Raw genomic sequence first — 49,713 nt, 5'->3', positions numbered from 1 at the left:
AACCACCTATATTCCCTTATCCATTTCCCATTTGCTTCTCAAATGCTTGACGAACCAATCCAATAACATAAGCCATGTCCTCGATCACTGAAAGGCCGACATCGACATCGCCGTTACCCCATCGACCAATCGCTGAGACATCTCTACAAATTCCCCTTGGATCATTAATTTCCGAAAATGCAATGTTCAACAAAAGACGTAATCGCTTTGCCTGAGGAACAACGTCAACAAAATTAGTTTCCATCTTATATGCTACATACTGTTTTAAAAATGTCTCAGTTACACACGGATCTAGTGCTTTAACCTGTTTACGAAATTCTTCAAATAAACCTCTCGTGGGCTCTGTTGATAGATAAGGATGGTCTTCTATGCTATACTCTGTCACTTCTGCCTTCGGTTTGTATGCATCTAAAATACTACGTTCCAATGTGGGGGCAAACCAAACCTTGGTTGCCTGTTCCGATAATACCTCTGCTCGATTTAATATTTCTTGTTCAGTCCAATGTTCTTTTTCAGCAACCCCTTTATTCAATCGTAATGGGCTTTCCGCAAAGCCTCCTTTCATATTTCGTTTTTCCATAAACGGCCTATCGCTATATTCAGAGTTATAGCCGGTTAGAGTGAGATTGCCCAATGTATGCAGATAAGTGTTTTGAATACGTTCCCACTCAGACCCAAGCTCTGATTTCCACTCAGCTGATAGATTTTCATTTTGTGGCATAATGTGCTCAATAGTATACTCGACTACAGGTACGCGTTCTTTTCTTTCATAATTTTCTAATCGGCGCAACCAATAACTCCGACTACGGAAGTTATAAACATTCTTAAGCTTAATTTCTCGTTTGAACTCTTCATTATCAGGGAAACGCCTATAAGATGGAAGAAGTAGAAATGTTGCTTGCACGCTCTCTAAATAGCGATCCTTTTTGAGATTACGAGAAAAGGTGCTAAAAGTCTTATTCATCGAGTTGGTTGGTATACTACATATGGCGCGCCTGAATACATAACTCTCTATCAGGCGCACTATTTTTAGCAACTCATGCGCAGAAAGATTTTTCTTATCATAATCATGATAAAGCTCTAACAAGAATGGAAATGCAACATCTGCCTTTAACTCTAGAAAGTCATGAAAGGCCATTTTTAGCTCTGAATCGGTTTCAGTACCAAGAACCATGGCACAATAATATTCAGCAAAAACTCGAATATCAGCGACAAGAACTTCAACCCCCGCATCTTTTTGGGAATGCGCGTATTGTTTAAATACCTCGTATACCTCGCGCTCTTTAGGAATAACACTTGTCTTCACGGTAAGATAATGTCGCATAAAACGATCAAAGTATGAGGCGTAACCCTTCTGGCCAAAATCTATTTCCATCGGTCGCCAATATTGGTTGTACAATTTAAACTGAAGCTCGGGCTCTAATCCCATTAAAATATAATTACGAATCAAATCTGCCTGGCTTAGCTCAAGTCCTGTCGAGTTTAAGCTTTCAAAGATGAGTTGAGGATTATCCTGATCACGACTAAGAGATATGTCTACAATAATAAGCTTTGCTAAGCCTTTGCATATCGACGCAAGGTTATTTTTCTCTTCATCGATTTTATCTATAAAAAATTCAAAATTTTTTTTAATTCGTACAGAATAATCTTTCGGCTCAGGACTGTTATCAAGCAATGCTGTTAATGACGCTTTATCAGTTTGAGATAAAATGAGTTTATACTTCTTTTCTCCTTCTTCACGCGGATCGAGAAGGTAATAATCACGAAGCACTTTTTCTGAGAATCCTTCTATCGGCTCACTTCCTCTGAGAGTGCGGGCAAGTGCCTCAATTAGTAAAGTTATTGTGGTAAGTCTTTGTTGACCATCAATCACAAGAAGTTGTGATTGACCCGCAACAGAATAAAGGCCCTTTTCTACATAAACGATAGAGCCAATAAAATGCGCGGCAATATTTTTGTTACTCCCTGTACGCAAAATATCCTCCCATAAATGTAAACACTGCTTCTCGTTCCAACTATAAGTACGTTGGTAAATAGGAATAACAAACTGGGGCGATTTTTTAAGAAAATCTATTAATTTTATTTCAGTTGCTTTCATAGATTAATTTTTTCCATATTACAAATTTAGCTAAATTTTTTATTTACATTATATTTGTATACTGTAATTATAGCACTTTTTCTAATAAAATGTAAAACAAAAAAACACTTTTAAAAAGATGTTTTTCGTATTTTACACAATTTTTGGCATTAACTGATTATTTACATGAACCAGAATAAATTCGGTTCACGGCATAAATTAGAACTTTGTTCTGATTTATGGCTCCGGAGCAGGGACTCGAACCCCAATTTTCAGGACCAAAACCTGACGTCCTGCCATTAGACGACCCCGGAACAATGACAATATATTTATAATATCAAAAAACCAAAATAAAATCAAGATAAGGACTAATTATTTCAAAAAATACTTGAAAGCGCTGGCAATATGAATCCAGGTTATTTTTGAAAAAATTGACAACCATAATGATTTCTCTGCTGAAACTCTTTGATGAAAATGAAACATAACCGCGGTTGGATAATAATGAACTTTGAAGTCTGCTTTCCATGCTCGGCGAGCTAAATCAACATCTTCAAAATATAAAAAATATTTTTCATCAAACAAGCCAATTTTATTTAACATTTTTTTTCTAATCATCAAACAAGCACCAATCGCCCAATCAATTTCTCTAGTTTGTTGATGGTCAAAATCAAGCATTAAGTATTTAGATAATTCTTTTTTTAAAATTGGCATTTTCCCTAAAAATGTTCTTCTTAAAATAGGAATATACCATTTTGGAAAACGACAACAAGAATTTTGAATTGTTTTATCCGGATTAAGTAACTGAGGGGCAACAATTCCTGCACCTGAATTTGTTTCCAAGAAATTATAAAGTTTTTCAATAGCGCCTGACTGAACAATAACATCTGGATTCAAGCTTAAAACATACTTATATTTTGACAACCTAATCCCCTGATTATTTGCCATAGCAAATCCATTATTAGTATTATTTAAAATAATGTTAATATTTGGTTCTGAATAAAGTCCTGCTAAAAACTCCTTGCTTTCATCTTCTGAATTATTATCAATAATAATAATCTCATAATCAATCTTAATATCTGCTTCTGATATATTTCTTAAACATTGTTTTAATAAATTTTTTTGATTGTAGTTGACTATAATTATTGAAACCATATTTTTATTTGCTGAGCATTTAATCTGGCATTTTTTAAAATATATCTCCTTTTTTTATACATTTTAATAATCCCTTTAAAAAAAGACGAATTACTTTTAATTAAAACTTTTGGTTGTAAATAAAATAAATAGATTCCTTTAATTGATATGTATAAAAAAATTCTGTGAAATTGAATAAAAAAATTTGATAAATGAATATTTTTTATTAAAAACCATAAATGATTTCTAAAAGAAAGATAATTAACAAATTTAGATTGAGAAAACTTTTTGCCTGACGGAGCTCCTGCTCTAAAATGATAAGCAATTGCTTGAGGACAATAAATTGTTCTCCATTTTCTTAATTTTATTCGCCAAGCCAAATCAACATCTTCTTTGTAAGCAAAAAAATCTTCGTCAAAATATTCATAATTATCTCCTATTTCAGCAGTCATGACCGGCATTTTAATGTCTTCAAGTGCTTTACGACGATACAAAGCACAGGCGCCAGAAACTCCAAAAATATTATTTTCCTTATCATATTGCTTTTTATCTATTTGCCCTTCTCCCCTATCAAAAGCTCTGGTTGACTTAATAATGGCTATGCCTGTACTGTCAATAATATTTGTTTTTTCTTTAATGCCTATTTCTCTATCCTTGTTTATTATTTTTAATAATTTTCCGCCAACACAACCAATTCTCTTTTTTTTATCAATATATTTAATTATTTCTTTTAAAAAATTAGAAGACAAGATAATGTCTGGATTCATAACCAAAACAAACTCGGAATTTGTTATTTTAATGCCTAAATTATGCGCCTTGGAAAAACCTAAGTTTTTAGAATTTTGCATAACAAACAACTTTTTGTTTGCTTTTTGTTTAGCATAATTTTTCTCAATAAACTCTAATGAGTCATCTTTTGAGCAGTTATCAATAATTAAAACAGAAAAATCCTTAAACGTCTGAGCAAACAAAGAATTCAGACAATCTTTTAAAAAAATCTTACTATTAAAGGTTACAATTTGTACTGAAATTTTTTGCATATAATATTATTTTGTATTTATTATATAAGCAGAAGTGAAAGTTAAATAAAATAAGCCAAGTGGATGAAACAAAAAAGGGCCTGTTAAAGTAGAAACCGCAATACTGACTAGCCCAGCCAAAAGTCCTATTATAAATCTTTGCTCAAAAATGCTGGTAATGTGCTTTAATTTTTTATAAGCATAATAAAAAATAAATAATAATATAAGCCCGTAAGTCACTAGTCCAAAAATTCCCAATTCCAACCATATTTCTAAATATCCCCAATCAAGATGAAAAGTGTTTTTAATTTCTCCTGTAATTGGGTCATCAAAGAAAACTTTGGCTCCTAACCCCTGTCCAAAAACAGGATTTTGCTTTATTTGTGTTATTAAATTTGGCAAAATAATCATTCTGGTTAAAGAGCTCATTTCATCTTCAGGAGAAACAAAAGTGTGCATTCTGTCTTTAAAATAATTTAAACCAGATAATGCTTGTCCCTTGCTAGCAATGGCATAAAGAGCTGTGAATTCAAGAATTAAAACAATAATCACAATTAAACAAAAGCCCAGCCATTTTTTCCATTGCCAGTTTTTTATTAAAAAAATCATACCAATAATCATTCCTAAAAAATATGCTCTAGAAAAATTCAAAAGTAAAACCAAACTACAAATTATTGCTAAAAAAACTATTTTATTTGATTTTAATTTAGGACTAGTTAACAAGCTCAACAAAATTAAAAAAGCAGGTAAAATCAATAAATGAAGCGGACTAACTATTCTAAAAAAATTGTTACCAGTAAAAGTTGCCTTACCAGTAGCCACGCTTCTCCACCACCAATAAAAAGAATCATGGACTTCTACCAAATCTAAAATAAAAAAGAAAAAAATTAAAATAGTAATAAAACTAATACCAATGATTGCTCCTTGTGATAGTTTTAAAAAATCTTTTTTAAAATTATTCTTCTTTAAGATATCTATTATTGGAAAAACCAAGAAAAGATAAGCATAATTCATCACATCCTTAATTGCCAAGACAGGGTCATTAAAATTAAGGCCATTTACTAATCCATTAAAAACTAAAAAACCTAGCAATAAATATAAAACCAAAATTGGTGATTTTGGCCAAGTGAATAAAATTTTATAATTATATTTATCTGCTTGTTTGAATAACCACCAACCAACTACAATCAAAAATAATGATGTTCTTAAGGAAATCCCAGCCATTTCAAACAAATGTCCACCATGTCCTGCTAAAAATTCAAAAAATAAAATTAAAAAACCATATTCTATTTTTCGTGAACAAGCAATTATTGTCAATAGAATTATAATAAAAAAAACAACAGCTCTCACTGTCTGCCAATAATAACCAATTATTGATAATAGCTGGAATATGATGAATAAATAAACAATAAATCTAATTTGTTCATTTGAGCTTGTTTTCATAAAATTATTTAATTTTGAAAATTTGAACCAATAATGCTAAAAACAAACTTATCGGCCTAAAAATTATTAATGGCCAATATTGTTTTATTGAATGATGTTTTTGAAAATAATAAAGAGCACTAGTTGTATATATTTTTTGTTTTGAAAATGAAAGCATTTGTTTAAAACTTTCTGCTCCATAATGAACAATTCTCACATCTGGATTATAAATGATTTTCCAGTCAGCCAATTTTACTCTTTTACAAAAATCAACTTCCTCAAACCATAAATAAAAATTTTCATCAAGCAAACCAATCTTATCAAAAATACTTTTTCTGGTCATTAAAAATGCTCCCATGACCTGATCAACTTCTGCTATTTTATTATAATCAAAATTTTTCTGAACATATCTATTAATAACACCTAATTTTGGAAAAATTCTATGGAATTTTAAAAAAATCATTAATTGAGACATTGGGGTTGGAAATTTTCTAATTGAATTCTGAACAGTATCATCAACTCCTATTATTTTAGAACCAAGAATTCCGCATTGTTTATTTTTATCCATAAAATCAGTTGCCTTTTGAAGAGACATCCCTGAAATTTTAGTGTCAGGATTAAGCAATAAAATATATCTTCCCTTTGCTCTTCTAATCCCCTGATTATTTGCTTTTGAAAAACCAAGATTCTTATTATTTAAAACAACTTTTAGTTGATTATTGTCTTGTTCTATTTTTTTTAACAAATCTTGGCTACCGTCCTTTGAATTGTTGTCAATGACGATTATTTCATATTTTAATTCTTTAGCATTTTTAAAAATAGACAATAAACATGCCTCAACAAGGGCTTTAACATTCCAACTAACAATAATAATAGACAAGGTCATATTTTTTGATTTATTAATTCTATCATTTTTTTAATTTTCGGTTGCCAGTCTTTAGTTTCTGCAATTTTTTTTCTTTGCTGGCTTGTTTCTATTTTATCACTTTTAAGAGCCAAGTCAATTTTTTTATTAAAATCAACATAATCTTTAGCAATATAAATCAAATGGGAAAACTTTTCCACACCAGAAGCAGGCGTGGTTACAACTGGCTTACCACAAGCCAAATATTCCAAGGCCTTTAAAGAATATGTATATTTAATAAATTCATCTAATTTATGCGGAATAATTGCTAAATTAAAACCATTGATATAACGTGGCGTTAATTTGTACGATTTTCTCCCTAAAAAATAGATATTTTTATATTTTTTTATTTTTTTAATTTCAATAGCCGGCCTCCTGAATTTTCTTAAAAAAACAGGCCAAATAGGACCAACTAAAACAAATGACTTGTCTGGATTTTTTTTAGCAAGATATTCCATTAAATCCAAATCAATTCTGTTTTGAATTGTTCCAACATAGCCAATAATTGGCCTGGTTATTTTGTCTAAATCTTTTAAGGGCTTTGTTTGTTCTGCTTTTGCAAAAAAATTAAAATCAACTCCATTTGCAATCCAATGAACATTTTTAGCTCCTAATTTTTTAAAAAAACTAAGCTGATTCTCGGAAACCGTAAAGATTAGGTCGCTTGCTTGAGAAATGATTGAATAATTATCTTTTAATGTTTTTTTAAATAATGAAAAAGATGGATGATGAGTCCAAATGTCAACAGCATCAAAAATAAATAAATCTGATTTTATCCCGCTGGGTTGGGTTGGTTTATAAAAATAATCAACAAACATTGGTGAATATGACCAAGTTATTCTTTTTAATTCTTTATTAGCATTTTTTGATGACTCATTAATTTTATCTAAAATTTTATTAATTTTTTGAATTACTTTTTGTTTTGAAAAAATTGAATCAATGGTCGAAAAAATATAAAGTTCCGTAGAAAACTCATTACTTTTAACACACTTGGTTGTAATGTCTCTATAAATAACCTTGCCCTCTTGTTTATAAAATATATTTTCAAAAAATATTCTCAAAGCCCTTTTAAAAGTAAAGGGTAAAAAATCAACAGCAAAAATTCTAACAACTGATTCATTGTTTAATAAATTCTTAACAACATGATAATTACGATTAACAATTCCCTGCTTTCTTTCTGAGTGAGTAGACATATTAAACATTACTATCTCTAATTTCATATATTTTTCTTTTTTATTTTAATAATATCTTTAACAAACATAATTTCTTGTTTGGTTATCAATCCAAATAACAAGGCACTAGCAAAATAGACAATTATGCCAGAACTGACTGAAATAAGAATATGAACTTTTTCTTTTATTACTAAAAGCAAGCCAATCATTGCGATTGAACAAATTATACTTAAGCCAATCTTTTTAAAAAAATACTTAAATCTTATTTTAATAATTTTTGATGATAAATAAACTTCAAACAAGAAAAGCATAAAAAAGCCAAGCAAAACAGATAAGGCAGCCCCATTATGTTGATAAAGAGGAATAAAAATTAAATTAAAAATAACGAATAAAGCAGCTCCCAGACCATGCACAAGCGTATTTGCTTTTTGTTTGTCACAAGCATTTAAAAAGCCAGCTATTATATAATCAAAAAACATAAACGGGATTGCTAAAGAAATGAAAATTAAAGAAAATCTAGCTGACAAATAATCTTTGCCATAAATAAATAAAATAATTTCTTTTGACAATAACAAGAAACCAAACACCAATGGAATTGCAATAAACATTAAATAAAAAATCCCTTTATGAAACAAGTCATTTAAATATTTTTTTGACCTAACAAAATAATAGCTAAAAGCAGGATACAAAACCGTCCCCAATGAGCCAGCTACTAAAACTAAAAACGAAACAGCTAATTTTTGAGAAGCCATATACCAGCCAACAAACTTATCTCCACTAATATGTTTAAGTAAAATTGTGTCAGCAGTGCCATAGATTTTGCCAAAAAGCATTGCTATAAAAAAAGGCCAAGCCAAAATCAATAAAGGTTTTAACTTTGGCCAATCAAATCTCGGTATAGGCCAAATATTTAGTTCTTTTTTTAAAAAGAAAATAGCATTTCCTAAATAAAAAAATGCTCCAATTAAAAGAGGCATCATGAGCCAAATCAAATCAGCTTTAAAATAAATTAAGAATAATCCAGACAATAACATTACTGTCTTGTGAACAATTATACCAATGCTTTCAAATTTTAAATTTAAAAATCCTCTAAAAACATGATAAATTAAAAGAGCCAAAGTATCTAAAAAAACTATTAAAAAACTTACATAAACCAATGTCTTAAGGATTGGCTCATACTCAAAGAAATTAACAACCCAATATATTAAAAAAAATGTGGCCAAACCTATAATAATACTAAATAATAAAATATTACCAAAATACTTAATTGTATTTGACTTATTCCTAGCAATTTCTCTTGTTAAGACCGGAAATAACCCAAAGTCTATTAAAATAGAAAAAAATGCAACAAAAGTAATTGCAAAAGTGTATTTTCCAAAATTAATTGCTCCCAGATAACGTGCTAAAAAAATAAAATATAAAAGAGCTATTAATTTTTGATAAACATAAGCAATAACTAAATAAAAAGTATTTTTTGCAGTTGAAATCATTTATAATAAATTAATCAATAAAACGTCCTCAATAAAGACGTTTTATCAAAATTATTCTATCAGTGAAATTATAAAAATTAACGCTTCTTCCATTGAGGAGCTCTTCTAGCTCTCTTTAATCCTGGTTTTTTTCTTTCTTTTTTTCTAGCATCTCTTTTTAAAAATCCGGCTGCTTTTAGCTCTTTTCTCCAATCAGGGTTAAATTTAATTAATGCTCTTGATATTCCTAAAAGAATAGCATCTGCTTGTCCTGTTTGTCCTCCTCCTTGAACTTTTATTTTAAACTGGAAATTATCTGCTTGTTTTAATAATTCAATCGGAGAAACAACTTTGTTTTTTAATTCTAATATATTAAAATATTTTTTATACGGTTGTTTATTTACATATATTTCCCCGCTTCCTTTTGAAAAAAATATAACTCTAGCAATAGATGTTTTTCTCTTGCCAGTAGCCCAAATTACTTGTTCTTGTTTGATTGTTTTCTTTAGAGCAATTTTTTTTACAACTTTTTTCTTTGGAGCAACTTTCTTTACAACCTTTTTCACAACTTTTTTCTTTGGAGCAACTTTCTTTACAACCTTTTTCACAACTTTTTTCTTTGGAGCAACTTTCTTGACAACAGTTTTTGACACAGTTTTTTTAACTGGTTTTGTTACTTGCTTGGTTGTTTTCTTTTTTTCTTTTGACTTTATTGGCATATATAAATAATATTTAAAATAATATGGATTAAGTTATTAATAATTATACTTAAAAACTTTAAAAAAAGCAAGATTATTTTTTAAATTTTTAATACTTCAGCTAATTTGGAACCGCGCTCCTTTTTAATAAAATTAAAAAACAAAAGCATTTGAATAACTATTTTGCTTATAATAAATCCGAATAACCATAAAAATTTTCCGAAAAACTTAAACAAAAAAAACAAAGCCACAGCAATACCAACTGAAATTTCTTTGGAGTAAGGCCCTACAAATTGGTTTATTTGAAAATTGATCATATTTGTTATAAGCATATCAATTGTTTCATTCCCCTTGATATCAACTCCCAATGAATCACTTAATTCTTGTTTTTTAGCATCAATCAGAGATAAGTCCAAGCTCCCCCCTAGCACTACTCCTATTGAAAGCATGTCTTCTATGGTTGCTTCTTGGTCATATATTGGAATAATTTTATTTATAAATGCAGACGCTGGCATTAATATCATGCTTGTAAACTCAACTGGAATTTCTATTTTATTTTGATCTAATTTGAGTAATGGATTATAATAATATACTACTGAAACAAGCAAACAAGCACTAACAAGAATCAATCCAATCCCTTTTTTATATATTTTCCTTAAGCAAAGATCTATTCTTTGTTTTTTTTCTTTTCTTATTAATTCATACCCTAATACTGTTAAAATAAATCCGCTCAACAACCAAGGTAAATAAATAAAAACAGGAAAGAAAAAAAAGAAAAATACCCAAACAACCAAAATAAATGGATAAATAATCTTGCGATTATCTATTAAAAGGTAAAATATTGATGAAATAATCAACCAAGATAACCAACTCAAAATTAAATAAATCAAACCAAAAACATTACTATTGCCTAATTGAAAAAAATTAAACAATGACAACCAAAAATTCATTCCAAACAGAAAAAAGAATATTACTAAACATAATATCTTGACATTTATTTTTGTTTTTAAGATTAAGTTGATGTTTGTTTCTTTCATATCTTTAATCATCATTAAAAAATCCAATTTTGTCAAATACAACTAAATGAATTCACGCAATAAAAATCAGGCCCCTTAATGGAGCCTGACCTTTGTCTGTAATAATTTAATTATTTCTTCTCCTCAACTTCTCCTTCAATTGGCCCTTTCTTATCCTTGTTTTCTTGCTCGTCCTTTTTCTTGCCCTGTTCTTTGCTTGCATCTTGTCCTGGCATTCCAGTCGGAGAAGTTTGTTGAGAGCCATATATTGCTTCACCAATTTTTTGAATTGAAGTATTCAATTCTTCAATTGCTTTTTTTATAACATCAATGTCATCCTTGTCTTTAACATCCTTTAAATTTTTTATTTTTCCTTCAATTTCTTGCTTATCCTCTTCCTTAACTTTATCTCCTGACTGTTTTAATGCTTTTTCAGATGTGCTAATCAAAACATCAACTTGATTTCTCAAATCAATTAATTCTTTCTTTGTTTTATCTTCAGTAGCAAATTTATCTGCCTCTTTTTTCATTTTAGCAATCTCTTCTTCAGATAAAGCAGAAGAATCCTTAATGGTTATATGTTGTTCTTTTTTAGTCGCCTTATCTTTGGCTGTCACAGTCAATATTCCATTAGCATCAAGTTCAAAAGTGACTTCAATTTGCGGAAGAGCCCTTGGCGCTGAAGGCAAGCCATCTAAGATAAATCTACCTAATGTTCGACTATCTTTAGCCATGGCTCTTTCTCCTTGTAAGATATGAATTTCTACTGATGGTTGATTATCAACAGCCGTTGAAAATGTTTGAGATTTTGAAGTTGGAACCGTGGTGTTTTTCTCAATCAATGGAGTTAAAACACCTCCCAATGTTTCAATGCCCAAGGTTAATGGAGTAACATCTAGAAGTAAAACATCTTTTACTTCTTCATCTCCTGATAAAATTGCTCCCTGAATTGCTGCCCCAGAGGCTACACATTCCATTGGGTCAACGCCTCTCTCTATTTTGTCTCCAAAAATATTTTGAATAAATTTTTGGACAATAGGCATTCTAGTTGGTCCGCCAACTAAAATAACTTTTTCAATATCACTTGCCTTTAATTTTGCATCATTAATTGCTTTTTCAATTGATGAATTGCATTTCTGAACAATTGAGTCTACTAATTCTTCTATTTTTGCTCTGGTTATCTTCATGTCAAGATGTTTTGGTCCTTCATTATCTGCGGTAATAAACGGCAAGTTAATGCTTGTTTCCAGGGATGAAGAAAGTTCTATCTTAGCTTTTTCAGCAGCTTCTCTAATTCTCTGCATAGCCATTTTATCATTTTTTAAATCAACCCCTTCTGCTTGTTTGAATTCTCTTGAAATATAATCAATTAAAACTTCATCCATGTCTGTGCCGCCAAGATTAGTATCGCCCGAAGTTGACTTAACTTCAAAAACTCCATCACCAAAATTCATGATTGTAACATCAAGTGTTCCTGCTCCAAAATCAAAAACAAGCACTTGTTGGTCTTTTTCTTTTGCTTTATCAAGCCCATAAGCTAATGAAGCAGCAGTTGGTTCATTAACCAACCTAAGTACTTCCAAGCCAGCTATTTTGCCAGCATCCTTGGTTGCTTGACGTTGTGCATCACTAAAATAAGCTGGCACAGTAATAACTGCTTTTTCAACCTTATCTCCTAAATACATTTCAGCATCTTTTTTGATTTTTTGAAGAATAAAAGATGAAATTTGTTGTGGGGTGTATTCTTTATCAGATATTTTGTACTTATAATCTGTTCCCATTTTCCTTTTAGCTCCAAAAATTGTGTTGGCTGGATTAGCAATTGCTTGTCGTCTGGCTGGCTCCCCTACCAAGAGTTCACCGTCCTTTGAAAAAGCAACATAAGATGGGAATGCCTTGCCACCAACAATTGTTGTTCCTTCTGCTGAAGGAATCATTTTTGGTTTGCCTGCTTCCATATAACAAGCAGCAGAATTTGAAGTTCCTAAATCAATACCAATAACTTTACTCATAAATATACCTCATTTTATTTGATAAATAACTACCTGTCTGAAAAATCATCCAGAATATTTTTTAATAGTAGTTAGATACAATTAATTAATTTATTTTATTTAATAATTACCTTGGATGAACGAATTACTTTTCCCTTTACTAGATAACCTGCTTGAACTTCTTTGTCTATCTTCCCTAAATCACCTACTTTACCTACTGCTTCATGATAAAGAGGGTCAAATTCCTCTCCGTTTGTTTTTATTCTAGTTATTCCTTGTTTTTTTAAAAAATCTTCTAATTGTTTTTTAATCTGCTTTATGCCTTTAACCCATTTTTCTTGTTTGACTGTGTTTGAATAATCCTTTAAAAGACCATCAAAACTATCTAAAATTGGCAACAAATCTAAAATTAATTCTGAATTAGCAAATTTTATCCAATTTTCTTTTTCTTTTGCTATCTCTTTTTCTCTGTTCATATAATCTGCTTTTGTTCTTCTCCAGCCATTAAGATATTGCTCTTTTTCTTGTTCTAGTTTAGCTATTTTAGCTGTGGTCTTGCTTGTTTGTTTTTCTTTGCTTGTCATAAAAACTTTTATATATTAAAAAACATCCCTTTAACTTCATTTATTAAAGCTATATTCTTGCCATAATCCATTCTAGTCGGGCCCAGAATACCAATTAAAATTTGTTTATTACTATTAGTAGATGAAAAGTTAGTTAAAACAGCACTACAAAAATCATCAAGTAAATTTTTTCTACCTATAAATATTTCTGTTTCTTGTTCCATTGAATCAGAAATATTTATCACTATTTTATCTAAATGGTCAATTATATTTGAAATATCACAAACCGCGTTTGATTCGTAAAACTCTGGCTGATTAAACAAGTGACTCAAGCCCGTGTAAAAGAAAAAATCATTATCAATTGATAGAAAACTTAATTCATTAGACATTAAAGCCATTTTTCTGATAATTGTTTTCATCAAAGCTTGGTTTAAAACATCTTGCTTTATTATATTAGCCAAAATATTTAATTCTTTTTTGGAAAGTTTTGGAATAGCTATTTCTTCTCCTGTTTTAGAAAAAATTAATTTTTCTACATAATACTTAAATCCTTTAATAGTCGGCACCCGACCAGCTGAAGTATAGGGTTGGTAAATATAATCTTTCTTGGCTAACGCTATCATCTCATTTCTGATTGTGGCTGGACTTACTTTTATTTTAAATTTATTAAAAAGATAATCAGACCCAATTGGTTGTGCTGTTTTTATATATTCTTCTGTAATTAATTTTAGAATTTCTTCTCTTCTTTTTTTCATTAAAAACATTATAACATATAATTAGCACTCGTCAAGCTAGAGTGCTAAAAATTGTGGATAAATATTTATTTTACTAAATCTCTAGCTAAATCATCTATGTCTCCCGCTCCCATAATTAAAACAATGTCATTTTTTTTGATATTTTTTAATGTTAATTGCTTGGCAATTTTTAAATCTTTAGCATAAAAAACATTTTTATCAGGCTGAACTTGTTTGATTGCTTTAACTAAATCAACTGAACTTATTTTATGTTTTGATTGCTCTCTTCCAGTCACATTATAAATCTCTGGAATAATTAAAAAATCCGCACCCAAACAACTTTGCTTAAACTCATTAAATAATTTCTTTGTCCTATTATGATGATGTGGTTGGAAAATAACAAAGATTCTTTTATTAGGATAAAACTCTTTGGTTGAAGCAATGGTTGATTCAATGGAGGTTGGATGATGAGCATAATCAGAAATAATAATTGCTTTGTCTCTTTCCCCTACCCTTTCAAACCTTCTCCAAATACCATTAAAATTAGTCAATGTTTTTATGATGATTTTCTTATCTATATTAAAATACAAAGCCGTCGCAATTGTTGCCAAACAATTATAAATATTAAACCTACCTGGCACTTTTATTCTTATTTTATTTGATTGATTATCAGTGCATAAATCAAACTCTTGCCAGCCATTACCAGTTTTAATATTTTTAGCCATTACATCTGATTTATTTTTGATGCCATAAGTTATTACTTGTCTAGCTATTTTTAATTTTGATAAATAATAATCATCCGAATTTAAAATTAAAATTCCATTTTTAGGAAGATTATTGATATATGTTTGAAAAACACGAACAATGTGATTGATGTCTTTATAAAAATCAAGATGGTCTGCTTCTATATTAGTCAAAACTATAATATTTGGATAAAGATTTAACATATTGGCCTTGTATTCACAAGCTTCAACTAAAAAATAATTTGAATTACCCTGCCTAAAATTGCTCTGCCATGAAAAAATCTGACTACCAACTATAACGGTTGGATCTAATTTTCCCTTAACTAGCACAAGACCCAACATTGAAGTAACCGTGCTTTTGCCATTTGTGCCAGAAATAGCAATAGTAAATTTTTCTTTACTTAATTCTCCTAAAAATTCTGTATAAGAAAAACAAGGAAGATTAAACTTCCTGGCCATTTGTCTTTCAGGGTTATTAATTGGCACGGCTGAAGAATAAATCAAACAATCTACATCTTTTGTTACATTAACCCCTTTATGATGACTATAAACCTTTGCTCCTAAGTTAGCTATTTCTTTGCTTGTGGCTGATGATGAAATGTCAGCACCAACTACAAGTTTATTTTGTTGAAGCATCATTTTAGCCAGAGCGCTAAGACCAATACCACCCATGCCTACAAAATAAACTTTTTTAATTTTATTTAAATTAATTCTTTTTTTGGGCATATGTTTTAAGAATTAATTCTGCTATTTTTCTAGATGATTGACTATTATTTATTTTAGCTATATTCCTGCTCTTAAGAAATAACTCCTCTTTGGCAGACAATAAAGACCTTACCTTGTCTGTGATTGCGTTAGCACTTAATTTTGACTGAGGTAAAAGCCAGCCAGCATTTTTATTAAAAAAATATTCAGCATTATTTTCCTGATGAGAATTAGGAATAGGAATTATGATAACTGGCTTTGCCAAAACACTAACTTCTGTTAAAACACCCATGCCAGCCCGCGAAATAATTAAATCTGCTCCAGCATAAGCATCTGGCATTTGTTTATTTAAAAACTTATATTGATGATAATTAGAATGATATGGAATTTTATCATACTTTTTACCAGTAATATGAATTATTTGACAGAATTTTGTCAATTCAGGCACGGCTGTAAAAATTGTTCTATTTATCTTATCAGAGCCAGTACCACCTGAAATAACTAATAAAACAGGCAAATCATTTTTTAAATTAAAAAATTCAATTGCTTTATCTTTGCTACCTTGTAATATAAAATCTCTAACCGGATTACCTGTTAAAACTGTTTTCTTATTATTAAAGTCATTCAATGATTTGTCTAAACTAACTGTTATTTTGGTGGCTATTAATGATATTAATTTATTTGCCAAACCAGGCAAAACATCTTGCTGATGAATAAAAATCTGCTTTCTTAATAACCAGCCAGCCCAAGACAATGGCACGGCCACAAACCCGCCTGCGCTTAAAATAATAACTGGCTTGTATTTTAATATAATAAAAATTGACTGGATGAAACCCATTATTATAAAAAAGGGGTCAATAATATTTTTAAAACTAAAATATCTCCTTAACTTGCCTGAGAAAATTGACTTATATGGAATGTCCACAAAACCAACCATTTGTTTCTCAGGAATTCCTTGTTTGGTGCCAACAAACAAAAACTCTGCTCTAAAATTAATTTTTTTTATTTGTTTAGCAATGGCAATTAAAGGAGCAACCGAACCGCCCGTGCCACCTCCCACTAATATTATTTTCATATTTTTATTATACATTGTTTTGGGTGAAAAGACAAAGCGCCCATTTTTAAATGAGCGCCTATTGTTTGGATTAAGTGTTAAGAAATAAATCTAATTGGGCTGGATTGCTCTTTTCTTTAAAGCTTGCTTCAAAAATTCCTCTACAAACTTTGTATAATTCACCTTTTTGTTTTGGCGTAAGCTTGAGAACATCATAACTCTGCAAAACTTCATCAGGAACAACTCTTGAAGCAATTACTACTTTTTCCTTCTCATAATCAAACACGCATCTAACTGTGAGGTAATCATTAAAAACCGTCTCTATATCAGTAACTATTCCATTATCATTTCTTATCACTTTTTGAATTTTAAACATCTCTCCTCCTTGTGTTTTTTTTTGTTTTGTGATTTAATAAATTTACTTATCACTACTTATTAAATAATATAGCAAAAAAATTTAAAAAAGTCAAGATATTGAAATATGAAACTAGTAATTGTAGAATCGCCAACCAAAGCCAGAACAATCAGCCGTTTTTTAGGTAATAATTTTATAGTTGAATCATCTAATGGACACATAAGAGATCTTCCTAAAGGAAATTTAGGGATTGATATTGATGAAACAGATGATTTTGAAATAAAATATGTTATTCCTAGAAAAAAGTCAAAACACGTCACCAAATTAAAAAAAATATTTGAAAAAGCTGATGATGTTTATTTAGCCACAGACGAGGATAGAGAAGGAGAAGCAATTGCCTGGCATATTTATGAAATTCTAAAAACACATAGTCAAAAAAAGAAAATAAAAGACAAGACATTTTTTAGAATTGCTTTTCATGAAATTACAAAATCAGCCATTAAACAAGCCATTAAAAATCCAACTGAAATTAATATGGCCATGGTTAATGCTCAACAAACTCGACGAATATTAGATAGATTAGTTGGCTACAAATTATCTCCATTTTTATGGAAAAAAATAACCAAAGGGCTCTCAGCCGGACGAGTTCAATCACCAACAGTCAGGTTAATAGTTGAAAGAGAAACAGAAATAGCTAAATTCATACCAACGGAATATTGGTCAATTGAGGCCTTGTTACAAGGAACAACTAATGATAAAACAGAGTTTTTGGCAAACCTCATAAAAAAAGATGATGTCAGGATTGCCAAACTAGATATTAAAACAACTAAACAAGCAGACGAGATTAAACAAGACCTAATCAAGGCAGAATACAAAGTTTTAGACATTAAAGATAAAGATAAAAACAAATATACCACTCCCCCTTTTAAGACTTCTACCTTGCAACAACGAGCAAATCAAGAATTAGGTTTTTCAGTAAAAAAAACAATGTTTGTGGCCCAAAAACTTTATGAAGGAATACCATTAGAAGGAAAACAAGCAGCTGGTTTAATTACATATCTAAGAACAGACTCTCTCAACCTGTCAGAAGATTTTCTAAAACAAACAAAAGAATATATTTTAAACAAATACGGCAGTGAATATAGTAAATTGACAAGATATAAAACAAATAAAAAAACAGCTCAAGAAGCTCACGAAGCAATTAGACCAACTGATTGTACTAATACTCCTGATAAAATAAAACAATACTTGGACAACAATCAATACAAGTTATATGACTTAATTTGGAGAAAAGCAGTTGCTTCTCAAATGACTGAAGCAAGAATTAATACTGCTACTATAAAAATACAAGCTTTAAAAAAACAAACAAAATACGAACTAAAAACTTCTGGATCAAGTATAAAATTTGCTGGCTGGCTAAAACTATATCCAGATAAAATGAAACAAATTATATTACCAAATATAAAAATAGATGAAACATTAAAACTTTTAAAAATAAACAACAAACAACATTTTACAGAACCTTTGCCAAGATATACTGAAGCAAGTTTAATTAAAACATTAGAAAAATATGGTATTGGCAGACCATCAACTTATTCTCCAATAATTTCAACAATTCAATTAAGAAATTATGTAACCAGAGAAGACAAAAGATTTCGCCCCACTGAAATAGGTGAATTAGTAAATAATTTCTTAATCAAGCATTTTCCTGACATTGTCAATTATGAATTTACTGCTAAAATGGAAGAAGATTTAGATAAAATAGCTAATAATGAAATAAATTATATGAAAATGATAAAAGACTTTTACAAACCATTTAAAAAAAATCTAGACAAAAAAGAAGAAGAAGTGGCTAAAAAATCATTTGATGAAAAAACTGACAAGAAATGCCCAAAATGTGGAGAATTATTAATTATCAAGATGGGCCGATTTGGAAAGTTCATTGCTTGTGCTGGTTTTCCAAAATGTAAATTTACAGAGAACCTAAAAGGAAAAGACAATAAATCAAAAGAAAATAATGGCACTGGTATTAAATGTCCTAAATGTCAAAAAAATGAAATTGTGAAGAAAAAAACCAGAAAAGGAAGATTTTTCTTTGGCTGCCCTAGCTGGCCTAAATGTGATTTTGCTTTATGGAATGAACCAATTGATAAAAAATGTGAAAAATGTGGTAGCTTGTTAACAAAAAATGGTAAGAAAATAAAATGTAGCAACAAAGAATGTGATTTTATTTTATCTTAAAGCCGGAGTGGTGGAATTGGTATACACGTGCGATTCAAAATCGTATGGACTTAGTCCTTGAGGGTTCGAGTCCCTCCTCCGGTACCATTACTAAAATATAAAAATAAAACAACTCTTGTATTAAATGTAGAGTTGTTTTTATATTTTTTTCTCTTGCTAAAATAAAAAAGTAGCGGTGGCGGGAGTCGAACCCGCGACACATGGCTTATGAGTCCATTGCTCTACCGCTGAGCTACACCGCCAATGGTTGCGGGGGAAGGATTCGAACCTTCAACCTTCAGGTTATGGGCCTGACGAGCTGCCATTGCTCTACCCCGCGTCAATGACTTCTAAATATATAATAACACAAACAAAAAAATAATCAAGTCAAAACTAAAGGGCTGTTTTTGTAACAGCCCTTATTTTTTTTATTCAACTATTTGGTTTTTCTTATTAGACAACTTAACAATAACCAGATAAGCCAGAATCATTACAATTAATCCCATGATTGAATTAGATGTCCATAACCAACTTAAAAAACCACATATCAATGCCAGGGCGGCTGCGAGTTTTTTCATTTCTGTCATTCTTTCTGTTTCGTCCATCTTGACCTCCTTTTTATTTCTTGTTTATTTTTCAAATCTATTTATATTTTAGCATAAAAATTTTATATTGACAAAATTTAAAAATTATGACATGCTCTATATATTATAAAGAAAAATATTTTTGCTCATTAAAAAAGGAGAAAAAAATGAGAAAAAAAGCTACTAGCATGAAAAAAAAGATTAGCAAAACACTACTCCAACTTCTTTCTATTGTAATAGGAGTAATTCTAATTGTAAAAGGAGGAAAACTAGCAATACTCCATATAGTAGGATTAGGCGGGTTTATATTGCTCTGTATTGGGCTATTCATGTTGATACTCGGACCATTGCTAATTTCAAATTCTGTGGATAAAACAAAAGGCTCTTAGAAATAAGAGCCTTTTTTTATTTTAAACACCTTTGCTTTGTTGGTCGAAATTTTATGCGTAAAATGGCTATTGAAAAAGACAATGGATTTGTACTTAGAGAATCCTTATCCAAAAGAAAGATGCCCCTCTTATTAGTCTTGTTAGGGACTGGTTTTGACACGCTGAGATAAAAGATGGTTGGTTAATAACGCACAAATAATAGACAGAACAATACCACCTAAAACATCTGTTGGATAATGGACCCCCACAAAAACTCTGCTAACACCTATTAAAAAGGCAAAAACTAACAAAATTGAACCAAATCTTTTCCAATCATAAAAAACAATAATGGCCATGATAAAAGAATTAGCAGTATGATGAGATGGAAACGAAAAATCCTGAACAAGCATCTTAAATTTTGTTAATTGATAAATCTCACTATAAACTAAAAATGGCCTGGGCCTAGCAATTATTTGCGAGATCAAATAACCAAATGACATTACTAGTACAAAGCCAAGCATAAATTTAAGAAAAATATATAAAATTTTTCTTTTTTTATTAAAAAGAAAATAAACAAGAAAAATAATCAAAGGCATGAATAAAATCAAAAAATCAGTAATTATGATTCCTATCATATCAAGCCATAAAAATTTTCCCGCAAAGCTATTAATATATTTTAAAATTATGTAATCCATAAAAACACACCATTAAAACTTGTTAGAGCAAAACTTGACAGGAAACTGCCAAACTACCAGGACTGCCTAAGTCAGACCCTGGCAAGTTACTTAGGGGCCTTCAACAATTTCACTTAGTTACTTAGGGGCCTTGCCCCTAAGTAGATATTGAACACGAATCTCCTGAATTACTTCACTTAGGGGCCTTGCCCCTAAGTAGATTACAAATCAATAATCAGTAATCAATAATCAACAATTTCACTCTTCCTTAGTTACTTAGGGGCCTTGCCCCTAAGTAGATTACAAATCAATAATCAGTAATCAATAATCAACAATTTCACTCTTCCTTAGTTACTTAGGGGCCTTGCCCCTAAGTAGATATTGAGCACGAATCTCCTGAATTACTTCACTTAGGGGCCTTGCCCCTAAGTAGATTACAAATCAATAATCAGTAATCAATAATCAACAATTTCACTTAGGGGCCTTGCCCCTAAGTAGATATTGAGCACGAATCTCCTGAATTACTTCACTTAGGGGCCTTGCCCCTAAGTAAAAAATCGGGCCCTGGCAGACTTATTAATTACCAATTAGCGATTATTAATTACCAATTAGCGATTATTAATTACCGATTATATTTATTAGTTGGGTTTAAAAAAAAGATTCCACCAGATTTTTATATTTGATGCTTGTTTTTCAAAAAAACCTTTATTTTGCTCATCAACATCATCTTCTACTGGAACAATAACTATAACATCTTCGCCTGGTTTTTTTAATCCCATTTTTAAACGAGCCTGTTTTTCTTTAAAATATTCTGTTTTACTTTTTTCAATCTCTTCTAAGTAATTCGTATTTTTGGCTGTTAATGATTCAACTTGGCTCTGTATTCTTGATAATTCTTTTTTTAAATAAATCTTTGTATTAACTTCCCTTATCAAGGAAAGCATTAAAATAAAAATAAATAATATTAAAACATAAAATAATATTTTAGAAGAAATAATACTTTTTAAACTTGATTCTTTTTTTCTAGGCATAATTTATCCTTTCATTAATTTCCAATAAACATCTGACGGTATATTTACCTTTCCTGTTTTCATCATTCTCTTTTTGCCTTTTTTTTGTTTGGCTAATAACTTCTTCTTTCTCGTGACATCTCCTCCATAAAGCTTATCCGTAACATTTTTTCGTAAAGCAGGAATTTTTTCAGAAGCCAAAATTCTATTATTAATAGCTGCTTGTATTTTGACTTCAAAAAGTTGTCGAGGTAAAAGTTTTTTTAATTTTTTAACAATTTTTCTACCATGAATATAAGAAAAATCCCTATAGACAATAGATGCTAATTGCTTAACCACATCACCTGCAATTAAAATATCCATCTTAACTACATCAGTGGGCAAATAACCAATAATCTTATAGCTATAAGAAGCATACCCTTGCGATACACTTTTAAGCTTGTCATAAAAATCAGCCAGCAGTAATGCAAATGGTATGTGATATATCAAGATAACTTGCCTTTGTTTTGATATGCCCGAACCGATATACTTAATTTCTATAAATTTATTGCCTGATTTTTGTGCCATTGAAAATTCTGTAATAAAGTTCATAACTGAACCAAGCGACTCTTCTGGCATAATAATTTTTATAACCACCCAAGGCTCTTGAACCTGTGTTATTGAAGAATCATTTGTAAAATCCAAAGGAGAACGAATTGTCTTAAACTCTTTTGCTTGATTATCTGAAAAGACTCTATAAGCAATATTAGGATATGTGACAACCAAATCCAATCCATATTCTCTCTTTAATCGCTCCTGAACAATATCAAGATGGAGCATCCCTAAAAATCCAACTCTAAATCCCTTGCCAAGCACAGAGCTACCATCAGCAGAAAATCCTTCTGGTTGAAAATTTAAACTAGAATCATTTAATTTTAATTTTAATAAAGCGTTTTTTAATTTTTCAAATTCATCGCCATTTTTCGGATATATACCAGCAAAAACCATTGACAATGGTTCTTCATATCCTGGCAAAGCATCAACATTATCACCATCCAAACAAATAGTATCTCCTACTCGACATTTTTCAATATCTTTTAAGCCAGTTGAAATATATCCAATTTCTCCAGCAAACAAATTGTCTTTGGCTACTAAATCTGGTGAAAAAAAGCCCGTTTGAGTAACAATTGTTTTAGTTTTAGTTCCCAATAATTTTATTTTATCATCTTTTTTAACAACTCCATTAAAAACACGAACAAAGGCAATCACTCCTCTGTAGTCATCAAAAAAAGAATCATAAATTAATGCTTGAAATGACTTTACTGAATCTATAACCGGCGACGGAACTTTATCTATTAAAACAGCTAAAACTTGCTCTATGTTTTTCCCATCTTTAGCAGATATACAAACAATATCATCCTCTTCTATTTCCAGTAAATCCACTAATTCTTTTTTCCGTTTATCTAAATCAACTCCAGACAAATCAATTTTATTAATAACGGGAATAATTACAAGATTTTGTTTTTTAGCCAAATAAAGATTTGCTAAAGTTTGTGCCTGTATCCCTTGCCTAGCATCAATCAACAAAATAGCTCCTTCCACTGCTGCTAAAGAACGAGAAACTTCATAAGAAAAATCCGCATGCCCAGGCGTATCAATTAGATTTAAAATATATTGTTTATTGTTTAAAGAATAATTCATTCTAACTGGCTGTAATTTAATCGTAATCCCCCTTTCTCTTTCTAAAGCCATTTTGTCAAGATACTGTGGCTTCATTTGTTCTTTCTTAACCGTGCCTGTTATTTCTAAAAGACGATCAGCTAAAGTTGATTTCCCGTGGTCAATATGAGAAATAATACAAAAATTACGAATATTTAAACTTGTCATAAAATTAAACTATCTTTTTTTTAAAAAATATAAAAATATTTTTATTTCCTTAAACTTAAAAACAAAGCTCATCAAAACATAAAACAATATGCCTGCTAATCCTGATACGACTAATTGAATAAAAACACCTAAAAATGTATGCATATTCACCATATCACCAATTTGATACTTAACTACCTGTACAACCACAACCATTAAAGCAGATAAACCTATTATCTTAAAAAATGAATTAAAAATTTCAGCTGTGTTTAATTTATTTTTTTTATTAAAAGCAATATACAATAAAGATATATTAATAATAGAAGAAAGAGAAAAAGCTAAAGCCAGTCCATAAACCCCCATTATTGGGGCCAATAAAATACACCCCACAATATTAATCGTAAAACTTATTAAAGCAATTTTAACTGGCGTAACCGTGTCTTGGTATGCATAAAACGACCTTGCGAAAACAGGAATCAATGTTTGGGCAAATAAAGAAAAGGAAAACCATCCCAATGTTTGAGCTGTCAAAACAGTGTCTTTCCACGAGAAAATACCTGTTCCTAAAATTATTCGGACAATCTGAGTTCTCAATAGAATAAACAACACTGAAACAGGAATTATTAAATAAGCAATATATCTGATTGTCCTTGAAAATTGATGTGCAATCAAGCCATACTCTTTGTCAATAACTCTTTTGCTTAAAAGTGGAAAAAGTGAAACAGCAAGAGATATGCCAAAAATACCAACTGGCACACTTATTAAATTAAAAGCCAAGCTATAAACAGCTACTGACCCAACTGCAATAGTTGAAGCAATAAATGTTATTACTATAAAATTAAGCTGTGAAACAGCCAAACCAAAACAACGAGGCAACATTAATTTTAATATTTTCTTTACAACTGGGTCAAAAATATTAAATTTATAAGACCATTTAAACCCTAATTTAAAAAACATTGGTATTTGTATCAATAAATGAAGGAAAGCCCCTAAAACAACTCCCCAGGCCAGGCCAAGAATTCCTAAATTAGTTTTAGTTAAAAATAAAATACCAAAAATAATACCAATATTATACATCACAGGAGCTAAACTATAAACTAAAAACCTTCTTAAAGCAGTTAACACACTACTAACTACATTGCTTAGTGTAAAAAACAAAGAACCAAGTAACATAATTCTAGTTAAAGAAACAGTTAAAGACTTTGTACTCTCATCAAACCCTGGCACCATTATATCAACAAGCAAAGGAGCAAAAATAAAAAATATAATACTAAAAATAAAAATTATTAAAAACAAAGAATTTAAAACTAAATTCGTAATTCCCCAAGCTCTTGTTTTATCTTTTGAAAAATGCTCTAAAAAAACAGGAATAAAAGCAGATGAAAGAGCTCCAAAAACAAGAATTTGAAAAACCAAATCAGGTAAACGAAAAGAAGCATAATAAGCATCCAAAACATTACCAGCTCCAAAATTACCACTTAAAAGACGATCCCTAAAAAGACCTAAAATACGACTAATAACAGAAAAAAGAGCAATGATAATTGCTCCACCTGCAACAGTATTTTGCGCATTAAAACTTTTACTTAACATATAAATTAACAAAATCTAATATTTGCTTTTTAAATCTTTTATCTCCAAATCCTGAAGCATGTTGTTGGATTATATTAGAATCAAATTTTTTATAATCAAACTTAACAACTGCTTCTGCTAAACTTTCCCATGTCTGCTCACTAAAAAAACTACCTGTTTTATCTTGAATAACTGTTTCAGTTGCACCACCAGAATTATAAGCAATTACTGGTCGGCCACTAGCCATTGATTCAACTGGTGTAATGCCAAAATCCTCTTCTTGAGGATGAATAAATGCCTTTGCTTTAGACAAATAATCTGCCTTATCTTGGTCAGAGACAAATCCTAAAAATTCGATATAAGGACCAGCTATTTTTTTTAATTCTGCTATATTGCCCGTGCCAATAACTTTTAAAGGAATTTTCAGTTTATTAAAAGCTCTGATTGCTAAATCTACTTTTTTATAAGGTCTAAATCTTGAAACAAGCACATAATAATCTTCAAGCTTTTTTGAAACTTTAAATTTATCAACTTCAACCGGAGGATAAACAACTGCAGACACTTCTCTACGATAATATTTTTTAATTCTATCTGCTATAAATTTTGAATTTGCTAACAAATAATCAGGCCTTTGAGCTGCTATAAAATCCCACTTTCTTAAATTTGTTAAAATAATTGGCAAAATCTTTTTAACTAACTTTTCTCCACCAGACAATCCTTCTAAATAATTATATGTATCAGACCATAAATATCTGGTAGGCGAATGTATGTAAGAAATATGAACTGTCTGGGGCTGAGTTATTACACCTTTACTATAAGCCGAGCTATCTGAAATAACTAAATCAAAATTACTTAAATCAAATCTTTCAATAGCGCTAGGCATTAATGGTAAATACCACCTATATTTTTTAACTGCTAATGGCAAGTTTTGAATCGGAGAAGGCCTAATATCCCAATCTTTAAATTTTTCTCCCATTACTTGCTCGTTATAAAATAAAGTAAAAATTGGCGCTTTAGGCCAAATTTCATGAAAAGATTCTAAAACTTTTTCCGCTCCACCATATTGAGTTAAAAAATCATGAACTAATGCAACTCGCATATTTTTACTTTCTTTTAAATAATAAAAATTGACTAGCAATGGCAATTGAAGAATATGTCCCAATGCCAATCCCGACCATCATTGCTAAAACAAAATTCTTCATTGATTCTCCCCCAAAAAGATAAAGAACTAATAAAACCAACAAAGTTGTTAAAGATGTATTTAATGACCGAACAATTGTTTCATTTAAGGATGAATTAATTGCTTCGGCCATATGCTTAAACTTAAATGACAATAAATTCTCTCTTATCCTGTCATAAATAACAATTGTATCATTAATCGAATAACCCAAAACAGTCAAAATTGCTATTATAAAATCTATGTTTATTTCCGAGGAATTAAAATGATTAAAAATAGCAAAAAACCCTAACAAGATTAAAACATCATGAAATAAAGCCAATAAAGCTCCGGCTCCATATTTCCATGATTCTTTTTTACTAGAAATCCTGGCTAATTTTCTAAAAGCCCATGCCACATAAAGAATAACAGCTAGCAAAGCAAGCGTTATTGCCCATCTAGCATTTTTAGCTGCCTGCTCTCCAATCACCGGGCCAATTGATTCAAATCTTTGTTCTTCTACTTTTCCTAATTTGTCCAGCATGTCTTGATGTGTTTGTTGGTCTATATTTTTGAATCTTAAAATAAATCCATTATTTTTAGTTGCTTGAATTTTAATCTCTCCTAAATCATCAAAATCAGCCACCTTGTCTCTAACTTCATCCACGGTTGGACTTTCTTCTAAGTATTTTATTTCTAACATGCTGCCCCCTAGAAAATCAATTCCTAAGTTAAGACCAAAAGAAAACAAAGATAAGACAGAAATCAATAAAAGAGTTCCTGAAAAATAAAAAAATATTTGTTTATGTTTAACAAAATTAATCATGTTCTCGAGCTGTTAATTTTAAAAATGTTTTTGTGACAACAATAGCTGTAAACATGCTAACCAAAACACCAATGCCAAGGGTTAATCCAAATCCTTTTACCAAACCTGTCCCAAAACTATAAAGAATAAAACAAACAATTAAAGTTGTAATATTGCTATCCCTAATAGCTGTCCAAGCATGAGCAACCCCGTCATCTATAGCAGCAAAAATATGCTTGCCAATACGTTCCTCATCTTTTAATCGTTCAAATATTAAAATATTAGCATCAACTGCCATGCCTAAAGACAAAATAAAACCAGCTACTCCAGCTAAAGTAAGAGTGACTGGGATTAACTTAAACAAAGCCATTACAATTAAAGCATAAATAAGCAAGGCAAAACTAGCCAACAATCCCCTAAATCTGTAAAAAGAAATCATGAAAATTATAATAATCAAAAAACCTAACAAACAAGCCACAAAACTTTCTTGGACAGAAATTTTTCCCAAACTAGGACCTATGTTCTGTTGACCAATCAATTCTATTGGAACTGGCAAAGCACCTGCCACCAATCGTTGTGATAATTGCTTTGCTTCTTTTAAGGCAAATTTCCCTGTAATCACTGCCATGCCCGTGGTAATTGGTTCTCTAACTGTTGGAATACTTAAAGGAATATTATCAAGGAAAATAGCAACTGGTTTATCAACGTTTCTAGTTGTAATTTCACCAAATAATTTTGTTCCTTGTTTATTAAACTCTAAAGAAATTTCTGGATCATTTGTTTGCGAATTAAAGGTAACATAAGCTCTTTTTAATTGTTTGCCTGTTAACCCTGTATAATTCCATTCTGGCTGCTTAATCATTGTTTGCTCTGATTGAATAAAAAACAAAATATGACTAGCTTTTGCTTCTAATTCTCCATCTTCATTTGTTCTTTCATCAATTTTTTTAATAATATGATATCCAAATTGTGTTTCTACTAACTCTTGTGTAATCTCTCCAACTTTCAAATCTTCGAAAACAACTTTTTCAAATTCCGGCAACATGACTCCTTTTTTAAACCAATCAAGCACTCCCTTGTTTTCATCTGCGCCTGGCTCTTGAGAAAACTCGGCTACTAATTCTGAAAATTCTTGTTCTCCTTTTAAAGCCATAACTAATGCTTGGTCTGCTTTGACTTTAACTTCTTCATTAAAATTTTTTACTGCTTGTTTTTCTTCTGCCGTAATTTCTTTAACTGGTGCTTGCTCCTTGAATTCCAAAATAGGAGTTTCTCCAATCATAGCAATTGCCTTGTTAACATCTTTGATGCCTGGCAACTCAACCAGTAATCTCCAAGAATTACCTACATTAGCTGTTTGTACAACTGGCTCTGACACTCCCCAGACATTAACCCGCCGTTCAATAACATCTCTAACACCATCAATAGAAGAAGCCCTGTCCTTGCTTGGGATATCATCAAGATTCATTTGATAGGTTAACTGAGCTCCTCCTTGCAAGTCCAATCCTAAATGAATCTTTTGTTTTGAAAACCACTTATTCCCTGGCACCCATTCTGGCAACTGAGGAATATCAATTAGTAAAGATAAAACAGCTAAAGCGATGATAAAAACAAAAATTGTCCAAATTTTATTTCTTTCCATAAATATATGTATCTAGTTTTTGTATTTTAACAAAAAATAAATTTTTGTCCAGCTACTTAATCATATTTTGGATAACAACATTTTTTATATTTCTTGCCAGAGCCACATAAACAAATATCATTTCGCCCTATTTTAGTGCCTGTTTGTCTCTTAAACTCAATTTGTTTTTTAACAGTTGTTTTAGGAGCTCCCTGTAAATTCAATTCTTTAATAGAAGCGCTATGAACTTTGGCTGTTGGTCCAATTTTATAAACAGAATATACTATTTGTTTGTCTATTTCTTTTAAAAGCTGATTAAACTTTTTAAAAGATTCTCCTTTATATTCTATTAATGGATCTCTCTGCCCATAAGCTCTTAGCCCAATTCCTCCTTTTAAATTATCAATTATTTCTAAATGATTAATCCAACTTCTATCAATGTTCTGCAACCAAAGCGAACGCCAAATTTTAGTCATTATTTCCTCTTGCTTGTCTTTTAATGAAGCTTTAATATTTTCTTCTAAATTATTAAAAGCCTCCATGGCCTGCGTGGATAAATATTCTATTATTTTCTCTTTTGTCTGAATTGTTTTTTTAATAGATATTTGCCTAGTATTGCCTAAAATTGATTTACAAATACTTTTAAGTTCATTTATAATATTGTTTTCTGTGCGAAAAATAGAATTAATAGCAATATTTGTTTGTTGTATAAAATCATTTAATTTAGTTTCTTCAATATAATTATTTTGTTTAGGAAAATGACCATTAACAATAATACCTATCTCTGTCTTAACAATTTTTAAAATGGCTGATTTAATTTCATCGTGCTTCATTTTTAAAATTAGCTTTCTTTTAGAATAAATTGTCTCTCTATGCTTGTTTAAAACATCGTCATATTCTAATAAATGTTTTCTAGTATCAAAATTAAATCCTTCTACTTTTTTTTGGGCTGATTCTATTGATTTAGAAACAAGCTTGCTTTCAATTGGCATATCAACTGGCATTTTTAATCCTTCCATTAGGCCTGCTAAACGACTGCCTCCAAAAATACGCATTAAGTCATCTTCAAGAGAAATAAAAAATTGTGAAGAACCTGGGTCCCCTTGTCGGCCAGCCCTGCCTCGTAACTGGTTGTCTATTCTCCTAGCCTCATGTCTTTCGGTTCCAATAATATGAAGTCCTCCTAATTCTATTACCTTTTGCTGGGCATCAGGTTCAATAGGATTTCCCCCTAAAACAATATCTACTCCTCTCCCAGCCATATTAGTGGCCACTGTAACTGCTCCAACCCTACCTGCTTGAGCAATAATTTCTCCCTCTTTTTTATGATTAGTGGCATCTAAAACATTGGCTGATATCCCCTCTTTGGTTAACATATCTTTAATAATTCTATTCTTCTCTATCGCCCCAACTGTCTTTTCTCCAATTGCAAATCCACCCGTGCCAATTAAAATTGGTTGCCCTTGCTTATTCCTTTCTTTAACATCCTGAATAACTGCTGCTAATTTTGCCTGATTTGTTCTATAAATAACATCTGCTAAATCATCTCTTTTTCTTTGTTTATGAGTTGGTACAGCCAAAACTTCAAGTTTATAAATTTTATCAAACTCTTCTGCCTCTGTTAAAGCCGTGCCTGTCATGCCAGCTAATTTTTTATAATATCTAAAATAATTTTGAAAACTAACCGTAGCCAGTGTTTTTGATTCTTCTTTTATACTAACTCCTTCTTTGGCTTCAATAGCTTGATGTAGGCCTTCTGAATATCTTCTGCCAACCATTAACCTCCCTGTAAACTCATCAACAATAATAATTTCTCCTTTTTTAATAACATAATCTCTATCTTTTTGAAAAAGAACCATTGCCTTTAAAGCCACATCAATGTGATGAATTAAATTAAAATCATTATTCTCCCAAGGATCCTTACCAAGGGTCTCTGATAACTTATTCATTCCTTGTTCTGTCAATGTGACAGCTCTCAATTCTTCGTCTACAACATATTCCTTGCCAGACGTTAAGGCCTTGATTAAAATGGATAATTTTTGATACAAATCAGCTGATTCTTCTGCTTTAGCAGAAATAATAAGAGGCGTTCTAGCTTCATCTATTAAAATACTATCAACTTCATCAATAACAGCATAATTTAATTCTCTTTGAGACAACTCTGATTCAGCTTGAACTAAATTATCTCTTAAATAGTCAAAACCAAACTCGTTATTAGTACCATAAGTAATATCAGCCAAATAGGCCTGTTTTCTAGAAACCGGCCTAAGATATGATTCTTCTATCTTAAATCCTCCCATTTCATCTCTTTGTTTGTCTCTATCTAAATCATTTTCCTCTTTCAGATACAAGGGGTCATAAATAAAGGCTGATTCATGAACAATACAACTCACACTCATGCCTAAAGCATGATAAATCTGCCCCATCCAAATCACATCTCTTTTTGACAAATAATCATTTACTGTTATCACGTGAACACCTTTGCCCGCCAATGCATTTAAAAAAACAGCTAAAGTAGCTGCTAATGTTTTTCCTTCTCCTGTTTTCATTTCAATCACTTTCCCTTGATGAAGAGCAATTCCCCCAACTAATTGAACATTATAATGTCTTTGGTCTAAAGTTTTTTTACTCGCTTGTCTAACTAAAGCAAAAGCAAAAGGCAAAATACTATCCAATGATTGCCCTGCTTTTAGTTTTTCTTTTAATTGATTCGTTTTAGCAAGCAGTTCTTTGTTAGACAATTTAGCAAAATCTGATTCAAGAGCATTAATCTCCTCAACCATTGGATTGAGATTGTCTAATTCTTTTTCGTTTGGATTTTTAAAATATTTAGATATAAAAGACATTGATTTATTTTATTGATTTTAATTTTCTCATTATTTTTTGAGTAATTCTTTTTCTGGTTTGAATAAATCCTTTGTATTTTCTTAATTGTTGTTTTAATTTATCTTCAACTTGGTCAATGCTATTTTGAAGAGTTGAAGAAGTGGCTACTCCCCGCAAAATCCTGTCTGGCATTTTTAAGTTAACTTCCAGACGAAAAGAATTTTCTCTTGGCCTAGTAGCTCTATAACTAGCATCTATTTTTGCCTCCCATATTTTATTAGAAAAATGTTCCAATTTTAGAAGTTTTTTTTCTAAAAGATTTTTTGATTCTTGAGTTAAATTAATTCCTTGTGTAAAATATTTTATTTCCATAAAAAAATTTAATTAATTATTATTTTTTATTATATTAAAGGCGTGCCAGTCATTTCATCTGGTTTATCAATGCCCATTATTTTTAATATTGTAGGAGCAATATCTGCCAAAACACCACTAGGTGTCATTGTATTTAGGTCTACTTGGCTCAATAAAGCATCTTCTTTTTTTAAACTATTATCAATAATAATAAGTGGGACTGGATTATTATTATGTTCTTTGTCTATCTCTCCTGTCCTTAGATTAACTAAAACTTCTGCATTGCCATGGTCAGACGTAATCAAAACAGCTGTATTATTTTTTAAAGAAATATCTACAATTTGTCCCAGAATTTCATCTAATGATTCCAATGCTTCTATGGTGGCAGGTAAATTTCCAGTATGGGAGACCATGTCTGGGTTAGCAAAATTAATTGCCACAAACTTATATTTTTGACTATCAATAGAAAAAAGCGCTTGATGAAGAATTTCATAAGCTGACATAGCTGGCTTGGCGTCATAAGATGAAATTCCTGGTGAAGGAATTAATTTCCTGTCTTCGCCATCAAAAGCCTGTTCCCTTCCCCCGTTTAAAAAAAATGTAACATGAGCATATTTTTCTGTTTCAGCAATATGCATTTGTTTTAGCCCCTTATCACTGATTACTTTTGCTAATGGATTTTCAATCCTAACAGATGGAAAAGCAATTTTTACTGGCAAATCCTGCTCATATTCTGTCATGGTGCAAAAAAATAAATTTTTTATTTTAATTGTTTTAAATTGTTTAAAATCATCTAAAACTAATGCCCTGGTTAATTCTCTGGCCCTGTCTGCTCTAAAATTAAAAAATATAACTGCATCATTATCTTTTATTTTAAATGACTCCTGGTTAATCTCTTTTTTAATAACAACTGGCTTTAATTGCTCGTCGTAAACTTCTTGTTTATACGACTCTTGAATTGCTTTCAAAGGGTCTGTGTATTCTTTTTCTGCCAACCCTTTAACTATTGCCAAATAAGAAACCTCTATTCTATCCCATCTATTGTCTCTATCCATTGCCCAAAACCTGCCTGATAAAGTAGCAATCTGTCCCACGCCAATTGATTTTATTTTATCTAAAACATCGTTAATAAATCTCTGGGCTGAATCTCTAGGACTATCTCGTCCATCTAAAATAGCATGGATATATACTCTGGTAAAGTTATTTTTTTTAGCCATTTCTAAAAGAGCATAAAGATGGTTTAAAGAAGAATGAATATTGCCATTAGAAATAAGCCCCATTAAATGAAGGTCTGAATTATTTTCTTTAGCATGATTAATTGCTTGTAAAAATTCTTTATTGCTGAAAAAACTATTATCAATGATTGCTTGGTTAATCATGGGCAAGCTTTGCCAAACAATTTTACCAGCCCCTATGTTAAGATGTCCCACTTCTGAATTTCCCGGCTCTCCCCAACTAAGCCCAACTGCCTCTCCTGAAGACTGAATAACCATGGACGGATAAGCATTTACTAATTGATTAAAAACTGGCATTTTAGCTAAAGAGATTGCATTTCCTTGACTAGGAGGAGCAACCCCAAATCCATCTAATATGATTAAAACTACTGGTTTTATTTTATTAGAATTGGTTATCATAATTTTTATTTATATAAGCAAACTTTTGCCAGTCATTTTAGCTGGTTTGTCTTGCTTCATTATATCTAAAATAGTCGGAGCAATATCACTTAACTTGCCCTTGTTTCTTAATTTAATTGTCTTGAATTTTTCATCAACCAAAATAAATGGTACTGGATTTGTCGTGTGACTGGTATGAATTTCACTGGTATCTAGGTCTATCATTTTCTCTATATTGCCATGGTCAGCCGTAATAATGGTAGTATAATTATTTGCTTGACTATTTTTAACTAATTTTTTTAAAACAACATCAAGATGTTCAATGCTTTTTATGCCTGCTTGCAAATTCCCTGTATGTCCTATCATGTCTGGGTCGCAAAAATTAACAACAATAAAATCAGGATGGTCATCTTTAATTTTATTTATTATTTCATCACAAACAATATCTGAATTCATGTTTGGCACAACATCATAGGTTTTAACATCTTTAGATGGAATAAGTTTTTGCTCTTCATTAGCTACTTGGCCAGCATGTCCTCCGTTAAAGAAAAATGTAACATGAGCATATTTTTCTGTTTCAGCAATATAAAACTGAGTTAATCCAGTTAAAGCAATTGGTAAACTATCCTTAACTTCTATTGATGGATAAGCAACTCTAATATCTCCTAAATCAGGACCAAAATCAGTTAAAGCTATAAAAAAAACATCTACTATTTTTTTTCTTTTAAAACTATTTGGATTTTGGCTATTAAATTCTATCTGACAAAATGCTTTGGAAAGTTCTCTAGCCCTGTCTGAACGCAAGTTCATGAAAACAACCAAATCATTATCATCTATTAAAGCAACTGGCTTGTTAACATGGTTAGTTATTACTGTGGGCGAAATAAATTCATCTGTTTCATTTCTATTATAGGCCTGCACAATTGCTTGTTTAGCAGTCCGGGCTTTTCTGCCCTTGCCCAAGACTAATAAATCATATGCTTGTTCAGTGCTCTCCCATTTTTTCTTTCTATCCATTGCATAAAACCGCCCGCAAACACTAGCAATTCTAACTTTTATTTTATTATTAAAATGTGAATTATGATTATTTTCTTTAAAATCTTTAACAAACCTTTCTAAAATTTTGACTGCTTGATGTTGTGGAGAATCCCTGCCATCAGTAAAAAGATGAAGAAATACCTCTTTAATATTCTGTTTTCTTAAAAGATTAATCATGGCCAGCCAATGTTCTGGAGAAGAATGAGCACTGTTTTCTTCAGTTATCAGCCCCATTAAATGAACTTTTGATTGATTGGTTTTTAAATATCTGATGCCTTCAGCAAAAGCAGGATTTTTAAAAAAACGGGTGTTTTTAATACTTTTATTTATTTGAACTGCGTCATCCTCTACTATTCTACCTGCTCCTATATTCAAATGCCCTGCTTCTGAATTGCCTATTTGATTTTTGGGTAAACCAACCCTAGTGCCATGAGCGCAAAGTTCTGTGGATGGATATTTATTTTTCAAAAAATCAAAAAAAGGAGTGTTTGCTAACTCAATAGCATTGCCTTGATTTGGTTCGGCCACTCCCCACCCATCAAGAATAACTAACATGACAGATTGTCTTGTCTTGGATTTATTTATCATTAATTTACAAAATTACTATAGAATTTGTTGACTACTTATAAGTTCTGTCTCTATTTCCATTAATCGATTATATTTAGCCACTCTTTCTCCTCTATTAGGAGCGCCTGTTTTAATAAAATCAGCCCCAACTGCCACAGCTAAATCAGCTATAAAATCATCATTTGTTTCTCCAGAACGATGAGAAATAACAATCTTATAATTATTATCCTGAGCCAAGCTAATGCATTTCATTGTTTCTGTAACACTCCCTATTTGATTTGGCTTAATTAAAATTGCATTAGCTACTTTATTATCTATCCCTCTTTGCAATCTCTTTATATTTGTGCCAAACAAGTCATCTCCAATCACTAAAAAATCATCATTCAAAACTTTAATTTTGGCTGTTAATTTTGGCCAAACATCCCAATCATCTTCAGCAAACGGGTCTTCAATTGTAAAAATAGGATATTTTTTAAACAATTTTCTGTAAAACTTTAACATATCATCACTAGAACGTTTTTTATTCTCAAACAAATATCTCTTCTTGTGTGTGTCATAAAAAACAGAAGCAGCTGCATCTATGCCAAAAAATACTTCCTTGCCTAACGAATGCTCGGTGAATTCTGAAATTCTAGCCAATAAATCAAAAACTTTTTTAGTATTTTTTAGTTTAGGAGCAAAACCGCCTTCATCACCAACCGCAAAAGTCAATTCTTTGCTTTTTAAAATATCTCTTAAAGCTGAAAAAATATCAACCCCGATTAAAACCCTATCCTTAAAACTATCTCCTCCCATTGGAATAATTAAAAACTCTTGAATATCCAGCCCTGAATCAGAATGTTTGCCACCATTAATAACATTGAACATTGGTACTGGCATTTTGTATTTTTCAGAATGTATTTTATATGTTTTTCTAAGATATTCATACAAAGGCAAATTAGCATCCTTGGCGCAAACTCTAGCAATTGCCAAAGAAACAGACAAAATAGCATTAGCTCCTAATTTGCTTTTATTATTTGTTCCATCAAGAGCCAACATGGTCTCATCCATTGATTGAATTTCTGCTGTTCCCCCCACAATGGTATTGGCTATTCTGCCCATTACATTGCTACAAGCATTTAAAACTCCTCTGCCTGAGTAACGATTAGGGTCATTATCTCTCAATTCCAATGCTTCGTATTTTCCTTTTGAGGCGCCAGATGGCACGGCTGCCTTGGCCTCAACCCCATTGTCTAATATTATTTTTGTTTCAATGGTTGGGTTTCCTCGAGAATCCAATATCTCTCGAGCAAAAACTTTTTTTATTTTAGACATAAAATATTAAATATTAAATAATTATTTATTGAATAATAATGGCTTAATTCCTGGCAAGCTTTCCCCTGACAAAAACTTTAACATTGCTCCGCCACCAGTAGATAAAAATACATTAGCTGGCAATTTATCAAAATCAGTAATCAAAGAAGAAATTGCCCTGATTATATCTCCCCCACCAATAATTATCCGAGCTTGTTTATTATTAAAAATTTCCTGAGCAATTAATTTAGTTCCTCTAGAAAAATTCTTGTTTTCAAATTTCCCCATGGGCCCATTCCAGATTATTATTTTAGCATTTTTAATATGTTTTGAGAACAGGTCAATGGTTTTATCCCCTATGTCTAAAATATCAAAATCATTATTGAAACTATTTAATTCATCTAATTCTAATAACTTGCTTTGAGAAGAATTATTTAACCACGCCTTAAAATCTACTGGAGTAATAATTTTTTTATGATTATTTAACTCATTGCAAACAGTTAACATTTTGGCTTCATAAATTGAACTGCCTATATTATATGTTTTAGCTTTTAAAAAATTATTAACCAAAGCCCCGCCAATTAAAACTGAATCAGCCAAGTTTAATAAATTTTTTATAGTGCTAATTTTAGTTGATATTTTTTGACCACCCATTAAAACCACAAAAGGATGTGCTTTGCTTTTTAAAACAGCTGTTAAAATTTTTATTTCCTTGTTAATTAATAGTCCGGCATAACTTGGCAAAAAATTGGTTATAGATGAAACAGAAGCATGCTGTCGATGAGAAACAGAAAAGGCATCATTAATATAAATATCTGCCAATTTAGCCAGCTGTCTAGCAAAATCAACCTCATTAGCTTGTTCTTGTTTATAAAAACGGAGATTTTCTAACAAAAGAACATTCCCTGCCTTTAACTTGCTTACCTCTTTAATAACTTTCTTTCCAAGGCAATCATTAACAAACCCCACTTCTTGTTTTGAAAACATTGCTACTAAGTAATTATAAAATGGTTTTAAAGATAAGGAAGATTGAGAATGCTTCTTTGGACGACCTAAATGACTAATCAAAATTACTTTGGCTTGTTTTTTAATTAAATATTGAATAGTTGGCAACACCAATTTAATACGAGTGTCATCAATTATTTGATCATTCTCCATGGGGCAATTAAAATCAACTCTTAATAAAACCTGCTTATTTTTCAAATCTTTTATTTGCTTGATTGTTTTTAATTCCATATTATTTTTTATTTAATTCAGTCAACCACTCTCTAGTAGTGGCTACTAATTCTGGGTCTATTTCTTCTAATGCTGTTAAAAATCTTTTTAAATTTGTGATTGGAGTAGCTATGCTAGTATCTAATTCCATGGCTTGCTTTAAAAAATCAACTGCCTGACTATATTCATTTCTATATCCATATATCCTAGACAACTCAAAGTAGACCTGCTGTCTTCTGGGCGATAAATTTTTAGCTTTTATTAAACATTCCTCTGCTTTATCAATATAATTTCTATTATAATTTGACCCCAACCCATATAATTGACCCAAGTATAGCCAAAGTCGAGCATTAAAAGGATGCTGCATAACACTTTGCTCATATTCCCTGATAGCCAGTTCAGTCGCTTGTTTTAAGGTTGGCAAATCAGCTTTTTCTAAATCCTTGTATTCAACTGCTATTTTCATTGACATCTGGGTAGCAATCTCTGGATTGACAAAACTCTGCTCTTGCAAAGATTTTTCATACCATGGCAATCCTGCTTTTAAGTTAATTATCTTAGTGGCATTATTGCCTTTCATGGCTAATTTTGACTGATAAAACGGCTTGATATTATACTCATACATTATCCAGGGTAAACATATAATAATTAAAAATATTAGTAATGGCAATGGAAAATACTTGGGGGCTGGTGTGCTAATTTGAGAAACTGGTTGTTTGGTGAAAAAATAAACCAATCCCAAACCAACATAAAAAACAATTAGAGCCGAGGGCGTATCAAACACAAAAAGATTTTGAATAAAATACGCTAAAAACATTAAAACTAAAAGAATAAAAGGAATTTTCTGTTTTAAATTATCCAGTATTTTTATTTTCTTAAATAATAACCAAAAAACAATGCCAAAAATTATCAAATAAGACAACACTCCCAAAATACCAGTCATGGCTAATAAATCTATTACTTGATTATGAGACCTATCAAACCAAGTAGCATTATATCCTTTGCTTAAATACCAAGGGTCATAATGTTTATTAAAAACAACATCATAATTCTCCCAGCCCCAACCAGTCAGTGGTTTTTCTTTAAACCCTTGCCAGCCAATCTCCCAAGATATTAATCTTGATTTTGAACTATTAAAAAAATATGCCAACCGCCTAACAAAAATAGGAGCATTTGTCAGTTGTGTTTTAATTTGAGGAATTTGAATAAGAATAAAACAACTAACAATAATTATGATTAAAAAACTAAGCCCTATTTTTATTTTTTTACTTTGAGAAAGAAATACCAACAAAATAAAAAACAAACACAAACTACCACCAAAAGCTAATATCACTCCCCTTGAAGCAGCTAGCAACATAATGATTAAATTAAAAACAACAACCAAACCAGCCAAGATTTGACTTAATTTTATTTTTTCTTTTAACAGTAGAATAATGGCCAGAAAGATATTTAACATTGAATATACTGCTAAATAAATAGGATTGCCAAAGGTTGAATTCATTTGCAATGCCTTGTTTTTTATCAACAAATCAAGGCCTAGCTTTTGACCCAGTCCATATACGCCGACTAAAACCGAACAGAACAAACTAGACCAAATAATCTTTTGCCAATCTTTCCATTGTTTAAAAATACTGGTTAAAATAATAAAAAAAGCATAAAAATGTAAAACACTGAAAAGTCCACTCATTCTTTCTTGATTTCCAAAAAAACTTTTAGAAATATCAACACCCGTAAACATTGTTAGAGTCAACATTCCCATAAAGGTTGTGACAGCCATGATTAGCGGATTCTTCCAATTTACTTTATATGCTTGATTATTAACAACAAGCACCAACCAAATAGCCAAAATTATTTCAACCATAATCTGAAAAACCAAGATTTTAGCAAAAACATATGGAAAAAGAACTTGCTTATAAACTAAAATAGGCAAAAATAAAATAATTATTACACCAATTTTAATTATTTTAATCAGAATTTGTTCAATTTTATCACTCATATGTTTATATAATACCATAATTAAACAAATAAACAACAATTGATTTTATTTTGTTTATTTGCTATGATTGTAAGACAATTTATTTAAAAACAATGAAAAAACTAACAAAACTAATCAAAAACAAAACAGCTAAAATAGGAATTATTGGACTGGGATATGTTGGACTACCCTTAGCAATCGCCTTGGCTACCAAAAAATTCAAAGTTTTTGGAATTGAACCAGATAAAAACAAAGTCAAAGCCATTAATAATCACAACTCATATATAAAAGATATAAAATCATCTGAATTACAAGCTGTTGTTAAAAATAAAAAACTAATAGCATCAACAAATAAAAGCATTTTAGCAAAAGTTGATGTTATTATTATTTGTGTACCAACTCCTTTAGATGAACATAAACAACCTGATATTTCCGCATTAAAAGAGGCAACTAAATCAATCAAAAAATACATTAAAAAAGGTCAATTAATAATATTAGAAAGCACTACCTATCCTGGCACAACTCGGGAAGTTTTATTGCCAATTCTAGCCAAATCAAAATTAAAAGTTGGTAAAGATTTCTGGCTAGTTTTTTCTCCGGAAAGAATTGACCCTGGCAATAAAAAATACAATGTAACCAACATACCAAAAGTAATTGGTGGCATTACTGCTAATGGAAGTCAACTAGCCAGCTTGCTCTATAAATCATTTATTCCTAAAACCATAATAGTTTCCTCCCCTGATACAGCTGAAATGACCAAACTACTAGAAAATATCTTCAGGATTGTGAATATTTCAATGATTAATGAACTTGCGCTTGTCTGTGGAAAAATGAACATTGATATCTGGGAAGTAATTAAGGCAGCCAGTACAAAACCGTATGGATTTATGCCATTTTATCCTGGCCCTGGAGTAGGCGGACACTGTATCCCATTAGATCCATTTTATCTGTCATGGAAGGCCAAAGAATATAATTTTTATACTAGATTTATTGAACTGGCCGGAGAAATCAACCAGCAAATGCCTCATTATATTGTCACTAAAATTATAACTGCCTTAAATAAAAATCAGCAAGCAATTAATAATTCTAAAATTCTAATTTGGGGAGTAGCTTATAAAAAAGATATTGCCGACACAAGAGAATCCTCTGCCTATCCGATCATGACTGATTTAATAAAAAAAAGAGCAAAAATAGATTATTTTGACCCCCATGTCAAAGAAATTAAAATAGGCCAGCAAGCATTCAAATCAATCAAATATACTCCTGAAGTTTTAAAAAATTATGACTGTGTTGTAATCTTGGCAAAACATTCTGGGTTTAATTATGATGTCCTTGCTAAGCAATCAGCCCTAGTTGTTGATACTAGAAATGCTATCAAATCCAGACAATACAAAAACGTCTTTTATTTATAACCAGCCAATCACTTAAAAAAATTATAAAACAAGCAAAACAAATTGAATTATAAAAATATGAACTATTCTATTATCGGAACTGGCTTTATAATGCCACGACATGCTGAAGCAATTTATTACACCAAAGGAAAGATTATTGACATAATAAATACTGCTCACGGACAAAATAACTGGCAAACAATAATTAAAAATCCAAAAACAGATTGCATTGTTATTTTAACCCCCAATGATTTGCATTTTGAAATGGCTTTAATGGCTGCTAAAAACAAAAAAATTGTTCTTTGCGAAAAACCATTAACAATTAATTTAAAACAAATAGAAAAATTAGCAAAATACCCAAATATTTTTACTGTCTTACAATTACGACATCATCCTAAAATTAAACAATTAAAAAAAGAAATAAACAAAAACACTCAATATAAAATAGAAATGGATATCTCTGCTCATAGAGATAAGTGGTACTACAAAATTTGGAAAGGACAAAAACAAAGATCAGGCGGTGTTCTTTTTAATTTAGGCATTCATTATTTTGATATTTTGATTTATCTATTTGGGACACCAATTGAATCCAAAACATTAACATTAAATGACAAAACCGGCACAGGGATTATCAAAGGAAAAAACTATATTTGTAATTGGAAAATAAGCACTGACACGCCAAAGAACAAGCAAAAAAGAATATTTAAAATTAATGGAATTAACTATAATTTCTCATCCAAAGATAATCTTTCTTATGAAAATTTACATAGAAATGTTTATCAAGATTTATTAAAAGGAAAAGGAATAACTCCTAAACAAGCGCTAAAATCAACTAAGTTAATAGAAAAATTATATGAATCATTGGCATCATAAAACTTCTGAAATATCAAATAAAGCAATCATTGGTAAAAATACAAAAATTTGGCAACACTGCCAAATACTTGGTAATGCCAAAATTGGGGAAAATTGTACTATTGGCCATAATTGTTTTATTGGCTCAAAAACAAAACTAGGCAATAATATTAAATTAGAATCCAATATTGATGTTTGGGACTTAATTACTTTAGAAGATTATGTTTTTGTCGGACCATCAGTTGTTTTCACAAACGACCCTAATCCAAGAGCCAAATACCCTAAAAAACAATATCCTCAATACGGTCAATGGCAATCTACTTTAGTTAAAACCGGAGCTTCAATTGGAGCCAATGCTACTATAATCTGTGGTATTACTATTGGCAAACATTCTTTTATTGGAGCCGGGGCAGTAGTGAACAAAGATATCTCTGATTATGCCTTAGCAGTGGGAGTACCTGCTAAACAAATCGGCTGGATTTGTGAATGTGGAAATAAAATAGAATTCAAAAAACAAGAAACAATTTGTAATATTTGCCAAAAAAAATACAAAAAAGAGAAAAATAAAATTAATTTAATTCAAAAAAATGAAAAAAAATAAAATTAAAATACTAGTAACAGGTGGTGCTGGTTTTATTGGCTCTCATTTAGTAGATGAATTAATTAACAAAAAATATAAAGTCTTTATTATCGACAATCTATCAACAGGCAAAAAAGAAAATTTAAATAGCCAGGCAAAATTTTATAAAACAGACATTCAATCTTCAAATATTTCTCAAATTTTTAAACAAGAAAAACCAAATATCATTTTTCATCTAGCAGCCCAGATAGATGTTCGTAAATCAGTCGAAGATCCAATCACAGATGCAAAAATAAACATTTTAGGCACATTAAACTTAATCAAAAACTTTAATCTCATAAATTCATCGCCTGAATTAAAAAAAATATCCAAATTTATTTTTTCTTCTTCTGGCGGAGCAATTTATGGAGATACAAATATAATCCCAACACCAGAAACTCATATTGAATCCCCTGTTTCTCCTTATGGCATTGCTAAATTAACAATTGAAAAATACTTGAATTATTATTCTAAAATATTTAATCTTCCTTTTGTGAGCTTAAGACATGGAAACGTCTATGGCTCTAGACAAAATTCACAAGGAGAAGCAGGCGTAATTGCTATTTTTTGTAATAAAATGTTAACAAATGAACAACCAACAATAAATGGTGATGGCCAACAAACTCGTGACTATGTTTTTGTCAAAGATGTAGTAAGAGCAAATATGGATGTATTTGAAAAAAACATAACCGGCATATTCAATATTGGCACTTCAAAACAAACAGATGTCAATACTATCTTCAAAAAAATACAAGAAAATTTAAAAACAAATTTTAAAGAAAAACACGGACCAAAATTACCAGGCGAACAAATAACAAGCTGCCTTGATTACACCCAAGCCAAGAAAACATTTAATTGGGAACCTAAATACGACATGGAAAAAGGGCTAAAACAAACCATCAAGTGGTTCAAAAAATCATATGACTAAACAAAAGATAAAAATTATATGTGTTGCCGCCGCAAGACCAAATTTCATGAAAATCGCCCCTTTAATGGAGGAGTTTAAAAAGCACAAACAATTTAACCCTATTCTGATTCACACTGGTCAACATTATGACTATAATATGTCTGGCTCCTTTTTTAAAGAACTAAAAATTTCTAAACCAAAATATAACTTAGGCATTAAGGCGGGATTACACGGAGAACAAACTGGTAAAACCATGATTGAGTTTGAAAAGATTTGCTTAAAAGAAAAACCTAATTTAGTTATTGTGGTTGGTGATGTTAATGCTACGGTTGCCTGCGCTTTAGTAGCCACCAAACTTCAAATAAAAGTAGCTCATGTAGAAGCTGGCTTAAGAAGCTTTGATAAAAACATGCCAGAAGAAATAAATCGCATTCTAACTGATCATATTTCTGATTATCTATTTTGTCCAACAAAAACAGCAGTTATACATTTAAAAAAAGAAGGTATTTTTAAAAATGTCTATAATGTCGGAGACATTATGTATGATGTTTTTTTAAAGAATATAAAAATGGCTGAAAGAAAATCAAAAATACTAACAATACTGAGTTTGCAACCCAAGAAATATTATCTTGCAACTATTCATAGAGCAGAAAATACAAATGATAGAAATAAAATGAAAGAAATTTTTAACGCTTTTTGTGAAATTAAGAATATAGTCCTTCCCTGTCACCCTCGTGCAGAAAAATATCTGAGAGAATATAAACTATTGGATAAAGTTAATAAAAAAATAAATATTATTAAACCAATAGGATATCTTGACATGATATGGCTTTTAAAAAATGCCAAAAAAGTAATCACTGATTCTGGCGGATTACAAAAAGAGGCATATTTTACCAAAACCCCATGCATAACACTCCGAGACCAAACAGAATGGCCAGAAACATTAAACAATGAATGGAATAAATTAGTAAAAATAGAAGAAAAAATAATATTAAAAAACATACTCTCTTCTCAAACTCCTAAAATACAAAAAAACTATTTTGGAAATGGAAAAACATCAAAACAAATTGTAAAAACACTTATATTATAATGACAAAAAATAGAAAATTTATTTTAAAAAGAAAAAATCATAATATCTTTAAAAAACAAAATATAGCCCAAGCAACTATTTTAATTTCTATTTTTTTGTTTTTAACTAAAATAATTGGCTATTTTAGAGAAATACTTATTGCTAAATACTTTGGCACCTCTTCGCAAACTGATGCCTTTTTAGTAGCACTAATGATCCCTTTGTCAATTATGGGGTTAATATCAGGTGGATTAGGGACCTTAATTATCCCTATTTATTTAAAAAAAACAAAAGAAAACCTTGAAAAAGCAAAAATATTTATTAATCAAATATTTTTTATCTGGATTATAATTACTTCCATACTTTGTTTTGGAATATATTTATTTACTCCTTTTTTCGTCAAGTTATTTGCTTATGGATTTGATAAAGAAAGATTTAATTTAACAATAAAGCTCACTAAATACTTGATTCCAATGGGATTCATGACTGTATTTATTGGCTTTTTTACTGGAATCTTTCAAGCAAAAAAACAATTTCTATACCCAATATTGATTGGATTTATTGGAAATATTATAATTGTTCTTTCTTTAATATTATTTACAAATAATATAGGGATAAATAGCTGGGTCTACGGAGTATTGCTTTCCTCGTGTTTTTCTTTCTTGTTGCTTTTTTTATTTTTATACAAAAAATGGAATTTTTTTAAAAAATTTAATTTAAAAAAATGGCAAAAAAAAGAAATAAAAAACTTTTTAATTATTCTTTTACCATTAATCTTAATTAGTGGATTAAATACGTTGAATCAATTAATAGACAAAATAATTGCTTCTACTCTCTCTGTTGGGTCTATAGCAATTTTAAACTTTGCTCAAAGAATATACACCATTCCATTAGGCCTTCTAATGATACCATTGACTATTGCTATTTTTCCAACATTTTCTTCTATGGCAATAAATTCAAACAAGAAAAAAGATTATAGTAAAATATTAAAAAAAGCAATCAATTTTTCTTGGTCTATAATAATCCCAATTTCTGTAATAATGATTGTGTTAGCTGAACCAATCACAAAATTTTTATTTCAAAGAGGAGCATTTACGAATACAAGCACGCAATTAACATATCCAACCGTTATAATGTATTTAATTGGATTATTCGCAATATCTGCAAATTATTTTTTAACTAAAATATTTTATTCCTTTAAAAATACAAAAACACCATTAATATTGTCTGCCATAATAATTAGCATAAATATCGTTGCAAATATTATTTTATCAAAAATACTTGGAGTAAAAGGAATTGCACTGGCAACATCGATTGCCTCAATCACTGGATTTATTCTTTACTATCAGGTGATAAAAAATAAATATTTTAAAAATGAAGATTTTAAAATATCATGGAAAAAAATATTAAAAATAATCCCACTATCTATTTTGCTTGGGGCAATATCATTACTTCTAAAGCCTTATCTTCTCTCATATTCTAGTGGCGTTATTCCTTTTGGGTTTAAATTTATTATTTCTGGAATTATTCTTGCTACATTCTATTATTTCTTTGCACAATTATTAAAAATACAAGAAATAAAAATTATTAAAAATTATTTAAAAAATTAATAAAAATAAAAAAATGAAAACAGAAAAATATAAATCATATGCATTTGGACGATATTTTGAAGAATTTAATGTTGGAGATGTTTTTGAGCATTTACCAAAAAAAACTATTACCGAATCTGATAATAATTTATTCTCATTATTAACAATGAATCATCATCCAATACATCTTGATATTGAATACGCAAAATTATCACAACATAAACAAATTCTTGTTATCGGAACACTGATTTTCTCCTTAACTGTTGGATTGTCTGTAAGGGATATAAGTGGTAAAGCTATTGCTAATTTAAGCTATGACAAAATAATACATAAACATCCTGTATTTATTAATGACACAATAAAAGCAAAGTCAACTGTGCTAAAAAAAAGAAAGTCAAAAAGCAAGAATGACAGAGGGATTATACATATTAAAACATCAGCATATAATCAAAAAAATAAAGAAGTACTAACATTTGAAAGAACAATATTGATTTCTAAAAAAAATAAATAAAAAATTATGAAAAAAAAATATTCAAAAAAATTAATAATAAGAACCCTTTTATTCAGTGCTGGGCATAATGAAAAATACATTAAAAAAGCATTTTCTACTAATGCAGATGTAGTGGTTCTGGACCTTGAAGATGCAACTCCTAAAAACAGTAAAAGCAAAGCAAGGAAAATGATCAAAAAAGTCCTAGAATCTAATATTGTAGATAATCGGCCAATTTATGTTAGGGTCAATTCAATAGAAAGTGGCTTTTTGTCAAAAGACATAAATGCTATAGCATCTAAAAATCTTACTGGATTTGTATTCCCAAAAATCTATAATACAAAATGCATTAAATTATTCAGTGAAAAATTGGCCACCAAAGAAAAAGAGTTAAAACTGCCTATAGGATACTTTAATATTATAGCGCTTATTGAGACTCCTGAAGCTGTCCTTGATGTTTATAACATAGCTTTTTCGTCACCCAGAATAAAAGGACTCCTTTTTGGGAGTGAAGATTTTTTGCAAGAAACAGAAGGTGAACATAATTCTATCGGAACATCAATATTAGTCCCAAGACACATGATTTCTATGGCTGCCAAAGCAGCAAAAATATCAGCAATTGATACACCTTATGTTGATATAGGTAATTTTGAAGGCCTAAAAGAACATATTAAACAAGCAAAACAAGTAGGATTCGAAGGCATGTTAGTCATGTCTCCTCGCGAAATTCCAATAGTAGAAAAACTATATACTCCTTCAAAAAAAGAAATAACAGAAGCTCAAGAAATTATTAAATTACACAACAGAGCAATAAAAACAAATAGAGGCATAGCAGTATATAATAATATTTTTATTTCTCCACCAACAATTGAAAAAGCAAAGAAAACAATTAACAAGCACAAAGCAATAATTTCTTTTCAAAATTATAGAAAAAATAATGAAACAAAAACATAAACATAACAAGGAAACAATAATAAAAGATCTATATAATTTAGGACTCAAAAAGGGAGATCTAGTTAACCTGAAAGTTTCAATGAAATCAATTGGACCAATTAAAGGAGGGGCCAATACGTTGATTGAAGCGCTTCTTGATATAATTGGAGAAACGGGCACCATTGTCTCTGAAGCTTTTGTTTCTTGCTATAAACTCCCTCTTTCAAAGAAAAATTGGAAGAAAATTAGCAACAATAAAACACATTCATATGCTGGAATATTTGTTAATACAATGGTAAATCATCCAAAAATGTTTCGTAGTCATCACCCAATTCAAAAATTTGTAGCAATAGGGCATGATGCCAAGAACTTGATGCAAAATCATACAGCAAATAATTTTGCTTATAATCCATTACGGATAATGTCAAATAAAAATGCAAAAAATTTAAATATAGGAAAAGATAACAAGATAGTCGGGGTTGGGACAACTCATGTAGCAATAAAATTAGCCGGGTTAAAACAAAAAAAACAACGCAATTTAGGAATAAATTATATTAATAAAAATGGTGATATTAAACTTTTTAAAATTAATTGGCCAGAAGCATGTGTTTCTGGTTTTAGAAAGTTTTTGCCATTATATAAAAATTTTAATGCAATTTTATCTGAAGGAAAATTAGGAGATGCTTATGCAAAAACAACTAGTATGAAAAAAACTTTAAAGATAGAAATAACCAAACTTTTAAAAACTCCTGAGTTTATTCTTTGCTATAACCCTGGATGCAAAAGCTGTAGATTAAAATGGACATTTTCTAAAGGAAACTATATTATGGTAAATTTTTATAATATAATGAATAAAATAAAAAATAATTCCTTAAAACAAATAATATCCATGATCATATATAAAATTAAAAAATAAATAATACTATAATGATAATTAAAATCCCAAACAATTTTTTGGCAGAAAGAAAATATATTATATCAACCTTATTTAATGAATTTTTAGGATTAAAATATCAAATTGAAACTTACAATCAAAACGATTATAAAATTATTTTAGGAAACAAAAAAGAATTAATCATTAAGGATTCGTTTTTTTCTAATTTTAAAAATCAAAATTACTTATCTACTCAAAATATAGCTCAATTACCTCTTCAAAAATCCAATAATAAATTTGCCTCAAAAAAAAATTTACCAATTATATATGGAGACAATGCATTAGAAATATCTGACAATAAAATTATTTGCAAAATAGATATATTTGCTTCTTGTTTTTTTATGCTTACTAGATGGGAAGAATATGTTATAAAAAAACGAGATAAATATAACAGATTTATACCAACAGAATCACTAGCCTATAAACAAAAATTTTTGCATAGACCAATAACAAATGAATATACAGAAATGCTCTGGAATATGTTAAAATTTTTAAAAATAAAACAAACAAGAAAGAAAAGAAAATTTACTATTTGTCTAACTCATGATGTTGATGAAATTGATAGATATAAATGGTATCCACCACTAATTGCCATTAAAAAAACAATTAAAAAATTGGCTTTTAAAAAATTAATAAAAATTTTGTTTGATTATATTAAAGTAAAAATAAAACTAAAAAACGATCCATACCATGATATTTTTCTAAATTATATAATCAATTTAGAAAAAAAATACAAATTTAAATCATCTTTTTATTTTATGACTGATAATAAAAGATATTTATTATCAAATCCTATTTTAAAAAAAATAATTGCAAAATTAAAAAAAGAAAAATTTGAAATAGGAATTCAGACAGGATTCAGGGCCTATAATAATCCAAAAATTATAAAGAAAGAAAAAATAGAATTTGAAAAAATTATCAACAAAAAAATTACTAGCGGCAGACAACATTATCTAAAATGGGCTGGACCAAAAAGTTGGGAAACATGGGAAAATGCAGACTTAAAATATGACACAACATTATGTTATGCAAATTTTAATGGATTCAGATGTGGAGTATGTTATCCATTTAAGCCTTTCAATATTTTGAAAAAAAAAGTTATAAATATTTGGGAAATTCCATTAATTGTTATGGATGGAACTCTAG

General features: G+C 30.1%; 42 protein-coding genes and 4 tRNA genes (1 of these 46 running past the window's edge). 13 read left to right on the top strand and 33 right to left on the bottom strand.

The window, feature by feature from the left end; translation table 11 throughout:
- Positions 1-16: 16 nt before the first annotated feature.
- The 16 genes from ISS06_02255 to ISS06_02180 form a co-directional block, all read right to left on the bottom strand.
- On the bottom strand, positions 17-2,098 hold the full coding sequence (locus tag ISS06_02255; protein ID MBL7054000.1) for a DUF262 domain-containing protein: 2,082 nt from the start codon (positions 2,096-2,098) through the stop codon (positions 17-19).
- 219 nt (positions 2,099-2,317) lie between these two features.
- Positions 2,318-2,391, bottom strand: a tRNA-Gln gene (locus ISS06_02250).
- 58 nt (positions 2,392-2,449) lie between these two features.
- A complete protein-coding gene (locus tag ISS06_02245) occupies positions 2,450-3,229 on the bottom strand; it encodes a glycosyltransferase family 2 protein (GenBank protein MBL7053999.1) in 780 nt (259 codons plus the stop codon).
- Positions 3,217-4,248, bottom strand: a complete 1,032-nt coding sequence (locus ISS06_02240) for a glycosyltransferase family 2 protein (GenBank protein ID MBL7053998.1) — start codon at positions 4,246-4,248, stop codon at positions 3,217-3,219. Before ISS06_02240 ends, ISS06_02245 begins: the two co-directional genes overlap by 13 nt.
- Before the next feature lie 6 nt (positions 4,249-4,254).
- The gene (locus ISS06_02235; GenBank protein ID MBL7053997.1) at positions 4,255-5,670 is read right to left on the bottom strand and encodes an O-antigen ligase family protein; all 1,416 of its coding nucleotides are present in this window, start codon (positions 5,668-5,670) and stop codon (positions 4,255-4,257) included.
- Between the two features lie 4 nt (positions 5,671-5,674).
- Positions 5,675-6,535, bottom strand: a complete 861-nt coding sequence (locus ISS06_02230; GenBank protein MBL7053996.1) for a glycosyltransferase family 2 protein — start codon at positions 6,533-6,535, stop codon at positions 5,675-5,677.
- Positions 6,532-7,773, bottom strand: coding sequence for a glycosyltransferase (locus ISS06_02225; protein MBL7053995.1), 1,242 nt, complete (start codon positions 7,771-7,773; stop codon positions 6,532-6,534). Before ISS06_02225 ends, ISS06_02230 begins: the two co-directional genes overlap by 4 nt.
- Positions 7,770-9,215 carry an oligosaccharide flippase family protein gene (locus ISS06_02220; protein MBL7053994.1) on the bottom strand — a complete coding sequence of 482 codons (1,446 nt, stop codon included), beginning with the start codon at positions 9,213-9,215 and terminating at the stop codon, positions 7,770-7,772. Before ISS06_02220 ends, ISS06_02225 begins: the two co-directional genes overlap by 4 nt.
- Positions 9,216-9,292: 77 nt before the next feature.
- Positions 9,293-9,913: a 30S ribosomal protein S9 gene (rpsI, locus tag ISS06_02215; GenBank protein MBL7053993.1), complete on the bottom strand. Its 621-nt coding sequence runs from the start codon at positions 9,911-9,913 to the stop codon at positions 9,293-9,295.
- Between the two features lie 80 nt (positions 9,914-9,993).
- Positions 9,994-10,941, bottom strand: a complete 948-nt coding sequence (locus tag ISS06_02210; protein MBL7053992.1) for a hypothetical protein — start codon at positions 10,939-10,941, stop codon at positions 9,994-9,996.
- Between the two features lie 98 nt (positions 10,942-11,039).
- Positions 11,040-12,920: a molecular chaperone DnaK gene (gene dnaK / locus ISS06_02205; GenBank protein ID MBL7053991.1), complete on the bottom strand. Its 1,881-nt coding sequence runs from the start codon at positions 12,918-12,920 to the stop codon at positions 11,040-11,042.
- A gap of 95 nt (positions 12,921-13,015) precedes the next feature.
- Complete coding sequence (grpE, locus tag ISS06_02200) at positions 13,016-13,483, bottom strand: nucleotide exchange factor GrpE (GenBank protein MBL7053990.1); 468 nt, start codon at positions 13,481-13,483, stop codon at positions 13,016-13,018.
- An 8-nt stretch (positions 13,484-13,491) separates the two neighbouring features.
- Positions 13,492-14,217 carry a hypothetical protein gene (locus ISS06_02195; GenBank protein ID MBL7053989.1) on the bottom strand — a complete coding sequence of 242 codons (726 nt, stop codon included), beginning with the start codon at positions 14,215-14,217 and terminating at the stop codon, positions 13,492-13,494.
- A gap of 65 nt (positions 14,218-14,282) precedes the next feature.
- Positions 14,283-15,665: a UDP-N-acetylmuramate--L-alanine ligase gene (gene murC, locus ISS06_02190; GenBank protein ID MBL7053988.1), complete on the bottom strand. Its 1,383-nt coding sequence runs from the start codon at positions 15,663-15,665 to the stop codon at positions 14,283-14,285.
- Positions 15,646-16,719, bottom strand: coding sequence for a UDP-N-acetylglucosamine--N-acetylmuramyl-(pentapeptide) pyrophosphoryl-undecaprenol N-acetylglucosamine transferase (locus ISS06_02185; protein MBL7053987.1), 1,074 nt, complete (start codon positions 16,717-16,719; stop codon positions 15,646-15,648). Before ISS06_02185 ends, murC begins: the two co-directional genes overlap by 20 nt.
- A 70-nt stretch (positions 16,720-16,789) precedes the next feature.
- Positions 16,790-17,056, bottom strand: coding sequence for a hypothetical protein (locus ISS06_02180; GenBank protein ID MBL7053986.1), 267 nt, complete (start codon positions 17,054-17,056; stop codon positions 16,790-16,792).
- Positions 17,057-17,179: 123 nt separating this feature from the next.
- Here ISS06_02180 and topA point away from each other — a divergent pair, with 123 nt between their 5' ends.
- Both topA and ISS06_02170 read left to right on the top strand, forming a co-directional pair.
- Entirely contained in the window at positions 17,180-19,294 is a 2,115-nt protein-coding gene (gene topA, locus ISS06_02175; GenBank protein ID MBL7053985.1) for a type I DNA topoisomerase, read from the top strand.
- Position 19,295: 1 nt separating this feature from the next.
- Positions 19,296-19,381 (top strand) — tRNA-Leu (locus tag ISS06_02170).
- 83 nt (positions 19,382-19,464) lie between these two features.
- On the opposite strand, the gene ISS06_02165 is transcribed toward ISS06_02170, so the two are convergent.
- From ISS06_02165 to ISS06_02155, 3 genes are all read right to left on the bottom strand, one after another.
- Positions 19,465-19,536, bottom strand: a tRNA-Met gene (locus tag ISS06_02165).
- Positions 19,537-19,538: 2 nt separating this feature from the next.
- Positions 19,539-19,613, bottom strand: a tRNA-Met gene (locus ISS06_02160).
- Positions 19,614-19,701: 88 nt separating this feature from the next.
- Complete coding sequence (locus tag ISS06_02155; GenBank protein ID MBL7053984.1) at positions 19,702-19,878, bottom strand: hypothetical protein; 177 nt, start codon at positions 19,876-19,878, stop codon at positions 19,702-19,704.
- 86 nt (positions 19,879-19,964) lie between these two features.
- On the opposite strand from ISS06_02155, the gene ISS06_02150 reads away from it, so the two are divergent.
- A complete protein-coding gene (locus tag ISS06_02150; protein MBL7053983.1) occupies positions 19,965-20,246 on the top strand; it encodes a hypothetical protein in 282 nt (93 codons plus the stop codon).
- Between the two features lie 140 nt (positions 20,247-20,386).
- On the opposite strand, the gene ISS06_02145 is transcribed toward ISS06_02150, so the two are convergent.
- From ISS06_02145 to ISS06_02080, 14 genes are all read right to left on the bottom strand, one after another.
- Positions 20,387-20,920, bottom strand: a complete 534-nt coding sequence (locus ISS06_02145) for a phosphatase PAP2 family protein (GenBank protein ID MBL7053982.1) — start codon at positions 20,918-20,920, stop codon at positions 20,387-20,389.
- 617 nt (positions 20,921-21,537) lie between these two features.
- Positions 21,538-21,930 (bottom strand): septum formation initiator family protein, encoded by a 393-nt coding sequence (locus ISS06_02140; protein MBL7053981.1) that lies wholly within the window; start codon positions 21,928-21,930, stop codon positions 21,538-21,540.
- A gap of 3 nt (positions 21,931-21,933) precedes the next feature.
- Complete coding sequence (lepA, locus tag ISS06_02135) at positions 21,934-23,775, bottom strand: elongation factor 4 (protein MBL7053980.1); 1,842 nt, start codon at positions 23,773-23,775, stop codon at positions 21,934-21,936.
- 9 nt (positions 23,776-23,784) lie between these two features.
- Positions 23,785-25,344 carry a murein biosynthesis integral membrane protein MurJ gene (murJ, locus tag ISS06_02130; protein ID MBL7053979.1) on the bottom strand — a complete coding sequence of 520 codons (1,560 nt, stop codon included), beginning with the start codon at positions 25,342-25,344 and terminating at the stop codon, positions 23,785-23,787.
- Positions 25,334-26,422, bottom strand: a complete 1,089-nt coding sequence (locus ISS06_02125) for a glycosyltransferase (protein ID MBL7053978.1) — start codon at positions 26,420-26,422, stop codon at positions 25,334-25,336. Before ISS06_02125 ends, murJ (ISS06_02130) begins: the two co-directional genes overlap by 11 nt.
- A 4-nt stretch (positions 26,423-26,426) precedes the next feature.
- Positions 26,427-27,305 (bottom strand): protein translocase subunit SecF, encoded by an 879-nt coding sequence (secF, locus tag ISS06_02120; protein MBL7053977.1) that lies wholly within the window; start codon positions 27,303-27,305, stop codon positions 26,427-26,429.
- Positions 27,298-28,926: a protein translocase subunit SecD gene (secD, locus tag ISS06_02115; protein MBL7053976.1), complete on the bottom strand. Its 1,629-nt coding sequence runs from the start codon at positions 28,924-28,926 to the stop codon at positions 27,298-27,300. Before secD ends, secF begins: the two co-directional genes overlap by 8 nt.
- Before the next feature lie 56 nt (positions 28,927-28,982).
- Positions 28,983-31,751 (bottom strand): preprotein translocase subunit SecA, encoded by a 2,769-nt coding sequence (gene secA / locus ISS06_02110; protein ID MBL7053975.1) that lies wholly within the window; start codon positions 31,749-31,751, stop codon positions 28,983-28,985.
- Between the two features lie 4 nt (positions 31,752-31,755).
- A complete protein-coding gene (gene raiA, locus ISS06_02105) occupies positions 31,756-32,103 on the bottom strand; it encodes a ribosome-associated translation inhibitor RaiA (protein MBL7053974.1) in 348 nt (115 codons plus the stop codon).
- A gap of 29 nt (positions 32,104-32,132) precedes the next feature.
- Entirely contained in the window at positions 32,133-33,716 is a 1,584-nt protein-coding gene (locus tag ISS06_02100; protein MBL7053973.1) for a 2,3-bisphosphoglycerate-independent phosphoglycerate mutase, read from the bottom strand.
- A 9-nt stretch (positions 33,717-33,725) separates the two neighbouring features.
- Positions 33,726-35,321, bottom strand: coding sequence for a 2,3-bisphosphoglycerate-independent phosphoglycerate mutase (locus ISS06_02095; GenBank protein ID MBL7053972.1), 1,596 nt, complete (start codon positions 35,319-35,321; stop codon positions 33,726-33,728).
- A gap of 15 nt (positions 35,322-35,336) precedes the next feature.
- Positions 35,337-36,614, bottom strand: coding sequence for a phosphopyruvate hydratase (gene eno / locus ISS06_02090; protein MBL7053971.1), 1,278 nt, complete (start codon positions 36,612-36,614; stop codon positions 35,337-35,339).
- Between the two features lie 21 nt (positions 36,615-36,635).
- Positions 36,636-37,829 carry a phosphoglycerate kinase gene (locus ISS06_02085; GenBank protein MBL7053970.1) on the bottom strand — a complete coding sequence of 398 codons (1,194 nt, stop codon included), beginning with the start codon at positions 37,827-37,829 and terminating at the stop codon, positions 36,636-36,638.
- Position 37,830: 1 nt separating this feature from the next.
- Positions 37,831-39,804, bottom strand: a complete 1,974-nt coding sequence (locus ISS06_02080) for an O-antigen ligase family protein (GenBank protein MBL7053969.1) — start codon at positions 39,802-39,804, stop codon at positions 37,831-37,833.
- A gap of 92 nt (positions 39,805-39,896) precedes the next feature.
- On the opposite strand from ISS06_02080, the gene ISS06_02075 reads away from it, so the two are divergent.
- The 10 genes in view from ISS06_02075 to ISS06_02030 are tightly spaced (at most 57 nt apart) and all read left to right on the top strand, a layout consistent with a single transcriptional unit that may run on beyond the window.
- Positions 39,897-41,195: a nucleotide sugar dehydrogenase gene (locus tag ISS06_02075; protein ID MBL7053968.1), complete on the top strand. Its 1,299-nt coding sequence runs from the start codon at positions 39,897-39,899 to the stop codon at positions 41,193-41,195.
- Between the two features lie 57 nt (positions 41,196-41,252).
- Complete coding sequence (locus tag ISS06_02070) at positions 41,253-42,047, top strand: Gfo/Idh/MocA family oxidoreductase (protein ID MBL7053967.1); 795 nt, start codon at positions 41,253-41,255, stop codon at positions 42,045-42,047.
- Positions 42,028-42,627 carry an N-acetyltransferase gene (locus ISS06_02065; GenBank protein MBL7053966.1) on the top strand — a complete coding sequence of 200 codons (600 nt, stop codon included), beginning with the start codon at positions 42,028-42,030 and terminating at the stop codon, positions 42,625-42,627. The genes ISS06_02070 and ISS06_02065 overlap by 20 nt, the downstream gene beginning before the upstream one ends.
- Positions 42,614-43,573 carry a GDP-mannose 4,6-dehydratase gene (locus tag ISS06_02060; protein MBL7053965.1) on the top strand — a complete coding sequence of 320 codons (960 nt, stop codon included), beginning with the start codon at positions 42,614-42,616 and terminating at the stop codon, positions 43,571-43,573. The genes ISS06_02065 and ISS06_02060 overlap by 14 nt, the downstream gene beginning before the upstream one ends.
- 7 nt (positions 43,574-43,580) lie before the next feature.
- On the top strand, positions 43,581-44,642 hold the full coding sequence (wecB, locus tag ISS06_02055) for a UDP-N-acetylglucosamine 2-epimerase (non-hydrolyzing) (protein MBL7053964.1): 1,062 nt from the start codon (positions 43,581-43,583) through the stop codon (positions 44,640-44,642).
- Complete coding sequence (gene murJ, locus ISS06_02050) at positions 44,642-46,231, top strand: murein biosynthesis integral membrane protein MurJ (GenBank protein MBL7053963.1); 1,590 nt, start codon at positions 44,642-44,644, stop codon at positions 46,229-46,231. The genes wecB and murJ (ISS06_02050) overlap by 1 nt, the downstream gene beginning before the upstream one ends.
- 13 nt (positions 46,232-46,244) lie before the next feature.
- Complete coding sequence (locus ISS06_02045; protein ID MBL7053962.1) at positions 46,245-46,721, top strand: MaoC family dehydratase; 477 nt, start codon at positions 46,245-46,247, stop codon at positions 46,719-46,721.
- Positions 46,722-46,724: 3 nt separating this feature from the next.
- The gene (locus tag ISS06_02040) at positions 46,725-47,654 is read left to right on the top strand and encodes a CoA ester lyase (GenBank protein MBL7053961.1); all 930 of its coding nucleotides are present in this window, start codon (positions 46,725-46,727) and stop codon (positions 47,652-47,654) included.
- The gene (locus ISS06_02035; protein MBL7053960.1) at positions 47,638-48,549 is read left to right on the top strand and encodes an AAC(3) family N-acetyltransferase; all 912 of its coding nucleotides are present in this window, start codon (positions 47,638-47,640) and stop codon (positions 48,547-48,549) included. The genes ISS06_02040 and ISS06_02035 overlap by 17 nt, the downstream gene beginning before the upstream one ends.
- 11 nt (positions 48,550-48,560) lie before the next feature.
- Positions 48,561-49,713: the 5' portion of a polysaccharide deacetylase family protein gene (locus ISS06_02030; GenBank protein MBL7053959.1), read on the top strand. It continues 236 nt past the right edge of the window; only the first 1,153 of its 1,389 coding nucleotides appear in the window; the start codon lies at positions 48,561-48,563; its stop codon lies off the right edge, out of view.

The organism is Patescibacteria group bacterium, from assembly GCA_016784145.1.
GTDB lineage: Bacteria > Patescibacteriota > Patescibacteriia > UBA2591 > UBA6264 > BS150m-G65.
This window is presented reverse-complemented; position numbering and strand designations above follow the sequence as displayed.

Bases quoted from the DNA above. Each gene is read 5' to 3' on its own strand.
- ISS06_02255 (MBL7054000.1), bottom strand. From the start codon at position 2,098: ATGAAAGCAACTGAAATAAAATTAATAGATTTTCTTAAAAAATCGCCC.
- ISS06_02245 (MBL7053999.1), bottom strand. From the start codon at position 3,229: ATGGTTTCAATAATTATAGTCAACTACAATCAAAAAAATTTATTAAAA.
- ISS06_02240 (MBL7053998.1), bottom strand. From the start codon at position 4,248: ATGCAAAAAATTTCAGTACAAATTGTAACCTTTAATAGTAAGATTTTT.
- ISS06_02235 (MBL7053997.1), bottom strand. From the start codon at position 5,670: ATGAAAACAAGCTCAAATGAACAAATTAGATTTATTGTTTATTTATTC.
- ISS06_02230 (MBL7053996.1), bottom strand. From the start codon at position 6,535: ATGACCTTGTCTATTATTATTGTTAGTTGGAATGTTAAAGCCCTTGTT.
- ISS06_02225 (MBL7053995.1), bottom strand. From the start codon at position 7,773: ATGAAATTAGAGATAGTAATGTTTAATATGTCTACTCACTCAGAAAGA.
- ISS06_02220 (MBL7053994.1), bottom strand. From the start codon at position 9,215: ATGATTTCAACTGCAAAAAATACTTTTTATTTAGTTATTGCTTATGTT.
- rpsI (MBL7053993.1), bottom strand. From the start codon at position 9,913: ATGCCAATAAAGTCAAAAGAAAAAAAGAAAACAACCAAGCAAGTAACA.
- ISS06_02210 (MBL7053992.1), bottom strand. From the start codon at position 10,941: ATGATTAAAGATATGAAAGAAACAAACATCAACTTAATCTTAAAAACA.
- dnaK (MBL7053991.1), bottom strand. From the start codon at position 12,920: ATGAGTAAAGTTATTGGTATTGATTTAGGAACTTCAAATTCTGCTGCT.
- grpE (MBL7053990.1), bottom strand. From the start codon at position 13,483: ATGACAAGCAAAGAAAAACAAACAAGCAAGACCACAGCTAAAATAGCT.
- ISS06_02195 (MBL7053989.1), bottom strand. From the start codon at position 14,217: ATGAAAAAAAGAAGAGAAGAAATTCTAAAATTAATTACAGAAGAATAT.
- murC (MBL7053988.1), bottom strand. From the start codon at position 15,665: ATGCCCAAAAAAAGAATTAATTTAAATAAAATTAAAAAAGTTTATTTT.
- ISS06_02185 (MBL7053987.1), bottom strand. From the start codon at position 16,719: ATGAAAATAATATTAGTGGGAGGTGGCACGGGCGGTTCGGTTGCTCCT.
- topA (MBL7053985.1), top strand. From the start codon at position 17,180: ATGAAACTAGTAATTGTAGAATCGCCAACCAAAGCCAGAACAATCAGC.
- ISS06_02155 (MBL7053984.1), bottom strand. From the start codon at position 19,878: ATGGACGAAACAGAAAGAATGACAGAAATGAAAAAACTCGCAGCCGCC.
- ISS06_02150 (MBL7053983.1), top strand. From the start codon at position 19,965: ATGACATGCTCTATATATTATAAAGAAAAATATTTTTGCTCATTAAAA.
- ISS06_02145 (MBL7053982.1), bottom strand. From the start codon at position 20,920: ATGGATTACATAATTTTAAAATATATTAATAGCTTTGCGGGAAAATTT.
- ISS06_02140 (MBL7053981.1), bottom strand. From the start codon at position 21,930: ATGCCTAGAAAAAAAGAATCAAGTTTAAAAAGTATTATTTCTTCTAAA.
- lepA (MBL7053980.1), bottom strand. From the start codon at position 23,775: ATGACAAGTTTAAATATTCGTAATTTTTGTATTATTTCTCATATTGAC.
- murJ (MBL7053979.1), bottom strand. From the start codon at position 25,344: ATGTTAAGTAAAAGTTTTAATGCGCAAAATACTGTTGCAGGTGGAGCA.
- ISS06_02125 (MBL7053978.1), bottom strand. From the start codon at position 26,422: ATGCGAGTTGCATTAGTTCATGATTTTTTAACTCAATATGGTGGAGCG.
- secF (MBL7053977.1), bottom strand. From the start codon at position 27,305: ATGATTAATTTTGTTAAACATAAACAAATATTTTTTTATTTTTCAGGA.
- secD (MBL7053976.1), bottom strand. From the start codon at position 28,926: ATGGAAAGAAATAAAATTTGGACAATTTTTGTTTTTATCATCGCTTTA.
- secA (MBL7053975.1), bottom strand. From the start codon at position 31,751: ATGTCTTTTATATCTAAATATTTTAAAAATCCAAACGAAAAAGAATTA.
- raiA (MBL7053974.1), bottom strand. From the start codon at position 32,103: ATGGAAATAAAATATTTTACACAAGGAATTAATTTAACTCAAGAATCA.
- ISS06_02100 (MBL7053973.1), bottom strand. From the start codon at position 33,716: ATGATAACCAATTCTAATAAAATAAAACCAGTAGTTTTAATCATATTA.
- ISS06_02095 (MBL7053972.1), bottom strand. From the start codon at position 35,321: ATGATAAATAAATCCAAGACAAGACAATCTGTCATGTTAGTTATTCTT.
- eno (MBL7053971.1), bottom strand. From the start codon at position 36,614: ATGTCTAAAATAAAAAAAGTTTTTGCTCGAGAGATATTGGATTCTCGA.
- ISS06_02085 (MBL7053970.1), bottom strand. From the start codon at position 37,829: ATGGAATTAAAAACAATCAAGCAAATAAAAGATTTGAAAAATAAGCAG.
- ISS06_02080 (MBL7053969.1), bottom strand. From the start codon at position 39,804: ATGAGTGATAAAATTGAACAAATTCTGATTAAAATAATTAAAATTGGT.
- ISS06_02075 (MBL7053968.1), top strand. From the start codon at position 39,897: ATGAAAAAACTAACAAAACTAATCAAAAACAAAACAGCTAAAATAGGA.
- ISS06_02070 (MBL7053967.1), top strand. From the start codon at position 41,253: ATGAACTATTCTATTATCGGAACTGGCTTTATAATGCCACGACATGCT.
- ISS06_02065 (MBL7053966.1), top strand. From the start codon at position 42,028: ATGAATCATTGGCATCATAAAACTTCTGAAATATCAAATAAAGCAATC.
- ISS06_02060 (MBL7053965.1), top strand. From the start codon at position 42,614: ATGAAAAAAAATAAAATTAAAATACTAGTAACAGGTGGTGCTGGTTTT.
- murJ (MBL7053963.1), top strand. From the start codon at position 44,642: ATGACAAAAAATAGAAAATTTATTTTAAAAAGAAAAAATCATAATATC.
- ISS06_02045 (MBL7053962.1), top strand. From the start codon at position 46,245: ATGAAAACAGAAAAATATAAATCATATGCATTTGGACGATATTTTGAA.
- ISS06_02035 (MBL7053960.1), top strand. From the start codon at position 47,638: ATGAAACAAAAACATAAACATAACAAGGAAACAATAATAAAAGATCTA.